This is a genomic window from Roseburia sp. AF20-18LB, from assembly GCF_003461185.1.
Lineage (GTDB): Bacteria > Bacillota > Clostridia > Lachnospirales > Lachnospiraceae > Roseburia_C > Roseburia_C amylophila.
Map to the genome: position 1 here is coordinate 56,611 of NZ_QTWP01000006.1, position 57,671 is coordinate 114,281.

55 protein-coding genes and 1 pseudogene (2 of these 56 only partly in view) are annotated in these 57,671 nt (G+C 41.7%); 2 read left to right on the forward strand and 54 right to left on the reverse strand.

Going from position 1 to position 57,671, the window contains the following annotated elements:
- The 46 genes and pseudogenes from DWX65_RS15625 to DWX65_RS11375 all read right to left on the reverse strand — a co-directional run.
- On the reverse strand, window positions 1-5,648 hold the 5' portion of the coding sequence (locus DWX65_RS15625; protein ID WP_118173454.1) for a helicase-related protein. Its footprint begins 2,005 nt before the window's first position; the window shows 5,648 of its 7,653 coding nt (coding positions 1-5,648); its start codon is at window positions 5,646-5,648; the stop codon falls past the left edge of the window.
- A 14-nt stretch (window positions 5,649-5,662) separates the two neighbouring features.
- Window positions 5,663-6,031: a hypothetical protein gene (locus tag DWX65_RS11150; protein ID WP_055062784.1), complete on the reverse strand. Its 369-nt coding sequence runs from the start codon at window positions 6,029-6,031 to the stop codon at window positions 5,663-5,665.
- Complete coding sequence (locus tag DWX65_RS11155; RefSeq protein WP_004611546.1) at window positions 6,028-6,246, reverse strand: DpnD/PcfM family protein; 219 nt, start codon at window positions 6,244-6,246, stop codon at window positions 6,028-6,030. Before DWX65_RS11155 ends, DWX65_RS11150 begins: the two co-directional genes overlap by 4 nt.
- A gap of 27 nt (window positions 6,247-6,273) precedes the next feature.
- Window positions 6,274-7,170, reverse strand: a complete 897-nt coding sequence (locus tag DWX65_RS11160; protein ID WP_117874786.1) for a hypothetical protein — start codon at window positions 7,168-7,170, stop codon at window positions 6,274-6,276.
- A gap of 50 nt (window positions 7,171-7,220) precedes the next feature.
- Entirely contained in the window at window positions 7,221-9,116 is a 1,896-nt protein-coding gene (locus DWX65_RS11165; RefSeq protein WP_117874834.1) for a C40 family peptidase, read from the reverse strand.
- Window positions 9,117-9,274: 158 nt separating this feature from the next.
- The gene (locus tag DWX65_RS11170) at window positions 9,275-9,691 is read right to left on the reverse strand and encodes a hypothetical protein (RefSeq protein WP_117874784.1); all 417 of its coding nucleotides are present in this window, start codon (window positions 9,689-9,691) and stop codon (window positions 9,275-9,277) included.
- 30 nt (window positions 9,692-9,721) lie between these two features.
- On the reverse strand, window positions 9,722-10,156 hold the full coding sequence (locus DWX65_RS11175; RefSeq protein ID WP_015567814.1) for a hypothetical protein: 435 nt from the start codon (window positions 10,154-10,156) through the stop codon (window positions 9,722-9,724).
- A 25-nt stretch (window positions 10,157-10,181) separates the two neighbouring features.
- Window positions 10,182-10,499, reverse strand: a complete 318-nt coding sequence (locus DWX65_RS11180; RefSeq protein WP_005611085.1) for a hypothetical protein — start codon at window positions 10,497-10,499, stop codon at window positions 10,182-10,184.
- 64 nt (window positions 10,500-10,563) lie between these two features.
- Window positions 10,564-10,776 carry a DUF6199 family natural product biosynthesis protein gene (locus DWX65_RS11185; protein ID WP_118173455.1) on the reverse strand — a complete coding sequence of 71 codons (213 nt, stop codon included), beginning with the start codon at window positions 10,774-10,776 and terminating at the stop codon, window positions 10,564-10,566.
- Between the two features lie 347 nt (window positions 10,777-11,123).
- Window positions 11,124-13,499, reverse strand: coding sequence for a VirB4-like conjugal transfer ATPase, CD1110 family (locus DWX65_RS11190; RefSeq protein WP_117813352.1), 2,376 nt, complete (start codon window positions 13,497-13,499; stop codon window positions 11,124-11,126).
- Window positions 13,500-13,591: 92 nt separating this feature from the next.
- Window positions 13,592-14,104: a PrgI family protein gene (locus DWX65_RS11195; protein ID WP_118173456.1), complete on the reverse strand. Its 513-nt coding sequence runs from the start codon at window positions 14,102-14,104 to the stop codon at window positions 13,592-13,594.
- 12 nt (window positions 14,105-14,116) lie between these two features.
- Window positions 14,117-14,527, reverse strand: a complete 411-nt coding sequence (locus DWX65_RS11200; protein WP_006858871.1) for a DUF4313 domain-containing protein — start codon at window positions 14,525-14,527, stop codon at window positions 14,117-14,119.
- A gap of 12 nt (window positions 14,528-14,539) precedes the next feature.
- Complete coding sequence (locus DWX65_RS11205; RefSeq protein WP_004611540.1) at window positions 14,540-15,382, reverse strand: hypothetical protein; 843 nt, start codon at window positions 15,380-15,382, stop codon at window positions 14,540-14,542.
- A 54-nt stretch (window positions 15,383-15,436) separates the two neighbouring features.
- Window positions 15,437-15,838, reverse strand: coding sequence for a hypothetical protein (locus tag DWX65_RS11210; RefSeq protein WP_044986705.1), 402 nt, complete (start codon window positions 15,836-15,838; stop codon window positions 15,437-15,439).
- Window positions 15,839-16,135: 297 nt separating this feature from the next.
- Complete coding sequence (locus DWX65_RS11215; RefSeq protein ID WP_006060469.1) at window positions 16,136-16,660, reverse strand: hypothetical protein; 525 nt, start codon at window positions 16,658-16,660, stop codon at window positions 16,136-16,138.
- A 92-nt stretch (window positions 16,661-16,752) separates the two neighbouring features.
- Window positions 16,753-18,948, reverse strand: a complete 2,196-nt coding sequence (locus tag DWX65_RS11220; protein ID WP_118173457.1) for a VirD4-like conjugal transfer protein, CD1115 family — start codon at window positions 18,946-18,948, stop codon at window positions 16,753-16,755.
- Window positions 18,949-18,954: 6 nt separating this feature from the next.
- Window positions 18,955-20,073, reverse strand: coding sequence for a PcfB family protein (locus tag DWX65_RS11225; protein WP_117606308.1), 1,119 nt, complete (start codon window positions 20,071-20,073; stop codon window positions 18,955-18,957).
- A complete protein-coding gene (locus DWX65_RS11230; RefSeq protein WP_006858865.1) occupies window positions 20,073-20,477 on the reverse strand; it encodes a hypothetical protein in 405 nt (134 codons plus the stop codon). Before DWX65_RS11230 ends, DWX65_RS11225 begins: the two co-directional genes overlap by 1 nt.
- Before the next feature lie 9 nt (window positions 20,478-20,486).
- The gene (locus DWX65_RS11235) at window positions 20,487-21,671 is read right to left on the reverse strand and encodes a hypothetical protein (RefSeq protein ID WP_117690976.1); all 1,185 of its coding nucleotides are present in this window, start codon (window positions 21,669-21,671) and stop codon (window positions 20,487-20,489) included.
- A gap of 29 nt (window positions 21,672-21,700) precedes the next feature.
- Entirely contained in the window at window positions 21,701-23,119 is a 1,419-nt protein-coding gene (locus DWX65_RS11240; RefSeq protein ID WP_118173486.1) for a relaxase/mobilization nuclease domain-containing protein, read from the reverse strand.
- A gap of 10 nt (window positions 23,120-23,129) precedes the next feature.
- A complete protein-coding gene (locus DWX65_RS11245; RefSeq protein ID WP_117477940.1) occupies window positions 23,130-23,462 on the reverse strand; it encodes a plasmid mobilization protein in 333 nt (110 codons plus the stop codon).
- A gap of 4 nt (window positions 23,463-23,466) precedes the next feature.
- Window positions 23,467-23,988 (reverse strand): multidrug transporter, encoded by a 522-nt coding sequence (locus tag DWX65_RS11250; RefSeq protein WP_117477939.1) that lies wholly within the window; start codon window positions 23,986-23,988, stop codon window positions 23,467-23,469.
- Between the two features lie 393 nt (window positions 23,989-24,381).
- Window positions 24,382-25,359, reverse strand: coding sequence for a DUF3991 and TOPRIM domain-containing protein (locus tag DWX65_RS11260; RefSeq protein WP_118173458.1), 978 nt, complete (start codon window positions 25,357-25,359; stop codon window positions 24,382-24,384).
- Window positions 25,360-25,363: 4 nt separating this feature from the next.
- On the reverse strand, window positions 25,364-25,903 hold the full coding sequence (locus DWX65_RS11265) for a JAB domain-containing protein (protein WP_004611525.1): 540 nt from the start codon (window positions 25,901-25,903) through the stop codon (window positions 25,364-25,366).
- A gap of 109 nt (window positions 25,904-26,012) precedes the next feature.
- Window positions 26,013-27,008: a DUF5688 family protein gene (locus DWX65_RS11270; RefSeq protein WP_117568820.1), complete on the reverse strand. Its 996-nt coding sequence runs from the start codon at window positions 27,006-27,008 to the stop codon at window positions 26,013-26,015.
- Window positions 27,009-27,022: 14 nt separating this feature from the next.
- Window positions 27,023-27,370, reverse strand: coding sequence for a helix-turn-helix domain-containing protein (locus tag DWX65_RS11275; RefSeq protein WP_055196088.1), 348 nt, complete (start codon window positions 27,368-27,370; stop codon window positions 27,023-27,025).
- 71 nt (window positions 27,371-27,441) lie between these two features.
- Window positions 27,442-32,820: a SpaA isopeptide-forming pilin-related protein gene (locus tag DWX65_RS11280; protein WP_199535049.1), complete on the reverse strand. Its 5,379-nt coding sequence runs from the start codon at window positions 32,818-32,820 to the stop codon at window positions 27,442-27,444.
- Window positions 32,821-32,911: 91 nt separating this feature from the next.
- Complete coding sequence (locus DWX65_RS11285; RefSeq protein ID WP_118173460.1) at window positions 32,912-33,754, reverse strand: hypothetical protein; 843 nt, start codon at window positions 33,752-33,754, stop codon at window positions 32,912-32,914.
- Between the two features lie 183 nt (window positions 33,755-33,937).
- Window positions 33,938-34,111 carry a hypothetical protein gene (locus DWX65_RS11290; RefSeq protein ID WP_172622380.1) on the reverse strand — a complete coding sequence of 58 codons (174 nt, stop codon included), beginning with the start codon at window positions 34,109-34,111 and terminating at the stop codon, window positions 33,938-33,940.
- A gap of 5 nt (window positions 34,112-34,116) precedes the next feature.
- Window positions 34,117-34,563: an ATP-binding protein gene (locus DWX65_RS11295; protein WP_242997861.1), complete on the reverse strand. Its 447-nt coding sequence runs from the start codon at window positions 34,561-34,563 to the stop codon at window positions 34,117-34,119.
- An 11-nt stretch (window positions 34,564-34,574) separates the two neighbouring features.
- Window positions 34,575-35,495 (reverse strand): ParM/StbA family protein, encoded by a 921-nt coding sequence (locus tag DWX65_RS11300; protein ID WP_050755693.1) that lies wholly within the window; start codon window positions 35,493-35,495, stop codon window positions 34,575-34,577.
- A gap of 51 nt (window positions 35,496-35,546) precedes the next feature.
- A complete protein-coding gene (locus DWX65_RS11305; RefSeq protein WP_004611518.1) occupies window positions 35,547-35,801 on the reverse strand; it encodes a hypothetical protein in 255 nt (84 codons plus the stop codon).
- Entirely contained in the window at window positions 35,788-35,937 is a 150-nt protein-coding gene (locus DWX65_RS11310; RefSeq protein ID WP_015567903.1) for a hypothetical protein, read from the reverse strand. The genes DWX65_RS11305 and DWX65_RS11310 overlap by 14 nt, the downstream gene beginning before the upstream one ends.
- Window positions 35,938-36,444: 507 nt before the next feature.
- A complete protein-coding gene (locus tag DWX65_RS11315) occupies window positions 36,445-36,720 on the reverse strand; it encodes a DUF6462 family protein (protein ID WP_166460012.1) in 276 nt (91 codons plus the stop codon).
- Complete coding sequence (locus tag DWX65_RS11320) at window positions 36,717-37,181, reverse strand: DUF6462 family protein (protein ID WP_117606298.1); 465 nt, start codon at window positions 37,179-37,181, stop codon at window positions 36,717-36,719. The genes DWX65_RS11315 and DWX65_RS11320 overlap by 4 nt, the downstream gene beginning before the upstream one ends.
- 4 nt (window positions 37,182-37,185) lie before the next feature.
- A complete protein-coding gene (locus tag DWX65_RS11325) occupies window positions 37,186-37,401 on the reverse strand; it encodes a DUF6462 family protein (RefSeq protein ID WP_117606297.1) in 216 nt (71 codons plus the stop codon).
- Window positions 37,402-37,640: 239 nt separating this feature from the next.
- A pseudogene (lysS, locus tag DWX65_RS11330) lies at window positions 37,641-39,125 on the reverse strand (lysine--tRNA ligase); the annotation flags it as partial.
- Between the two features lie 18 nt (window positions 39,126-39,143).
- Window positions 39,144-39,623: a transcription elongation factor GreA gene (gene greA, locus DWX65_RS11335; protein ID WP_117841898.1), complete on the reverse strand. Its 480-nt coding sequence runs from the start codon at window positions 39,621-39,623 to the stop codon at window positions 39,144-39,146.
- 29 nt (window positions 39,624-39,652) lie between these two features.
- Window positions 39,653-40,288, reverse strand: coding sequence for a hypothetical protein (locus DWX65_RS11340; protein WP_118173463.1), 636 nt, complete (start codon window positions 40,286-40,288; stop codon window positions 39,653-39,655).
- Window positions 40,285-41,259: a tRNA dihydrouridine synthase DusB gene (gene dusB, locus DWX65_RS11345; RefSeq protein WP_117947315.1), complete on the reverse strand. Its 975-nt coding sequence runs from the start codon at window positions 41,257-41,259 to the stop codon at window positions 40,285-40,287. The genes DWX65_RS11340 and dusB overlap by 4 nt, the downstream gene beginning before the upstream one ends.
- Window positions 41,256-42,026: a type III pantothenate kinase gene (locus DWX65_RS11350; RefSeq protein WP_118173464.1), complete on the reverse strand. Its 771-nt coding sequence runs from the start codon at window positions 42,024-42,026 to the stop codon at window positions 41,256-41,258. Before DWX65_RS11350 ends, dusB begins: the two co-directional genes overlap by 4 nt.
- A 1-nt stretch (window position 42,027) precedes the next feature.
- A complete protein-coding gene (locus DWX65_RS11355; protein WP_118173465.1) occupies window positions 42,028-42,375 on the reverse strand; it encodes a DUF6145 family protein in 348 nt (115 codons plus the stop codon).
- A 94-nt stretch (window positions 42,376-42,469) separates the two neighbouring features.
- Window positions 42,470-43,447, reverse strand: coding sequence for a biotin--[acetyl-CoA-carboxylase] ligase (locus tag DWX65_RS11360; RefSeq protein WP_022242889.1), 978 nt, complete (start codon window positions 43,445-43,447; stop codon window positions 42,470-42,472).
- A 6-nt stretch (window positions 43,448-43,453) separates the two neighbouring features.
- A complete protein-coding gene (gene argF / locus DWX65_RS11365) occupies window positions 43,454-44,443 on the reverse strand; it encodes an ornithine carbamoyltransferase (protein WP_118173487.1) in 990 nt (329 codons plus the stop codon).
- Between the two features lie 100 nt (window positions 44,444-44,543).
- Window positions 44,544-45,470, reverse strand: coding sequence for an SPFH domain-containing protein (locus tag DWX65_RS11370; RefSeq protein ID WP_022242887.1), 927 nt, complete (start codon window positions 45,468-45,470; stop codon window positions 44,544-44,546).
- A gap of 132 nt (window positions 45,471-45,602) precedes the next feature.
- The gene (locus DWX65_RS11375) at window positions 45,603-46,784 is read right to left on the reverse strand and encodes a cell wall hydrolase (RefSeq protein ID WP_118173466.1); all 1,182 of its coding nucleotides are present in this window, start codon (window positions 46,782-46,784) and stop codon (window positions 45,603-45,605) included.
- Between the two features lie 249 nt (window positions 46,785-47,033).
- Here DWX65_RS11375 and DWX65_RS11380 point away from each other — a divergent pair, with 249 nt between their 5' ends.
- Complete coding sequence (locus DWX65_RS11380; RefSeq protein ID WP_118173467.1) at window positions 47,034-48,854, forward strand: methyl-accepting chemotaxis protein; 1,821 nt, start codon at window positions 47,034-47,036, stop codon at window positions 48,852-48,854.
- A gap of 248 nt (window positions 48,855-49,102) precedes the next feature.
- On the opposite strand, the gene DWX65_RS11385 is transcribed toward DWX65_RS11380, so the two are convergent.
- The 3 genes from DWX65_RS11385 to DWX65_RS11395 form a co-directional block, all read right to left on the reverse strand.
- On the reverse strand, window positions 49,103-50,449 hold the full coding sequence (locus DWX65_RS11385; protein ID WP_117947310.1) for a glucose-6-phosphate isomerase: 1,347 nt from the start codon (window positions 50,447-50,449) through the stop codon (window positions 49,103-49,105).
- Window positions 50,450-50,542: 93 nt separating this feature from the next.
- Entirely contained in the window at window positions 50,543-50,830 is a 288-nt protein-coding gene (locus DWX65_RS11390; protein ID WP_147339163.1) for a hypothetical protein, read from the reverse strand.
- 131 nt (window positions 50,831-50,961) lie between these two features.
- Entirely contained in the window at window positions 50,962-52,365 is a 1,404-nt protein-coding gene (locus DWX65_RS11395; RefSeq protein ID WP_118088018.1) for a hypothetical protein, read from the reverse strand.
- A gap of 150 nt (window positions 52,366-52,515) precedes the next feature.
- On the opposite strand from DWX65_RS11395, the gene DWX65_RS11400 reads away from it, so the two are divergent.
- Window positions 52,516-53,598: an undecaprenyldiphospho-muramoylpentapeptide beta-N-acetylglucosaminyltransferase gene (locus DWX65_RS11400; protein ID WP_118173468.1), complete on the forward strand. Its 1,083-nt coding sequence runs from the start codon at window positions 52,516-52,518 to the stop codon at window positions 53,596-53,598.
- A gap of 58 nt (window positions 53,599-53,656) precedes the next feature.
- Here the strand turns inward: DWX65_RS11400 and DWX65_RS11405 are convergent, their stop codons facing one another.
- From DWX65_RS11405 to DWX65_RS15535, 5 genes are all read right to left on the reverse strand, one after another.
- Window positions 53,657-54,076 carry an HIT family protein gene (locus DWX65_RS11405; RefSeq protein WP_022242880.1) on the reverse strand — a complete coding sequence of 140 codons (420 nt, stop codon included), beginning with the start codon at window positions 54,074-54,076 and terminating at the stop codon, window positions 53,657-53,659.
- Window positions 54,077-54,091: 15 nt separating this feature from the next.
- On the reverse strand, window positions 54,092-55,084 hold the full coding sequence (locus DWX65_RS11410) for an SCP2 sterol-binding domain-containing protein (RefSeq protein ID WP_117698112.1): 993 nt from the start codon (window positions 55,082-55,084) through the stop codon (window positions 54,092-54,094).
- 79 nt (window positions 55,085-55,163) lie between these two features.
- Complete coding sequence (locus tag DWX65_RS15630; protein ID WP_330414815.1) at window positions 55,164-56,264, reverse strand: rhomboid family intramembrane serine protease; 1,101 nt, start codon at window positions 56,262-56,264, stop codon at window positions 55,164-55,166.
- Between the two features lie 87 nt (window positions 56,265-56,351).
- The gene (locus DWX65_RS11420; protein ID WP_117698111.1) at window positions 56,352-57,584 is read right to left on the reverse strand and encodes a DUF6382 domain-containing protein; all 1,233 of its coding nucleotides are present in this window, start codon (window positions 57,582-57,584) and stop codon (window positions 56,352-56,354) included.
- On the reverse strand, window positions 57,568-57,671 hold the 3' portion of the coding sequence (locus tag DWX65_RS15535; protein ID WP_256385713.1) for a hypothetical protein. It continues 31 nt past the right edge of the window; the window shows 104 of its 135 coding nt (coding positions 32-135); its start codon lies off the right edge, out of view; it ends in the stop codon at window positions 57,568-57,570. Before DWX65_RS15535 ends, DWX65_RS11420 begins: the two co-directional genes overlap by 17 nt.

Genomic DNA, 57,671 nt, shown 5'->3' on the forward strand with positions numbered 1-57,671 from the left:
AAGGTAATAAGGTCATCCTTCCTGCTCTCATCTGACAAGGATTTCAGCTGTTCCTCCAGTTTTTTCTTCTGGCTTTCCATCTGCTTTACAGTCCATCGCTCTCCGTTACGCTCCTTCATCTCATCAATCGCATAGCTGATTTCATCAATCTGCTCGTTAAGCATTCGCTCCTTTCTCTCTGCGGAGATTGGGATTTTCTCAAACTGTGAGTGTGACATGATGATACAGTCATAGTCACCAGTTGCAATCCTTGATACGAACTGCTTTCTGCGGCTTTTTTCAAAATCACGCTCCGTGGCAACTAAGATATTTGCTGACGGATAAAGCCTTAAAAACTCTGATGCCGTCTGACCGATAAGCGGCTTTGGTACAACCATGATTGTCTTATTGGCAAGTCCAAGTCTCTTCTGCTCCATGCAGGCAGCCATCATCTCAAATGACTTTCCGGCACCGACACAGTGTGCCAGCAGAGTATTTCCCCCAAGAAGAATTCTTGCCACCGCATTTTTCTGGTGTGGCTTTAACTCAATCGCCGGATTCATTCCCGGAAACTGTAAGTGACTTCCGTCATACTCACGCAGGCGGATGTTATTAAATGTCTCGTTGTAATACTCCACATATTTCTGTCTTCGCTCCGGCTCTGCAAACAGCCACTCCTTGAACTTCTCCTTGATCATGTTCTGCTTTTCCCTTGCAAGCATTGTCTCATTCTTATTGACTTCGTAATGATACCTGCCATCACCGTCATCAATCCTGTCCCTGACTGTTACTGTCTTTAGATTCAGCGTATCCTCAAAAATAGAATAAGCATCCATGCGGCTTGTACCATAGGTCTTAGTAGCCGCCACTGAATGCTTATCCATGCTTTTATTCTCGATGAACCATTCCATGCTCATCTTATTTAAGTGTACCTGAATGCCTGTATTGTAAAACTGGCTTCTGACTGCCCTTGCCCGTCTTGGTGTATTGAGAAGCTCATAGATAAACTGCTCATAATCAAGCGGCTCAATCCATGTCGTGCCAATCTTTACATCAATATCCGAGGCTTCAATCCACTCCGGCTGTACCTTTTCAAGTGCTGCCACATTGCCTGCAAATTTTTCTGCCTGCGGATTGCCTGTATCCGCTGCCATAGCCTTTGCTACACGAAGCTTGTCTCTCACATTGCCGGAAAGATACTCGTCTGCCGTCTCCCAGCCGATGTCGGGATTGTTCTCGTTGTAGCGGTCGGGATTTAGGAAAATCAATCCATCCAGCTCTTCCACAAGAACTGCCCTTCTAAGCTCTGCCAAAGCATCATCACTAAATGTTATCTCATCAGCTGTCTGCCCGGACTTTTCTGCAAGTTCTTCCTTTACATTAGTAATATCCGGCTCATAGATAGAGAGCATATAGGCAAGATTTACATATCCAAATTCATTGACGGATACATTCAATGCTTCCACAGCAGTCTCAACCCTGTCTATGACAGTCTTTGCCTTAATCGTCTGCTTATAAAACATATCCGCTTTTTTCACCTCCCCGTCTTCATTTACTTCTTCAAGACTGCAAAGAAGTGGGTAATCGCTGTCATCTCTGAAAGCTATTCTGTTTGCTTTTGAAGTAATGGCTCCATACTGCTTTACGAAGGCATCATATTTTACATTAAGAAGTCTCTGCTTATCAGAAAGCTCCTCCTCGCTGCAGCCATCCATCTGGATATCAATCAGATCTCTTGTTATCTGTCTGATTTCATCAAGGCTTCTGATTCGCTCCTCGGCAGTCTGTGATACTTCTTTTCTTACCATCTCGGAATTTTCCCTGTAATAGAGTTTTCCTTCAAAAAATGTGTAAGTGTAGTTTCTCACATCCGGATCAGCCGGGATAACTTCCTCCGTCTGCTCCGCCTCATCTGCCACTCTCTCAAAATCTGTCATCTGGGCTTTGATATTACCGATAGCTTTGTTTAATGCTTCATAAATATTGAAGTTCTCATCATCATTCACGCAGACTGTGTATCTGCTGTCCTGTCCGTAAATCCTTGTGTCATATTCCATAGATCCAAGCATCATTTCCGGATGCTCTGCAAAATAAGAGTTGACTGCAATGCCATTCTCAGTTACACCAAGGTGTACCCAGTCCGGCTCAATATCAATCTTTCTCTCCCTTTTCTGCAAAAACAGGATATCTGCTGTCACTTCGGTTCCTGCATTATCTTTAAATGCAGTATTCGGAAGTCTTATCGCTCCCACAAGCTCTGCTCTTTCAGCCAGATACTTTCGGATAGTAGGATTTGCCTTATCAAGTGTTCCCTTTGTGGTAATCACCGCAACCATGCCTCCCGGTCTTACCTGATCAAGTGCTTTTGCCAGAAAATAATCGTGGATACGGAAGTTATACTTGTTGTACTTCGGATCAAAAACCTTATAATCACCAAATGGCACATTTCCGACAACCACATCAAAGAAGTTATCCGGATAAGTGGTATTCTCAAATCCTGTGATGCTGATATTGGCATTCTGATAAAGCTGCTTTGCGATTCTACCCGATATGCTGTCCAGCTCCACTCCATACAGTCTGCTCTCCTGCATGGCCTGCGGCATACTTCCAAAGAAGTTACCGATACCCATAGATGGCTCTAATACATTGCCGCCTCTGAAACCAAACTGGACAAGTGCCGAATTTATGCACATGGCAATCTCCGGTGAAGTATAAAAGGCGTTATTTACTGTTGCCCTTGCAGCACTGTATTCCTCATCAGATAAAAGGTCTTTCAGCTCTGCATATTCTTTGCTCCAGCCTGCGTTATTCTCATCAAATGCCTGTGACAGTCCGCCCCATCCGACAAACTTCGACAGAGTTTTCTGTTCCTCAGGTGTGGCAAGCCTGTTCTCTGATTCAATCTGCTTTAAAGTGCGGATTGCATCCATATTCCACTGGTATCTGGTCTTAGCACCGCCTTTTTCCATTTCCCAGAGGTTATAGTGGAAATTGTGTTTCGTCTGCCCGGCAACATTCTTCTCATTTTCAAGACTTTCTACTTGCTGTACTGGTTCCTGCTTTGGTGTAAAATCTACAGTTTCCTGTGATTCTGTATCAGCCTGAATATCATCCACAGATACTGATACTGCATCATCTGAAACCACATGTCCATTCTCATCAATCTTGGTTTCCCAGCCATTCGCTATTGCTCTTTCCCTGGTTTCAAGACGATTGGCTTTTACACTATCCTCGATATCAAAGAATCTCTTATAGACCGGATTCATCTTATCCCTGTCAGCCTTCTGCTTTGTCTCCTGATAATACTTCTTCTGGTCTTCTCCGCAGTAAAATGGCTGTTTTACCATATAAGATAAGATTTCATATAACTCACGCCAATCGAGAGCACCTTCTTTACGCACACCATTCCTGTTCTTATAGCTGATCTTCACATATCCGCTTCTGATTGAGTACTCCACAAGACCATACTTATTGTTGGAATATGCCTTTCTTTCTGCATTATCTGTCCCTAATGCAATATCCCTGATAAGGTCAAGTTTATTTGGCATAAATGCAAAATCAGACTGCACCACATCCATAAGGAATGCCCTAAACGGAGTGTAGCAGCTGCAATCTGTTACAAGAATCTCCGCCGCATCACGCAGGTCTTCATCAAGCTCCTCAATACGCTTGGCATAATCAATCGGTGTAATATACTTAAGCTCTGATGGATCTTTTTCAGTTGTTTCAGCTTCTATCTCGGCACCATATTCTGCCTGTGTTACCATGCGGTCTTCATCAGCAGCTTCCTGTGGTGTCATGCCTTTTGCACTTACATAATCTCTGTTAGAAGCATAGCTCTCCGGCTCATCCGGTATTGCATAATCATCAATCTCTGATTCTGCCTCTTCCGGTTCCACTTCCCGATATTCGGCATAAATGACCTCATCATCCTCACGGAGTCCGTCCATCGCAAGCTCATCAATACGAGGTGTCTCAGGCTGGTATTCCCCTGTAAGAATAAGGACACCAAGCTCTTTTTCGATATCTTTCCATGAAACATATCCTTCAACCTCTCCATCCTCATCTCGCCACTGAAAACGCAGTCCGTTCCCATGAAATGTGTCATATCCGTGCAGTCCCAGTCCGTCAACCGGCCAGCCTGCACCTCCCTGACCATATTCTGCTTTGATACGCTTTGCTCTGGTTCCTGCATCAATCTCTGTTTCAAAAATCTTGCATACCCTGCCCTTACCACCGATAAAACCTGTACCTCTCATAAGCACCTGTTTGATATACTCACCTGGTACTGTTGCAGACTTTTTGGGATTCAGGTAATTGTATTTACCTGCTAATGCAGCTTTTCTGTCCTGCTCGAACTGACGCATAAACTGATTATTGTTTTCGTCCTCAGTATGAATGGTGCCAATGCTTGCCTGCCCGTTCTGGTCGAAAAAAAAGGAAGCCTGTGTATATTCGGCTTCCTTACTGACACCCAATGAATTGATTTCATCAAGTTCCCTATTCAGTTCTGTATCATCTGATTCTAGTGGAATCGCATCACTATCTGATTCAGTACCACTTCCTCTGCCTGCATCTTCGCCTGCTCTCTTATCTTCCACATCTCCATTGTCGATGACGTATCCTGTGGCTTGTGCTTCGCCAGATACTGCATCTCTAACTGGTCGTACAGCTGATTCGCTTCCTCCTCTACCGCTGACATCTTCTCGTACATCTTCCCGAATCTCATCAGCGTCTTGTATCTTGCCGGCTCGTTCTCTTTGAGATAGTTCATCGCCATCCTTCCGTATTTGCCCAGCTTCGTGAGATCCTCCGTCTCGTCCGGCATCTCTATCTGCGGATAAAGCAGTCCGTCCACTTCCTTGTAAGTCATTTCTTCTAACATATCCAATTCTCCTTTCGCTCTCGATTGCCTTTAAGTTACGACTAAATTCTCTAAGAACACTACAGGAGACATCGCATACAATGGAACCAAGACGGTAAATGATCTCTTCGTCTTTGATATTTACGATCTGACTGAAATCCTGTTCTTGCACAGATAAGTCAAATCCGCATCTCGTCCCTACAGCATACATGACACTTGCATATACAAGCTGCTCCATGTCCATTTCCTGCTGTAAGCCATTGCGTTTCTTACTTTCTTCCTTTATCACACTACCTGATAGCTGCATGAGCTCGGTCATTCGGTCTCCGAACTCTTCTTTTATTATAAGCCAAACATCTGTTCCTGTAAACTGTTTTAATATATTTTTTAGAGACTCCCTGTTGCTGTTATCGTACTGCTCAATCTGACCTTCTGATACGAGAAAATCCACATAATCTTTAAGATTTTCTCCCTCAAGGTCCCATGTCAGCTTAACATTCTTCCCTCCGGTATCACTGATATCAAATATATACCTCATGCGTGGATTCAGTGCCCTTGACGGGAAGATAGCGCAGCCTTTCGCACCACGCTTTACATATCTTCCCACCTTTTTCCAGGTATCATAATCTGCCATGAGTGTGCTTTTTTCCGGAGGTCTCTGAGCTGTTATCATAACGATATTGTCAAATTCATAGCGGTATAACTGACCTGCGACCTTTAACACATCCTTCCAGTTCTTTTCTGATCTGGTGATGTTACCAATTTCAGAATCGTATATCGCTTTGACCTTCATATCAACGCCCATACCTTTGTCCTCCTCTACTTAAACATCTCTGCAAACAATCCCTTAAAGAGCTTTAACTCATCCTTATCCAGCTCGATTGCAAATTCATTGTCGATTGCCTGTTTTTCGCATTTATCCTTTTTCTTTGCAATCTTACGCACCACACGAAGAAGCACATAGCACTCCTTGGACTTTGCAATGCTCTGTTTAAAGGTCAGCTCATCCTCATCGACTGACTTCTGTGTCTGATAGATAATCTCTTTTAACTTATCATTGATACCATCTACTTCCTCAAGGGAAATAATAACGGATGCCTTAGAAGCACCCGATCTGTCCCACTCCTTATGAAGTTCCTTTACTAAAAACTCCATGTTCTTAATTACTGTTGTTGAATCACTTTTCATCTTGCTTTTCCTCCGTTTTCTTTTAATGAAGAAGGGAGCTGACCTTCGCTGATAGGCGCAAAATCAACTCCCTTCATGTCCTCTGCTCCAAGGACTATCTGCTCTGCATAATACATATCCATTGCCTTATTGATGGCATCGTCAAGCGACTCTGCCTTTACTTTCTGTACTCGTGAAAGCACTTCTTTTATCTCAACATCAAATTCCTGTTCCATATGATATCGCCTCCCGTAAAAATCTCATCACCGGCTCTTTTCTTCCTTTACCTGTCTTTCCTTAAAGCCCTCATCGTACTTTCCATCTTCCAGCCTGTCGTAAAAACAGTCCTCTTCAATCGTTCCGAAATCCTCATACATCTGGTGAAGGAAATCATTCTGCAGTTTCTTTGGCACATCATCATCCTTTGACATATCCTGATAAAAATAGAACTTCTGCTTTAGCTTTGCCCTGTAATCATAGATATCCTCTATCTTTTCCGGTGTGCCATACTCCCTCTTGTATGCCTTGAAATTCGTGGTTGAGAGTGTGGAACCGAGATAAATGCCATGCTCCCACGATACTCCGATTGTGGTATTGTCCTTTGTAGGCTTCTCATCCTTCGGATAACGCTTATACTCTGTCGCACCAAGGGCGATTGTAAGAGAACCTGACTTCATATCCATCACCACGAGATTCCTTGGTGATAATGCTTCAAGCACCATGTAATCATGGTCATTGAAGTTATGAAATGTCTGTCCCCTTTCAAATGATCTGTCCACACTTTCATAATGCAGGTTAAAATCATCCACCCAGCCCTTATCGGTCATTCCAATCTCCTTAAGCTTTGCAACACATTCAGAAGAACTGGCTTCTTTATCAAACCGAAATTCTTTGGAATCGTTATAAAGTCCCTGAAGAAAGTGCCCCAGCTGAATATCATCCAGACAGAATCTCGCAGATACAGTTACATTTGCTGCCCTGTAATACTCTGCGAAGTTATCTGCTTCACCAAGTGTTCTTCCAAGCTGCAACAAATTGTCTGCAAGCTCTGACATGTCATCAACTGCTATAAAACTCTTATAATCATCCAGAGTCATCAGCATATTTGTCTCTGTTCCCCTGTCGTTTTCTGTTACCAGTATCATATCTTTTAAATCCATTCTTACCTCCAGTCTCAGAGAGAGACTATGCCCTCTCTGCAAATTTCCTGTTATGGTCTTCCTATCACAACAATCTTTCCTGTGCTTGCCACATCCCTGTAGACCACACCAAGACTTTCATTAAGCGCCTCTACCACCTTGCCATTTCCGACGTATACTGCCACATGGCTGATGTTCTTATATCTTCCGTTGCTTGTAAAACTGTAGAAAATAAGGTCTCCCGGCTGTAACTCATCAAAGGCGACTGTCTTTCCGGCTTCATCCAGTCCCTGTGCCTCCGCTGCCGCTGTGGTTGCACCGCCGTAACTAATATCCACGCCTGCATCTTTCCATGAATAATAGGCTAAGGAACTACAGTCATAATAGTTACCGCTGTCTCTTAAATCCTGACTATAAGGAAAGCCAACTCTGTGAAGTGCATAGGAGCAGACTGTTTTCTGCCTGCTGTCTGTAATTTCGTTTAGGATGGCATTGATTTCATCCTCAGTCATGGAGCTTACTCCCGGACTTCCGCCTCCGCCGCCACTTCCGCTTCCGGCATATCCAAGCTGTCCCATAAACTCCGGACTCATGATCTGCTCAAGCATTTCCACATGATCAGAGTTAAACCCATAGACCGAAATCATATCCCTGTACGATTTCAGCGTTACATTCACATACAGAACAGACTTCGTGACAGTAGTCACATTGCCGTCTGCATCCGTTTCTTCCACATCCTTTGTTCCGGTGCTTGTGGTGTATGAACACATATCATTTACAACTGCCTGCAGCCAGCCTTTAGAAGTATCATTCATGACTGTTGCAGTATCTCCGACACCATGCTTGACCATATAGACTGCCATGATATCATAGTAATTGCTTGGGTTTTCTTCCATACCTTCATAGTCCACATATACAAGCTCTCCAAGATCATATCCGGTATGCTCATTAACCTTCGTGTTCACATCCCGGTTAAACTCCTGCACATAAGCACTCGTTACTGTCTGCACGGTATCTCCTGATTCAAGTGGTGGCAGAAATAAAGCAAATGGTGAATTGTAAAGGATTGCTATCACCGCTATAACCGGAACCGCAATCATGGCAACTACAAGAACAAGTAATAAAAGCACCAATCCAACAATCGGTGCCGCTGCCTTTACCCAGGTAATCGCTTTTCGCACAATCAGATCCTTTACCAGCTTTGCCACGCTGTCTGTCTGATTCTCCTGTGCTTTCATCTTATCCAGAAAGAATTTTATCTTCCTGCTCCGGTTGGTCATTTTTTCATCCTTGACCTCTATGGACGCACCTGCCGCATATCCGGCTGCCATGCCGATTGCCGTGCCTGCTCCCGGTGCAACCGCTGTTCCTGCCGCTGTAGCAGCTGCCTTTGTAGCAGTTTTCGTTGCAACCTTAGCAGTAGTCTTTGCTGTTTCTTTTGCCGTCTCTTTAGCTACAGTCTTGGCTGTATCTTTGGCAGCTTTCTTTGCTGTCTTTTTTGCCAGCTTCTTTCCTGCCTCTACCTTCTTGATACGCTTCTTTGCCTCGGCTGCCGCCTTTTTCCTGAAAAGTGCAGCACCCTTAGAAGCAGTTCCGGTAACAGGGCGGCTTGCTTCATATGCAAGATATGCTGCCTGCGATACCTCATGCCCACCTTCTACCTGCTCTGTTACTGCCCCGGCTGCAAGTGCTCCAGTTCTTCCTGCAATGTGAAGATTCGTGTTCTTGGTCTTGATGGAAGTGTTGGATTCTTTAAGGTTTCGCTTAAATCTTGATAGTCCCTTATTCTTCGATTCTGACTGATGAATGGTACTCTTTCGATAGGACTTCTTTCTATCCGTATCAGTTACCTTTGCACCAGCTGTCTTAGGACCTCTCTCTACTGTATAGATGTTACTCCCCTTAATCTTGGCTCCCTTCGGTTCGTGGGCATGAATCTTGGCTTTCTCCTTGGTGTGAATGACCATCGGTTTGTCATCAACCTTTCTAATTTTCAATTTTCTCACCTCCTACTTTGAAAAATAAAATAAGCCGCTAGGGAGCAAAAATTACTCCTTAACGGCTATGTAAAATCATTCAATATTCAATTATTAAAAGCAACATGAAACTGGGATTTGGCGATTGCTTACTTCCTTATCGTATTAAGAACATTTAAGGCTTGTTCACCTTCATCTCTGTTGGTACTCCATATGCTGATAGACAATAATTCACCCGCAGAATAATACCCTACATAAACAACATAAATAGTGTTGCTATCTTCCGTTAATACATCGTCGTATATCTTTGCTTCAAATCCGCTTGGAATGTAGAAATCTAAATTTCGCTGTCTTGCAGATACTGGCACTGTTCTGATATAAGCATCTTCCATTACTTCTCTTGGTGCAAGTATACCATCCCTTTCTGCGTGGAACGGTGTTATACGAATTGTCAAATCACTATTGTCAGGATAAAAAATGTACTGACCACTCTCTTTATCGTATTCGCCTTGCCAGTTATCTGGCATAGAAATTTGCCAATCAAAGAGTAATTTATAAGAATTCATGTTGCCCCTCCAAATTCAAATTTGTAAATATCATTTTACATTTTTATATGAAATCACAATATGACTTGGTGCAAATAATACTGATGCAATAATCAATAGCACTGACCTACTCATAATCCCACTAAATAAGAACAACATTGAAGGAATAATAGAAAGTGCTAATGCTCTGAAAATGCTGTTTTTCTTAAAACATATAATCCAAATAGCACAATAAAGCATTACCAATATGGTATCTACAATCAGATATACTGCAAATGTTTCGTCAGACCACCACCCGAACCAAGTTCCCGGAATATTGATTATCATGAATCCGAAACAACCCAATCTCCCTACTTGTTCTGTGACCTCAACATATTTATTGTTCCACTTATTATCAAATCCATCTTTGCACTTAATCGCAAATACAACATTGGGTATCATAATGACTGCAATAAAAATCAGCCCAAAAACATTAAACCATTCCATATTATCTACCATCACAAACTTGAATTTATACCCGGTACTTGTCTCGATTTATAGTCATATCAACTAAATGAAATACAAGTAAGATAATAAAAAAAACGGAAACTATTATTATTCCTGCGCCCAGCTTGATAAAATCAATTATACCGCCAAGACAAAAGAGCATTGCCCATGTCTTAATCCGTTTTCCAGTAACTCTGCATATTTTCTCTGTATTTAATCCAGTATAATCTCCTGATAAAAACAGCACACTTCTTTCTGTATTCCTTGATTTGATAAAAAATCTTCCAACAAAAAAGAGAACAGTTGCCATCAGTAAATCAATAAATATAATTATTATTTTCATTTTCAACACCTCTAATTCTAAGTTCACAACTTCCGATTTTCTCAATTCTCCAAACTTGAATTTATTACTCCAAAATAACCGGAAGCATAATCATAATAATTCCAAATAAGGCAAATAGAATACCACCTATTTTTGTTGTTTTCAAGTAAAACTCAGATGGTTCATCTGCATAATAAGATTTCCATTTTTCTGTTAATTTCCATATTAAGCCCGGCTTTAAGAAGATAAACATACCTAACGCAAAGATTATGATTCCACCACCAATAGACCACCACATATTTACCACCTCCTTTAGCAAATTCAATTTTCTTTTCCCTAATAATTACAAATATTCCTTGGAAATTGCTTCCACACCATACATTTCCATAAATGCATCCAGGTCCGCTGCTGCATCCCCAATCAACATATTCTCGTCAAAGTGTACGATATGCATATCTTAAAATCCAGCCACATGTTCTCCGGTACAAATGATACATTTTAGAACTGCTTCCTTATTTATTTTTCATATCGAATCTTATATGCTTTTTTCTTAAAAACAGGGAATATCTAATTTATTATCATCAAGGTCGGATATTCATCCGACCTCTTGATTATACTATAGATTCTATAAAAATTCATCTGTTATCACTGCAGCATTGCTTCTTTTTTCTTCTGTTCCGCAATCTTCTCATGAATGTTGGTATTATACAGCCTGTACAAATCTGTATCCTTACTAATCTGATTATCAAATGGAATCACCACAGAACCACACTTGATAAGTCCCATTCCCGATGCAGTATTGGTTACGAATCTTAGCTGTGCCTCTGATACCCCGATAACTTCCGCCATCTTGGAACTGTCTGTATTCGCCTGTTTTAAGAGTGCCACAAACTCAGAGTTTGCAAGCATTGTGGTTGCTGTATAGTTCTGCAACAGATCGACGACATTCTGCGTGATACCGGTACAAAGTCCTCCCTGCTTTCTTACTTTCTTCCAGAGCTGCTGCAGATATTTTGCAGAATACTCGGAATTAAGCAGGACGTGAAACTCATCAATATAGAGCCATGTTGCCTTGCCTCTCTTGCCATTCTCAACAATCCTGTTCTGAATAGACTCCATCATGACAAGCATTGTGATAGGACTAAGCTCCGTACCTAAGTCCCTGATGCCATATACTGTGAATCTGTTATCCACATCCACATTTGTCTGATGATTGAAGATATTAAGTGAACCATTTACGAAAAGCTCTAGTGACAATGCAATGTCCTTTGCCTCATCCTCCGGCTGTGCCATAAGGATATCGTAAAAATCACTCATCACCGGGATATACTTCTCTTTGCTCCTTGCAATGTCGATATACAGCTTTCTCACACAACGATCAATGATTGACTTCTGTCTTGAATTTAAGCTGTCCCCGATACACTGCTCACAAAGTCCAAGCATGAACTCGCCTTTTTCTCTTACCATTCCCTTGGAATCATTCGGATCAAGGCTCCATACATCCATCTCCAGCGGATTCACATAGTTATCCGTGTAAGTGGACATATTTACCACTGTTCCACCATAGGTCTCAGCAATATCAAAGTATTCGTTCATTGGATCTATGACGATTATTTCATCATCTCCCGACAAGAATACGCTGCCCATCTCCATCTTGCAGAAAAAGGATTTACCGGAACCCGGCACTCCGAATACGAAGCCATTTCCGTTGATGAGCTTCTTTCTGTTGCCGATATTCACATTCTTGCTGATCTGATTGATACCATAATAGTTCCCTGTGCTGTCATTTAATTCCTGCACATTAAATGGCATAAGCACCGCAAGCGACTGGGTAAGAAGGGTACGCATTGTCTCCACCTGTCTTACTCCAATCGGAAGCGCTGTGTTGAGTGCCTCCCTCTGCTTTAAGTAGTGTGTGTCAATCGTGCAGCTGTTACGCTTTCCGATAGTCTCTACTGTCTCACATACACTCTCAAGCTCCTTCTTGCTTTCTGCCATAAGAATAATGGTTACTCCCACAAAGAAAAGGCACTGGTCATTCTCACGGACATCATCCATGATTTCTTCAATCTCCTTTTTCTCCGTTCTCTTGGCATATGAAATTTCCGTAGAAAAATCGTTATTCTTATTACGAACTCTCTGCTGTTTGATAATATCCGACTCAATACCAAGGTATTTTTTCTGAAGCACCTTTGTTGTCAGATCCTTTGGAACAGGCACCACATCAATACTCGTGATAGAATGAACCGGAAGGGAAGTAATCTCATTGATGAATCTGTCTGACAAACTGCTCGGATACTTTTTGATAAAAAGTGCCTTGCAGAATTTACTCTCATCCTCAAAATGGTCCGGGAAATATTTCACCATCCCATTGCACAGGTCATTTCTAAAATCTGCCCCGACCTTCTTTGCCTTTTTGATATCAAAATCAAAGCTGCCCTCATCTCCAAGATGATAATAGTCATAAAGCACTTTCAGCCTCTCATTTCCATTAAGAGGCACAATCTCCGCACCAAGCTCAATGAAAGCCTTGTGTATCGTTGCCTCAAGGGTTGCAAACTGTGCCTTCGCCTCCTCAAAGTTCTTTCTCTCAATCGTGATTGTCAGGTATCTCTCCTGCTCAATCCCCTGTCTGCCCTCAATAATCTTCTCTTCAATGATGTCATTGTAAATTCTTCTGTAATTATTGAAACCATCATTTTTCTCAGCAATCAGAACCTTGTCACGGAGTTCATCCATGTTTTTGTTCTTATTGTTGATCGTAATCTTATAATTACAGTCCAGCGAATTTAAGAACTTGCAGTATCTCTCGAAAATACCGATCTGCTCATCCTCGGTTGCTGTCGTGTAATTGATGTCCTGAAAGCGGTAGCATTTGGAATACTTATTTTTGCTTACTTCAAAAATGCCGTTTTCAGCCACCGCCATAATCTCTATGGTTTCCTGAATGGATTTAGGTGTCTTATACAAAGGCTCACTCGCCTTCTTTAATAACTTAAATCCGTCTGTAAATAAACCCATGTCTCTAACCTCGCTTTCTTATAATGAAAGCCCGCCGGGAACTTCACCCTGCGGGCTATGTTCCCGACCTTGCGGTCAGATACTATTCGTTTCTAATGCATTGCCTTATATGCTGCAATGCCTGCTACTGCCGCCACAATGACTGCGACAAGTCCAAGCAGCATGTTTCTCGTCTTTTTCTTCATTGCTTCAAACTCCTCCTGCTTCTTTACAGCCGAATCAGCTGTTACAGTCTCCTGTTCTGCCTTTCTGCCTTTCTTCTTTACCTGTTCATTCTGTTCTGCTTCTAACTGCTTTATTGCAGGTTCTCCCTCTGTTGATACATAGGTAAGCGCCCTGTTGCCAAACATAAAATGCAGTTTCTTTCCCATATACTCGTAGAAATTCATCCCATTAAAGGAATAAAATCCGCCAAGAGCAATCGGTGCCACACATGGAATTGCCACATAAGCAGAACCCGTAAGACCGATATACTTGTAAAGAAGAAGGACAATACTGCCACCGACCACTACGCTTGCAATGGAAAATATAAGCTGCCTTGCAGTAAGTCCCATCGCAACCGATTCCTGATAGCGGTCAATATCCTTGTTTACTTCGATTACCATTGTCCCTACCTCCTATCTTGATAAATCCTTTGTTTCCGGCTTTCTTGTCATTCCAATATTTGCCTCATACTTATCCATTCCATCCGGACACAGTTCCCTAAGCTTATCCACATTGAACAGATAAAGCGGATATTCGCAGAAACCGCTCCTTTGCGTGAATCCTGTAAACTCTCCAAGGTCATTGTCTGTAATAAACTTTTCAATATCCGGCATGTCATTCACATTCAGATATCCGCAGTAATTTGGTGCTGCAACCGACAAATTCACAGTCACATCCCCAAAAGGCTCCTCATATCCATCTTCATTACACATAAGACCGATAAACATTGCCCTGTTATTCATATACTGCTGGATATCAAATGTCACCTGCGTTTCTCCGGTTATGCTTGAATTATAAGTAACCTGTTTCTTTTCATTATCCATTTCTGCCTCCCTCTATAATCCAAATGCCTTGCTTGTAAGTGTCTGTGCACCCTTCACGCTTCCAACAGTCATTGCTATCGTAAATGTCATTTCACACAAATAAATAAGCGTCTGTGCCCAGTCAGCGTAACTTCCTGTAAATGCCGGAAGTCCTGCATTGATAAATGCATTACATACCACAATTGCAAGTGCCATCGTTACTGCCTCGAATACACACGAAAGAAAATATTTGCAGTAGGTAGCCATTGTATGACTGACCATTCTGTTTCCTGCCATTGTGGAGCATGCAATCGCACCAAGCGGCACAATAATCAGTATCTTTAAGAACCTGAAATACACTGTGTAAATGATAAAGAATCCACAGATAATAATGATGATTGCAAGCAAAGCTGTAAGTATCAGCATTACCAGACTCTCACCAAATCCGAGTCCCTTAATGATGTCTGCCTGTGTACTGTCAATGGCAAGCTGCGTCGTTGTCCCCGCAGATATAAGTCCCACCAGATTTCCTATGGAAGTAAAAAACGCTTTCATAATCGTGACATTATTTGCAACAAACCATTCTGCAAGTCCCAGTCGGATAAGCATACGAAATATAGACTCAAACCTCATCTCATCTTTTACATCTATGCTTTCCGAGCAGAAACCGATAACAAAGAACAGCACAACGAGGGAAGAGCCGACCGCTACAAAGACCGGCTCTATACCCTCAATGACTGCCCAGGGACCTCCGCCCTTGAAACTGACCGGTGACTGTCCAAGCATTGCAAAGACCAGGGATATCTGATTGTTCCAAAACCCAAACACTGCCTCAAGAAGTGCAAGGATCTTATCACCAAGCTTAAAAATATCCATACTTGTTATTCACCTCTTTCCTTTTACTAAAAGGGGAAATGCATTTCCCTAATCTTAGAAGCCTAAGAATGTCAGAACTGTTGAAATACCAGCCATCATGACACCTGCCACAATTCCTTTCAGAGCGGAGTTCATGGTAGATGAATCCTGCTGCTGGTAGGCTTGTGCGAACTCCATAACATTCTTTGCAAGAATGATGACACCAACCGCACCAATGACTGCAATGATAAGTGTCTTTAAATTCTCAAGCGGCTGTGTTACTGCGGAAGTACCTGTACCTGCTGCAAAACAAGTAGTGCTCATAAGCATTACTCCCATAAGTGCTCCGGATACTGCCGGAACCATTCTTTTCTTAAAATGAAGTAATCTTCTCTTCATGCCTTTTCCCTCCAAACCCTTGTTTTCTGCACTATTGCAGACTGAATTGTTAGTTACTGTAATCTGTTCTTTTCTCATGATAAAAATCTCCTTTTTCTTGATGTGTGACAGATATGGAAAAAGCCAGAAAGGAATGTACACATTCCAATCCGGCTGATTTCCGAATGGAATATATACATTCCTCTCTGTCTTTGTTTTTTTACTATATGATTATCAGGCAATGCCTGTTGTAAAGATTAATCGGGCTTTCCCCGATGCGTTGTGCTTCAACCACCTCCTTTTATGACATGAAAAAAGCACTCTAACCTATTATTGGCTAAAGTGCTTTGTAAAACAGTTATTAAATTATTTATCAGTCAGACAAACTTGAAGTTGTCAAAGAGAATTGTTCCAGTATTCCACAGTATTGCCATTCACATCATAGAATGTAATGGTTCCCGCATTTATAGGCAAAACAATCGCAAAAGGTTTATTGCTGTCAATGTCAAGCACTTGAATTGTGTTGCCGTCATCTATTTCAAGCTGTGTTACCTGTTGCTGATTCATAGAAATAAATGCTCGCTCATTATATCCTTCTACAGTGTACTCGGCAATTCCTCTTTGAACCCCCGAAAGTTTTCCACCCCCACGGAAAAAGTATCCAAAGGAAAGACCAGGGCGGTTGACATAGACGGAAAAAGAATGGTCACTCAAATCCTGAGGGTAAGAAATATATGCAGCCATCGTGCTGGAAACGCTTCCATCGACCGTCCAATCATCCTTAATCTTCTGCGACGAACGAATATCTGTCTCCAGCTTAGATGAAGTCACGCCGATCTCATTGTTTGTATAAAGAAAACAAACAAATAAAATACAAACAAGAACAACCCCTATCACAATTTTAAGAAATATTTTTTTCACGCTATCAAAACTCCTTGTCAACTACCGATTTGTAAGTTTCTTTAATCTCACATAGACACAGTATACCACAACTTCTGTGCCTATGCGATAACTTACTGCTTCTTTCGATAAGAACTCATCTTCTCCACCGTTACCTCTGGATAGAAATAAGTCAGTATCGTTGCTCTAGGAATTCCTGCCGCAAGTGCCATCTTTAGCTCCTCTTTCTGCTCAGGTGTATATGACCAATGAAGCATTCGGTTTGTAATAGTATCTTCCCACTTAGGCTTTTCCCTTTCAGGATTCCTTACAGGCTTACCACCAGCGTTTCCACTAGAACCACTGGCAGTTGCTGTACTATCTGCTTTCTGTGATTCATCGACATACTCAAGCTCATTTGCCTGTTCCCTGTCTATCTTTGCTTTCTGCTCTGCTTCATCCTGCATGGAGAATCTTCTGCTTAATTCCGCATCGCCAAGCATCATAAACTGCTCATAGGTTAGAGAATCTATATACACATTCTCGCCCTTATCCTTCAGTTTTTCATAATACTTAACTGCCTTGTCTGAAAGAATCTCAAATGGCGGACCGATAAGATTATTTGCTCCTCTTATCTCGTGAACATAAGGCTCTCCCTTGCCATCTGCTGTCTGGTTAAACATCGGATGATTAAATGGAATAAACTTGTTGTCCATGATAGGATCAAATCCACGGATAAAAATAATACATTTCTTATTATCCAGCTTTCTTACCTCATCGGGTGTAAACAGTTCCCTGCCTAAAACATCATAATTTCTTGACGAGCTTCCCTGCCTCCCCTTTGTCTCTCCGCTTGATTTTTTATCAATCGTGCCTTTTCCAAGCAGTTCCGAGACATACTTGTGCGTACTCTGCTCATTGCCTCCAAGATAGATGAAAGTATCGCAGTTGCCTGGAATGGTTTCCCAAGTATCCTTGAAAAGTGCCTTTAACTGGGCAAAGTTCTGTATGATGATAATACTGGAAATTTCCCTGCTTCGCATTGTAGAAAGCAGCGAACAAAAATCATCTGGCAATGCAACATTCGCAAATTCATCTAACATAAATGTCACATGAATCGGGAGTCTGCCACCGCAGTTAAAATCCGCCTGATAGTACAATTCCTGGAATATCTGAGTATAGAGCATTCCGATAATAAAATTATAGGACTTGTCACTATCGGGAATTACACAAAAGAGTGCTGTCTTCGTCTCTCCATCACCATTGACTCCAATACCTATATCAGATAGATTCAGCTCATCCTTAGAAAGAAGTCGTAAAACCTGCTTATTCTCAAGAAATGCAAGTCTTGAGTTTGCACTGATAATAATGGAACGTACTGTATCTCCTGCACCTCTCATACACTTGTTGTACTGTTTTACTGCCGGATGATTAGCTCCAAGTGGAGAACTCTCCTCTAAGAACTTCATTCGCACATCCAGTTTCGATGCCTTTCCCTGCTCTGTCACTTCTGCTTCTCCAAGAAGCTTCAGTACTGTCTCAAAGTTTCTCTTTGCCGGCTGTACTTCAAGCCATACATAATAAAAGATTGACTGTAAAAATAATCCTTCTGCTTTCTCCCAGAATGGATCACTTGGAGTGGAACCCTTTGGTGTGGTATTACTGATAAGATTGGTAATCAGCTTTACCACGTCCGTTTCCTCTCTGATATAGGAAAACGGATTGTAACAGTCTGACTTATCCATCTCAAGCAGATTGATGACCTTCACATTGTATCCGTTATTCTTTAACATCTGCCCGCAGCTTCTAAGGATTTCTCCCTTTGGATCGGTACAGATAAAGGAACAGTTATGCGGCATCTGCATCAGATTCGGCTTTACTTCATAAAATGTTTTTCCTGCTCCGGAACCACCACAGATAAGGATATTTCCATTGAGCTTGAGTCTCCTGAAATCCAGCGACATCTTCACATTCTGGCTGAGTATCCGGTTGAAATTTTCATCCTTATCTGCAAGTATCTTGTTGACCTGCTTCGGATTTTCAAATCTTGCCGTACCAAATTCTTTGCCAGGCATATAGTTTCTCTGACTGGTGTAATACATGACAATAGCCATCGCATAGATACCTAATGCAATGGCTACTGCTTTTACTGTATTGGAATTGTAATAATTGGCAAAAGGAACAGCACATACCTCATTGAATCTGTCCATAAATTCATTAAAGGCAATCCCTTCCGTCCACGCACCATTTATCAGATAACCAAGATACCCTGCTAACACTGCACCCACAAGGATGAATATCAGTGACGGCATTTTCTTTGTTGTCTGCATAGGCTGCTACCTCGCTTTCTTTGTGGTAACAGTTTTCTTCTGTGTGGTCTTTTTCTGCTGCTTCTGCACTTTCTCGTAACGCTCCCTGACAGATGACTCCACCTTGTCGTAGTGAGTATAAAGCTCGGTTCCTTTCTGGGTTGTCACCACACGATTCTGCTCATCGTAGAGCTTATAATCCTTGGTTGAATCAAGGAAGGTAAGCATTGTCTTTCCACCATGAATCTCCATGATGTTTTCCTTACGGAGCCATACATATCTTGCCTCTTCTCCCCATGTGCCGGGAACTCTGGTCTTAACAGCATGGTCATTTTCTTCGATAATCAGCTTCTTGCTGATTGTCACATCTGACAGGTTCGCATTTTTTGATGCTGCAACTGCCCTCATTCTCTCAGCAAGGTCCTGATAGCCTCTGACACGGTTGATAAATGCATCCTTGTCCATCATGACTGTATGGGTGCCATCCTCATTCTTGCTGCCAAGCACACCGATTGTCTCAAGCTGTTTGATAACACTTTCAGCCTGCTCACCATTGATACTGAAATTCTCCTTGACCTGATCCACACTGATAGCTTTCTTTTCCATTGCAAACATTCCGACCTTTTCGATCAGTCCGTCAATAGCGGTATTAACCCTATCCCCTTCTATCGTGTGGCTTTTCTCGTTTCCCTGCTGTTTCTTCAAAAAATCCATCAGCTTGCCAAGGGATTTTTCATCTCCATTCTTCAGATAATCGTCAAATGTGGCAATCTTACCAAACTTGAGCTTCTGTATCATCATATTCACACGGGGAACTGCCTCAGTATGGAAGATAACCTCACTCAGTCCATCTTTCCTGTTACAGTCTGGAAGTACCGAATACAGGATTCCATACTTCTTTGCCATCTTTTCAACCTTTTTCATATCTTCGGTATTAAACTGCAACACCTGTAAATCGCCACCTTTTAAGATCAGCTTTCTCATGGATGTCTTGCCAAGTGACTTTTCATAATCAAGCATCCCTTTTAAGAAATCTATTGCCTTCTGCATGGCAGCAATGCCGCCGCTTCCTACCTTCATGGCAATCTCAATGCCATCATAAGCTACACGGATGATCTGCACCGCTTCCTGAATCTCTTCTGCCATTATCGCACCTCCACTTTCTCTCTGACTGTTGTTTTAAGTGTTTCTGTCTCTGTAGTACGGATTTCCTCGGCTGATACATCAATACCATAAGCAGTCAAAATATCTGCCAGATGATTGATTGCTTTCTCCTCCTCGATACGATACATTTCAAGTGCCACAAGCAGGTTTTCCACCTGTTCCACCCATGCAGGCTTCATATCATATTTAGACCTGTATGTGACCATAATCTCGTCCGACTCAGCCTTATCCGCTGAATGTGCCAAAGCTTCAATAAGAGAAATCGTGTCTTCCTTGCTGCCACTTCTGAATGCGAACTGGACAACAAAGTTTTTCTCTTCCTCTGTAAACTGATGCTCCACACCATTCATTTCTGTTACTGCTTCATTTACTACTGCTAAATTCATAAGTTCCTCCTAATCTGCCATGCTGTTTTCAAGCACAGCAATCTCAATGATCTCCTTCATCTTTTCCGCTGAAATGTTGTTGTTTATAAGCTCTACAAGCTGTGACTCAGTAAGTCCCTTTTCTATTGCACTCTTAATCTGCACAAGCTGCGCCGGAACAAGGTCTCCCGATGCAACCAGCTTTACAATGTCTGCTCTTGACTTTTTCTTAAATGACAGTCTTGCAAAAAGACTTGCCACTCCGCTGTTGCTGCTCTTTCTCACACTTCGCTCAATCGGAAGTCTCTGCACCACATTTCCAGTACCATCAACTACCGGAATCTGATAATAGACAGGAATCCCGTTTGCCACAGCCTGCATATTCTGAGGAACTGCAACTGTATCAACCATCTTTTTATCTGCCTGTGATACGGACTGGCTTTCCTGCGGCTCTGCCTTACTTTCTGCCTCTTTCTTATTCTCTGTGGCAACACTTATGATCTTATCTTCCAATGACTCTATTCTGTCTCCCATACGCTTCATCTCCTTATCCTTTTTCTCAATATCATCCCTGAGTCTTGCAATCGTACTGCTTGCCTTATTCAGTTCATTCTGCTGACTGTTGATAAGAGCATCCTTATCCTGGTTCTCCTTGACCAGACGCTCCCTGACTTCCTCATCATCTTTGGAAGTTTCTATTTCAGAAAGCTTCTTATTCAGGGCATCATACCTTTCATTCTGATGATTGATCTTTGCAACCACTTCATCCATCTGAGCTACAAGACTTTTCACATACTCTAAATCCTGTGGCATCTGCTCTTTGGCTTTATTAAGCTTATCTAATACCACATCAAACATCCTGCGCATGTTTACTGCCGTATCATCTTTTTGGACTACCTCTCTGATTGCATCAATCGGCACACCTTTTTCATAGTAATCCAATGCTGTCTGCATCTTAGGTGCTGCCATCCTGCTATCTTTCAGCAGCGTTAACAACTCTTCTGATACACCCTTATGCAGACATTTTGATAACACCTTCATCTGCTCAATGTCATAACTTTTGTTAAGATACAGACCGATTTCATCATCAGTCAGTCCATATTCATAATCGCTTTTGACAAGAGCAATAACCTCACTGTCCATATGCTTATTACGAAGAATCTGTATCTTTCTCTCAATCGCCATTTCACTTAATGGCTCTCTTTTTTCTTCCATATATGCCTCCTAACCACTAAAAAAACAGCCTAACGTACCGGCTGTTCTTTTCTGTCTCTTATTGTTTCTTTGTCATACTGCTTCTCTTCTGCCGAAGCTGATACCGTAAGTTCCTTCCATATTGATCTTCCAAGATTAAGTTCCTTTGATACCGCCCGTTCTGCCTTACAGTCCTGTGCATACTTGCTCTCATATTTTTTTCTAAGACTCTCGACCTCTTCCACACTGTATCCCTGTGCCAGAAGCTCAGTGTTAAGCCTTTCCCATGCATTGTGCTCATCTTCAAAGAAGGTATCCCCACTCTGATAACACGATTCCGCATCATCAAGCCCCCGGATCTGTTCAGCCTTGTCAAAAATATCTTTGAATCTTTCCTTAGCCTTATAGGTCTTACTCTTTTCCTTTGATGCTTCTTTTTTCTTATCCGTCAGATTATCAAGTACCGATACAAGTTCTTCCGCACTCTCAATCTTATGCCTTACCAGAAATAGATACTGCTCCTGCAGCTTATGCATCTTTCGGATATCATCCTTATACTTCCATACCTGACTGTATGGCTTCTTTTTCAGCTTTCCAATCCGGTAAAGCTTTGCATAATATCTTTTCTGCAAGCCTGACATCTTCGCCCTGCGGTATCTTTTGACATAGCACTTTACTATCGCTGCCTGTTTTTCCTCATTCTGTGACTGGTAAAAAGATAAATCTTCCTTAGCAATACGCTCCACAATAGCTTCCTGTGAATAATTCTCGCCAAGAGTCTTACATCTTCTGAATCTTGTCATCCCCTGTGGTCTGACTGCCAGATACTTTCCCTGCTTGACCTCATATCCTTTTTCCGACAGCAGTTCCAGAAATCCTCTGAAATCATTTGCCTGTAAAATGCAGGCATCCAAATCTCTTTTTATCATATCTGCCCACACAAAGCTGCCTTCACGATATTCGCTCCAATCCTTATAATTCTCGTGCTGTTTCTCTTTGCTGCCATCCTCCACATCTATAATGGAAAGACCATACTCCTGACACAGCTTATTGGTAATCGGCTGGATATACTTTGCCCAGTCACCTTTCTCGTAGCGATACTTTTTCCCATCCACAAAGCTTACACTGTTAAATACAATGTGTGAATGAACATGGTCTGTATTATCATGAACCACAAATACCGCTTCATAGGCATCGCCAAGATATTCTGCTACAAACTTCTGTGTTATCTCAAAAGCCCTGTCCGGTTCCACCTCATCCTCTTTGAAGGAAAGAATGATGTGATACCCCTGTCGCTTGTCTGTTTTTCCAAACTGCTTCTTTGTATCCATCATCTGTTCAAAAGCCATATCTGCCTGACAGTTAACAGCTCCCACAAGTCTTTCTCTCTGAGTTTTCTCAGGATTCATCACATAATCCAGTGCCCGTTTCAAATGCCTTGCATGAAAAGAATTCCCGCTGTCCTTCATGTGAAGTATCTTACTGATTGCCAATCTTTACCACCGCCTCGCTGACAGACTGATTCAGCTTTTTCATATATGTCACAAGCTGTTCCTTATCTTTCTTGGAATACAGCTGTGCATTGCTGTTAAATACAATCTGATTGATGTTAATGCCGATTCGATTTATCTCATTGATAAGCTCTTTAAGAAGTTTCCTTACTTCCGGATAATCATTTGGTTTCTGACTGATTAGAAGCCTGATATATTCGGCTTCATTCATTCCATTTGCCTTTGCCTTATCAGAAAGTACCTTCGCTTCCTGTGGCATAAGTCTTAGTGTTTTCCTTATACAATGAACTTTATCCGCCATAGAATCACCTTCCTCTCTTACCCGTACTGTATTCTCTTACTCCTTCTGCTACTGTTACAGCAACTTTTTCCAGTTCTTTATTACCCAGCTGGGCAATAACCCTGTCTGCAAGCTCTGTGGCAACTTCTATAAGTTCCTTACCATAACAGGTTTTATCAAACAATCTGTCCAGTCTCTTTTCATCTGCTTTCAGACTTTCATACTTGCTCTGATACTCGTTATAGTCGTTAAAATCCTTTGGATCACTCCTGTGTGCTTCCGCATCAAGTATCAGTTCATAGTTCCATTCACAGACAATATCTATAACATCATCTATCGGGTATGGTTCAATTTCACCATTCTCCTCAGCTACATCCTGCCTGTACATCTTCCCATCTGAATCTATGCCAATGGCATAATCATGTCCTTCCATATAGTTAAGCAGAATTGCAGCATCTTCTATCGAAGGGTTTAGTAAGATATCAAATGTGTCTGCCCAGGCAATAAGTTCCTCTGGTTCTGCGATTATTGTAAGTTCTTTATCCATTGCTTTCCTGCACCTCCCTTATCCGTGTTTTGTATATCTCTTCCACCCACACGCCTGTCTGAATCTCTTAGGTTTACGGCTAGATACGCATTAGAGACATCTCTGTCCTAATGCCATCTAGTTAGGGAGAAAATCTCCCTAAAACCCTCTGTTTATGAAAGTGGGGGCGCTTTTTGCCCCCACTTTGCTACTTTGGGGGCGCTTTCTGCCCCCATTTTGTTATTTTGGGGGCGCTTTCTGCCCCCACTTTTATTTTTACTTCAGTCCGGATTTTGTCGTGTCCAAATTGTGGGGGCACTTTTTGCCCCCACTTTGACATTTTGGGGGCGCTTTCTGCCCCCACTTTGCTGTTTTGGGGGCGCTTTCTGCCCCCACACATCAAAATCCGGTTTCTCATGCCCTGACTGGTTCATCTGCTCGCTTATTCATCCTGTTCAGATTAAGCTTTGCCGCTACAAGCCACTCGTTGTAATCCTTATATCCGGCTGGAGGCGGGCAGTCTTCTACCTCATATCCAAGCTCATAATACTTTCTCATAAGTTCAGCTGCCGCCTTCCGTCCCGGCTCATCTCCATCAAGGCAGAACCGGATGGCAGTAATCTGCGGATGTTCCCGAAGAAATGTCTCAAGCGGGGCATCTGCAAGCATTCCAAGTGCCAGCTTATTTGATTCATAATCCGTGAAGATATCAACATAACTCATAAGGTCGATTGCTGCCTCAAATACTACAAGCTCTGTACTGTTAACATTTACTACATTAAATCCATAGTTTTTATCATTGCCTGTGACATCACACTTGAATGGCTTGCCCTGCTTATCAAACACGCCCCTCATACTTGCAAATCTTGTCACTCCATTTTTATCATTTCCCTTGAAAACAACATTGTGGTAATGCCTGCTCTCATAAATCAGTCCGTCTTTTAAAAAAAGATCTATGACTGCTCTGCTGATTCCTCTCTCCTGATTCAGATATGAAATAAGATAGGAATTATCTCCTGCCGGTTCCGGTAGGACAAACGGCTTTCTCTCCTCTGCCTGCTTCTGTGATACCTGATGAACAAGTGGTTGCTTTACAGGATTCTCGATTCTTCTGTATCCTGCAAAGTCCAGAAGCCAGAACACAGCCTCTTTTACACTCATTCCACAAAATACCCGTAAGAAATCTATCTGTGAGCCGCCATTGTTGCCTTTGTCAAACTGCCTTGACCATCTGTACCAATGGCTTCTGTTATAGATACGGATGGAATCCATCTCCTTTAAAGTGTGGTATTTGCCAATCCTCTTTACTGTATACCCAAGGCTTTCTGCAACTGCACACAGGTCAACACTCTTTGCTATGACAAGCTCTTCATCCGTAAATCTTCCATCCATGCTTTCACCTTGCCTTTCCCTGCTCTGCTACAAGCGGTGACTTGATATCAAGTGTCCGGTAATCTGTGCTCAAGGTAATCTTAGGATTATCAATCATGCCTTTTTCCCTGAAACTGAAAAATTCACGATTGTCTCCACCGACTATGATATGATCAATGAGCGGTATTCCCATCAGTTCACACAGCTTGTTCATGCGGTCTGTCATCATCGTGTCTGCCTTGCTTGGGAATACATTTCCGGATGGATGACAATGGATTAACATCATGCTTGCAGCATTGCTTAAGATACTTGATTTAAACAGCTCTCTCGGATGTGCCATTGCCTCATTTAAAGAACCAACACTTGCAAAATGCACATTGATAGGTTTTAAATCTGACCTTAGATTGACCACACACACTACTTCCCTGTCAAACTGGCACATACAGTCTCCCATGACAGCAGCTATATCCGCCGGATTATTAAAGGTGTGCTCCGAATAAATCGGAGCATCCTTTACAAGTCTTACCGAAACCACATCAAGCTTGAAGTCATTCTTCTTTGGCATCAGACACCGCCTCCTCTCCAAACTCGACACGGATAACAAAGTCACCTTTCTGGCTGTTTATGAGAGCAATGAGTTCTTCCATTGTGAGTTCCTGCTCCATAGCTGCCTCCTATCTGGACTTTTCCTTCGCGTCATATACAAGGGGAGGTTCTGCAACGATACCATCAAGTCTCTTGTTTGGTGTATCAGTTGCAAGGGTGAGTTTTCTTAAATCCTTATCATAGTGATATACCTGATTGGAAAGTCTCTCATCCAAAGACACCTCCTGCATATTTACCTCGACTACCATCTGTGCTAGCATCTCAGGGCTTCCCATATCTGAAGATACTGCAATAACCTCATGCACGCTCGAAGGGAGAATATAAAGGTCACTCTCTAAACTCTCTGCCAGCTCATGAAGCTCATTCTCATAAAGCATGGATGCTGCGCCATTGATACCCTTTTCATTGGAAATCACCCACATCGTCTGCTCCGGTGGAATCTCAGCTATCATCATCTCTGCGATCTCCTGTGGCATCCCATCCCTTGCGAACATTTCTTTCATAATGTCATTCATGCTACGAACGACAGGTGGGAAGAGTCTTCTTGTGTTTTCCGCTGCACACTTAAAGAGCTGTTCCTCGCTCATTCCAAGTCTTTTCGCAAATTCATTTGTAATTTTTGAACTCTGCACCGCATCCTTATCTGCACTGATTATTACCTTATACACAATAGAAAGATCCTGGAACTCTCTGTGCGGCACCTGTTCCAAAAATGTTTTATTCTGCTCTGTATTGATGAGCTGGAATACAATCTTCTCGTTAGCATCCCTCATAATGCTGTCCACATCAACAACCGGAGTCTGCTCATATGCCCTTTCCATGAAGTCACATGCAGCCATAAGTGTTTCCTCAAGATCGCCACAGTCCTGATACTTCTTATACATGTCATTGATATAAATCGTGGGTGAAATGTTCCTGCCTTCTTCTCTTAAGATGATGCCATCAAGAGTCACATTTACCTTTTCCACTGGCTCTGCCACAAGCTCCATTCCTTTGAATTTCTCAGGCATATAATCCATAAACTTTTCTTTTACTACTTCCTTAAAAATCTCGTAATTCATCATATTACGGTTCCTCCTTAATCTAAATTGTCATATAAAATCCCTTCATCATCAGGATTTTTGTGTTCTCTGTAACTGTTGTCTTCTTCGATTCCCATATCAAAAGTGGTATGAGATTTTCTTTTCTTTCTGTAATAATTCTTGAGAAACATACACTTTCTACAGTCCTCACAGAATAATTCTTCCGGCGGAATGCCTAGTGCCTTTGCAATCCTGTTCAACGTTCCCGTCCTTGGAACTCTTGAACCATTTTCGTATTGGGCAATTCTTACATCACCTCTATTTTCAAAACCACTTTTCTCGCCCAGTTCCCTGAGTGTCATTTTTTGTCGTTTTCTGTAATACCTGATTCTTTCTCCTACCACTGTTTGTCCTCCAAATCAAAAAAAAGCGGGGAACATAAGTCACTGGCTTACATTCCCTGCAAGGTTTATTGTTACTGTTTATTCTTTTTCTTTCTTCCACGAAGTCCGACTCCGACACCAGTAATAAGTGCAAGTGCACCGATTCCAAGATAAAGAAGCGGATTTGCATTGTCACCTGTCTGTGGAAGCTTAGGCTCTGTCGGTACATTGACAAGCTTAAGTGTTGTTACAACAACTTCCGGTGCATTGTCATCATATCGAAGAGTTACATCGTGAGCTGTTTCATCAAGGATATATCCATCAGCTGCTTTTGTCTCAACTACTGTATAATGGATATCTTCCTTAAATGAACCATCCTCATTGTAAGTACAGATAGGAAGCTCCTTGCTCTCTGCATGACCATTCTTGTCAGTAGTGAGTGTATCAAGCACCTTTCCGTCCTTATCCCTTACTTCAAATACAACACCCTCGATTGGCTTTCCGGTTACTTTGTCAGTTTTCTCAATGACAATCTTACCGACTGCCTGTTCATCTTTCATGGATACCTTCTGGATTTCTGCTGTCTCCTTTACTTCAAAGGTTACATCACTTGCCACCTTATATCCATATGGTGCAGATTCCTCTCTGAGTGTGTACTTTCCGACAGGAAGTCTCTCAATCATATGCGTCTTTCCTGCCTCTGATGTCCAGCTCTCAACAAGCTTTCCATCAGCATCAATAACTGAAATCTTTGCTCCAGGCAATTCTTTCTTGCCTGTGATATCAGTCTTTGAAATTTCTACCTTGATCGGTGCATTTTCAAATGCTGCCTCAAACTCGATAACCTTTACCTTATCTCCCTGATATGAAGCATCCACATCAAATGTCTTATCTGACTTCACATAGCCCTTTGGTGCCTCAAGTTCTTTGACATAATACTGTCCAAGTGGAAGGTCAGAGGTAAATGTTACTTTGCCATCCTTTCCAGTAACACCTCTCTCAATCTGTGTATCTGCTTTGACAATAACCTTTCCATCCTTATTTACGATATCTTCTTTCGCAAATAAACCAAATACAGCACCTTCAAGCTCTTTCTTTGTCTCTGAATCCGTCTTGGTTACAGTAATCTGCACTTTCTGACGCTCATTTGTCACATCCATTCCTGCAAATACAACCTTTGTATTCTGATCGATATAGGAAAGATCTGCCTCAATCGGTGTCTCATCTAATACAAATCCATCAATGGTCTTTGTCTCAACAAGATAATACTTGCCAAGTGGAAGGTCATCAATTCTTGCGATACCCTTATCATTTGTCACGATGGTTGCCACCTTGTCTCCTGCCTTGTGATATACAGTGTTAAGTCCGTCAGCACTTACGATATCCTCTTTTGCATATACATCAAAAGTTACTCCTGCAAGGCTGTCCTTGAAGAAATTGAAGATAAAGTCATACCAGTAACCCTTCATAAGAGTAGTATCTGTTACAAATTCGCCGTCCTTATTGATGACGATGGAACCTGTAGGAACTTCATCCTTCATCTCTACATGCTGCACTTTGCCCGTGTCCTCTACTGTAAACTGGATATCTGCTGCCTTGAGATATCCGTAAGGAGCAAATTCCTCACGAAGAGTGTAAGTCTCTCCTACGACAAGTCTCTTGATTACATGTGCTTCCTTAGCATCAGATGTCCATGTGTCTACCACATTTCCATCCTTATCAAGTACAGTAAGTGTTGCACCTGTAAGCTCTGCACCGCTTGTGATATCTGTCTTTGTAAACTCAAAGGTTGTAGGAGTGTTCTTATACTCGCTGTTATATACAGCAGTCTTAACATCCTGTCCCTGATATTTTGTATCAAAGTTTACTGCTTCCTCACTTGTCACATATCCGGCAGGCTTTACAAGCTCCCTTGCAACATATTTTGCAAATGGATAATCCTTAACAAAAGCAATCTTTCCATTCTCATCAGATGTTGCCTTCTCAAGAAGTGTACCTTTCTCGATAATAACCCTGCCATCAGCATTCCTTATATCCTCATCTGCATAAAGACCAAATACTGCACCTGCAATCGGTGTGTTATCTTCTGCATCAAGCTTGGTCACTGACATATCAAGCTTCTGTCTGTCATCTGAGAAAGTAAGGCTTTCCTTGATAACAGGTATCTTATCATCCACATATGTGAATGTGACTTTCTGCTCATTTGGATTTAACACATATCCGTCAGGAGCTGTTACTTCAACAACTCTGTACTGACCAAGAGGAAGATTCTTGGCTACTGCCTTTCCATCTTTTCCTGTTGTAAGAGTTGCCACAAGGTCGCCCTTGCTGTAATACTTTGTACGGTTGCCATCTGCGTCCTTCTGGTTGTCTGCTGTGAAAATATCTTCCGCTGCATACACCTTGAATACTGCTCCGGCAAGAGAGCCCTCTTTATAGACAAACTCCTTATCCTCAGAGTTTGCAAAAAGTCCGCCCTTAAATCCGTCAAGTACCTCTCCCTTCTTTTCAACAGTAAGTTCTCCTACTGCCGGGGCATCGGAATATTCCACTGTGATGATGGCATCATTGGTATCTCCATCAGTCTCAAATGCTGTGTCTGTATCAACCGAAATGTTGATATAGTTATCGTTTACCACATATCCGAATGGTGCTTTGACCTCTTCAATGCGGTAGTTACCGATTTTAAGTGCTTCCGGTAAGATTAAATCTCCATCCTCATCTGTAAAGAATGAAGTATGCTTAACCTTTGACGGATAAGTTGTGTACTGGGTTACATATTCGTTCTTATCAAGATTGAAAATCTTAAACTCAGCATTTGGTACAAGTACTGTCTGCTTTGTGTCAGAATCCTTCTTGATTACACGAAGCTTTGCTGTAAACTCCCTGTCAAGGAATACTCTCCATGTCTGAGGCTTGTCAGGATGGTTCTCGCTGATTTTCACCTCAAATGGCTTGATTGTCTTCATGTTATGCGGAGTCTTTGACTCTACTACCACATAAGTTCCATAAGGAATTGCAATGGAAACTGCATGTCCCTTGTCATCGGATGTGATTGTTGTTGCTCCGTTTTCCCCGATTACCACAGGAGTAGCCTTATCAAAGTCATAACTTCCATCTGCCTTTACGGATAAAGAAGATTTTAAGTATGCTGTGAACTCTGCACCTGCCAACAAGCCTGCTTCAGTATCATCGCCATTGTCAGATACCTTGATAAGCTGGAATGGCTGCTTGATGACCTGCTCTGCTGAGGTTGTGCTTCTTGATACCTCTGCTACAAGGTCTCCCTCATAGTCGCATACTACATCGTGCTCCTCTTCGTCTAAGAGATACCCCTCTGATGGGGTGATTTCTTTCACATAATAGTTTCCAAGGTAAAGGTTATTGACCTCTGCTTCGCCATTTTTATCTGTTGTAAGTGTTGCTACAAGGTCTCCTGCCTTGAATACGACTCCTGTTGCTCCGTCCGGATGCACGATATCGTTTCTCGCATAAAGACCATAAACTGCACCTTCAAGGCTTGCATCTCCCTGGGCTACTGCCTTGCCTGATTCCTTGTCTACCTTGTAGATATGAATCTTTGCTGTGGTTCTGTCATTTACAAATGTGTGACTGAATGATGCCTTTGCCTGTGTTTCAGGTAATACATTGAAATTGAAGCTGTAAACATCTTTACTGTTTCTGATATACGCATATGGTGCCTGTGTCTCTGAGACATAATATCCGTTAGAGATTGGCAGATCCACGCTGTAGCTTGCCTTTCCGTCCTCACCTGTAGTTACTGTCTCAAGAGCTGTGCCCTTTGTTACGATAACCTGTCCGGCATAGTTTTTGATGTCATTTCCGGCATAAAGTGTGTACTTGCCGCCATCAAGAGGATTCTCTGTGTCAGAGTCCTTCTTTACGACAGATACATCCGCTTTCTGTCTGGTATTCTCGATAGTAGTTGACTCATACTGTACTGTCACAGTCTGGTCTTTATACTCAACTGCTACTGTCTGAGGTGTGGTATTGATTGTATACCCGTCAATGCTCTTAATCTCAGTAACCACATAAGTTCCAAGATGAAGGTCAGATAATACCACCTGTCCGTCAGTTCCTGTTGTTAGGCTTTCTGCTACAACATCGCCAGCACTATACACCTTTGTACCATCTGCCTTGTAGATATCTGCCCCGGCAGTTACCTTGAATGCTGCTCCGGAAAGCTTCTTTTTCTCATAGGTGAAATTGCTTCCATTCCATGAGCTAAGCACCTCACCCTCTTTGTAGATTGTGATTGCTCCAAGCTGCTCTTTATCTGTTGCAGAGATTCCCGTTGTCTGTCCTGCTTTTACAGTAAGTGTATGAACCTTACCTGAAAGGACATATCCCTTTGGTGCGGTAATCTCTTTTACATAATAAGTGCCTGCGACAAGTGCAGCTGACTTTGCATATCCGTTTCCATCTGTTGTCATGGTCTGTACTCTATTTGTACATCCGCTGTCAGAATAGATTCCATAGACTGCACCGGAAAGCTTCACTCCGCTTGACTCATCTGTCTTTGTAAGCTCACCATATCCGATGTTCTCTGTCTTGACCTTGATATAGGCTTTGACAGGATCTGCTGTCGGTCTTTCAGAAATAAACTCCTGATATCCGCTCTTTCCTGTAAGCCAGAATACACAGCTTGATGTTGTCTCAACCTTGCCAGCATTGGATGTGAATGTTCCTGTTGTAGCTGTGGTATTCACGCTCGTTGAAGAGATTGTAATACTGTTGCCATTCTTATCAACAGAATATCCACTGATGCCAAAATCAAAATCCGATAAAACACCATTGCTGTCAGATAATGTTGTTTCAAATCTCTGACTTCCCTCATTCCACTTCAACTCATAAGTTGGTGCCTCACTGGTTCTGCGTGATGCAAAACTTGGAAGCGTTGCATTGTAGGAGCTGTTAATATTGTCCCTGAGTCTCTCATAATAGCTATATGAAGAATCAGGACTTGGTGCTGTGTTGCAGAGCTTTCTCGCTGCCGAATCACCACTTCCAGTTCCAAAGATATCTGCTACAATTACCCATACCATTGCCTGAGTTGCGATATACTCATCGCACTGACTGTTGCTTGGAGCCGCCTTTTGTGTACTGTTAAACCCATAATAAAGGCAGTAACTTAAAAGCTTTCTCTGCTGTGCTGACATTGATGTGCTCGCATCATCATAGCTGTTCATAAGCTGACCGCCATCTGCTCTTAATCCGAAATTCATACAATATGCAGAATTTCCGTCAAGAATTGAATACAGAATCTTGCCATGATTATATCCGGGCTTCAGCTCACTTACTTCTCCGGAATTTTTGACTGACGCATTCCAGAACGCAATATTTGCCTGCGGACTGGCTGCAAATGCTGTTGTACCATTCGTAAAGAGTGTTCCAACCAGTGTGAGCATAGCCATAAATCCTGCCATAAAACGCTTTAGTTTCTGTTTCATGTGCTCTTTCCTCCTTAATTTACGCATAAAAAAAGAAAGACATAAGTTTATGGCTTACATCTTTCTTCCTTCTGCTTCTATTCGTTTTTATTTATCTGTGACATCGAAACTCGTAATAGTCTGTGCCGCCTGTCGTGTAAACTCCATCATAACTGATGTAGAATACCGGATCTGTTTCCAAAAGTAACATACTTGCAATATATCCTGCGATTGCATCCTCAGATGATAACCGCTGTCCATCAATGGTACTTGCTTTGTTGAGGTCTGTCTCTACAAACACACTATAATAAGAGCCTTCCATACCATCGTAAGGATAATACTCATTGTACTCTTCCTGCGTGATACTGCCGTCATTCAAATGATTCTGTAAATTCTGCTGTGTGGTAATCATCCCTCCTGCCTGACACTTCGCTGTTGCAAGTGACACAACATTCTGTGGACTGTATGCCACGGATGCAGGCTGTGGATTGCTCACATTGTCTTTCGGACTGTCTGTAGTCTGACCACCATTACCTGCATTACTCTGATTTACGCCAGCTTCCTCATTATCATTTACTGAAGCTTTCTGTTCCGGCTCGTCATTCTGCTTTGGCTTTTCTTCCTGCCTTGAAGCAGTTTCATTATCAGCGGACCGGTTATCTTCCTTATCATTCTTCTCTTCTGAATCTTTAACCTCGGCAATATCTTTCTCTGTCTCTTCACTTCCAGCTTCGGTTGTGACCTCTGTGACAGCTTCCGTTGCAATTTCTGCTTCTTCAGTTGACTTTACGCATTCCGTCTGTTTCTCTGTCTGATTATCAGCCTTTTCCTTACCACCATTACAGGCAGCCATTGAAAAGACCAGTACTGCGGATAATAAGATAATACTTATCTTCTTCATAGTAATCACCCATCCCTTCTCCGCAAGAGGGACGGGCTTTGTGTTCCGTGCCATCCACCCTTGCGGTGAACTATTTATCTGTAATGCACGGGACACATAGGACTGTCCCGTATTCTGTGCATCTTAAACTCCTTTCATTATACCAGCTCTCTTATTTTAAAGAAATACTGCATAAGTCGTCTGTTCTTCTTATAATTCAAGAATAAACCCTTTGCCTGCATATATGCTCACCTCCTCTCAGAATGTGCCCATTCTTACGAATGAAAGAAATACCCTTGCCACCATTGCGAATAGAAGAAGAATTATTCTGGCAAGTCCTAAGACCAGCTTCAAAGCTCCAAGAATTATCCTTAATATCCACTTGAGTATCTCTAAAATCACTGTTCCTACGGCTCCCATAACTCTTCTCATAATAATCAGTCTCCTTTCGACATCCATCCCATTGCAAGTCCTGCAACATCTGCATCGTCCATAACATCTTCTGTAGGTTCTTGTGCTTCACTATTGGCTGCCTGCATTATTACCGGCTGACCAACATTCATCCCGGATATCACACCGCCTAACAGCCTTATGACCTCTTTCCTAGCCTCATTGGTTGCTGCTTCAATGACCTCTTCCTTAATCTCATCAATATCTTCTGACCGGATATATTCAGCCCTCTCTTTTTCCTTCTTCTTGATAACAAAAGTTTCTTTTCCATAATTATCAATGTAGAACTGAATCGCATCTATAATGAACTGGTTCTTAGATTTGAAAATCTTCGGATCAAGGTTCTGAATCACATCATTGATTTTCACATGCTGAGGATTGCTCATGTTGAGGCGGACAGAAGTTTTTACTTCATATTCAAGTCTTCTTCCCATCATCTGCCTCCTTATGATAATCGCTTAGTGCTTTTAAGCCCCATCGTGGCAAGCTGCTCATATCCTCTTGCATTTGCCTTTACATCAAGGTTATAGGAAATGTTCTTGGCATCATGGCTACCAAAATTCTTCATCACAACTGCCCCGCCACCGACAAATACAATCGGTGTAGTCTTTAAGTTATACCCAAACTCACGAATTGAGTTATATACCTTATCAACAAAATCCTCTATCTCTGCCTTGATAATGGCAAAGTATTCATCATCAATATCTGACCTGCCATATCGCATGATGTTCTGTATCTCTGACTCGTCTACCTCTCCGTTAAGTTGTCTTACACACTGTTCATTGATAGAACGCATACAGGTAATAAGACCTTTTGGTATCGTCACACACTTTGATTCATCCGGTGACTTGTTGATTACCGGCATAATGTCGATTGTCCAGCTACCGATATCTACTATCAGCGTTTTCTTTGCCATTGTAGGAATCTTGTCCACTACTGCTGCATAACACTGAGGGAATACTGCCACATCATCCATTTCAATATAATACGGCTCATTCTCATATTTGAAGCTTACACGCTTATTCTTTGTCAGGTACTTGATAAAATCATTCTTCTCTGCACCAAACCTTGTAAGTGGAAGTCCTACTGCAAGGAATACCTTTGCCTCTGCAAGACCTCTTCTTTTAAGTTCCTTAGCAACTGCTGCAAGAGTGAGAAGATAAAAACTGTCATCTTCGACCTTTGTATCCTTTACTTCCTGCCTCACAGTTCCAACCTTATAGAACTTTCCTTCATACTCAAGTACATCGCCGAAAAGTGCCGGAGTTGTTGTAATCTCCTTAACTCCTGTGACAAATACCTGAGAAATTGTTTTCATCATTGACCAACCATGATCAATGCCGATTACTTCTAACTTGTTATTCATATGTTTTGCACATCCTTTCTCCTTAAACAGCCACTTGAACATCTTAACCACCTACTTTCCTATCAGCTTTCGCATACAAGGAAAACAATAACCATTCCCTTGATAATATGGACATCCGACACATTCCGTCGGAAGTTTCTGTTCTTTTTTCTTAGATGGTTTACAACATGTTCCATTGGCACATCTGTTGTTATGTCCCCAGAAGAATCTACAATGCATACAATCTTTTAATTCTCTTTCAAGCTTTTCTTCTGGAGATACAAACCTGCGTTTCTTATGCTTATCTCTTTTTTCAACTGTTCCCACCAGAGCTCTCCTCCCTTCCAAGGAGTGATTGCTCTCTTATATTTTCCAATATCCTGTCCGACTCACCTGCTGTCCTTGCTAATGAATACAATACGATAAGAACAATAATTATAAATGCTATGCTAAATCCCATCATCACTTTATCCTCCTTCAAATTAGTTGCCATATAGACAAAATTTGAATTTGGAAGTGATATAGTCTACATGGCTATGCTTAATGCTAAGCATGTAGGTACACGATTTCTTATTACGACCTACTGCCCCGTGTACAAGAAGATGTTATCATCTTCGGGAACAGGCACATGACGCATTTCAATGTTTGAAACACTATCTCCTCCTTTAGCCAGTTTTGAGGATAAGGACAGTCGCTCTGTCCTCTATGGGTTATTATCATACGCAACATATTTATCATTCCACTCTCGCTGAATCCGCTTCAACTTCTCGTCCTTCATTTCTCAATCCATCAGACTACTAATGTGATAGCTGTAAGTTGGTTCATCATGGTATATGCCCCGTATTCTCCTTATCAAAGTCATACTGTCTTTGATAGCCTGTTGTCCTATTCACTTTTTTCGAGGTCTCCCTCGGATGAACATATACTATCACAGAACTAAAAAATCACCGATAGACAACACTGGTGTATTTTATTTTTTTTGCACCGAAATATGGTGTCTCTTTTTACCATTCCATATATGTGCAGGTAAAGGTCTTGATGGTTCCCTGAACTTTTCTAAATAACTCTCAAATATTTCCGTGTTAATCAAAGCTGAATTACCGACTTTATATACTGCTCCTGCCTCCTTTGCCAAAGCCATAATTCTTGTTTTTCCAAGCCCATATATAGCCGCACCTTCTACTGCATTTACATATTTCTTCATGATATCTTTCGTATCTGAATAACACTTATATGAATAACTCATTCTTCTGTCTCCTTTCCGTTAAATAATGGATGTTTCATCATCACCGGCATTTCTCGAAACTGTTCCATATACTCATCGAAAATATCCAAATTCACAAGAACAGTTCCAGAAGCACCATCACCCAATTTGTAAACTGCACCCGCAGCCCTAGCCATTTCAATCATACGATGTCTTCCAATACTATATATGACAGACGCTTCACCTAGTCTTACATATTTTTTCTCTATTACTTTCCCTGATATCGGGATCTTATATAAATGTTTCATAAAAGTCTCCATTCTTTCTCTATGTATCAGACTCGTCCTCGGAAGCCTGTATAAAGCCCCTGCTGCAGTCGCATAGGCAATAACCTCATTAGATGACAATTCAAATTCATCTGCTGCTTCAGCTTCTCTCAAATACCGCTTCGATATATTTCCGGCATGATAGCCTCTAATATCATGTTTTAATTGAACCGCCACTGACTTATTCCTCCACCTTAAACTGCTCTAAATACGAATCAAGGATTTCCGTATTCACTAAAACCATCTGATTTATTTTATAAATAGCTCCTGCCTCTTTGGCAATTTCCTGAAACTTGGACATTCCCATTGCATACAATTTGCATCCTTCCTTATATCTCACAAATTTCTGCGCCTTTAATCTGCTATCTTCGTAATCATATTTTTTTCTTTCTGCCATTTCTTACTCTCTCCTTTTCCGTAACGCAAAAAGGACACCTTTCTAAAATTTCTTTTAGAAAAGTGTCCTAAATTAGTGCATTATCAAATTTAACTTTCAAGCAGTAATATCTGAACTTATTCGCAAGTATTCATATCCGACTAACCATTTGTTGTCATTTTGTTGTCCTTTTGACACAGACACCTAAATTACAACTCTAGAAAGCCTTGATAAATTGCGGTTTTACGGCATTTCTACTTGTCGATGCTCTTCATCGTCGGAAACAGCAATACGTCACGGATTGCCGGTGAATCTGTCAACAGCATAACCAGACGGTCAATTCCATATCCGATTCCACCGGTAGGCGGCATTCCGATTTCCAGTGCATTCAAGAAATCTTCGTCGGTATGGTTTGCTTCCTCATCACCGGCTTCGAATGCGGCATCCTGTGCTGCAAAACGCTCACGCTGGTCAATCGGGTCATTTAACTCGGAATATGCATTACACATTTCCCATGTATTGATAAATAATTCAAAACGTTCTACCTTGGTTGGGTCAGACGGTTTCTTCTTGGTAAGCGGAGAAATTGCTACCGGATGATCCATGATAAAAGTCGGCTGAATCAGTTCTTTCTCACAAAATTCTTCGAAGAAGAGGTTGATGATATCACCCTTGGTATGACGCTCTTCGAATTCAATGTGATGCTCTCTTGCTAAAGCTTTTGCAGCCTCATCATCTGTTATGGTGTCGAAATCAATGCCGGCATATTTCTTAATGGCATCGTTCATGGTCAGACGCTCGAAAGGTTTTCCAAGGTCGATTTCAATGCCATTGTAAGTAATCTTTGTTGTACCGCAGACTTTTTCTGCAAGATAACGGAACATGCTCTCGGTAAGTTCCATCATGCCTTCATAATCAGTGTATGCCTGGTATAACTCCATCAATGTAAATTCCGGATTGTGGCGGGTATCAACACCTTCGTTACGGAATACCCGTCCGATTTCGTAAACACGCTCCAAGCCACCAACAATCAGTCTCTTTAAGTATAACTCAAGAGAAATACGGAGCTTTACATCTTCATTTAATGCATTGTAATGTGTTTCAAACGGTCTTGCGGCTGCTCCACCTGCATTGGAAACCAGCATAGGAGTCTCAACTTCCATGAAGTCACGTCCAGCTAAGAAATTACGGATTTCCTTGATAATCTGGGAACGTTTGATGAAAGTCTGCTTGGAATCCTGATTCATGATAAGGTCTACATAACGCTGACGGTATCTGGTATCGGTATCAGTAAGTCCGTGGAACTTCTCCGGTAAAATCTGTAAGCTCTTGGATAATAAAGTTACCTCAGATGCATGGATAGAGATTTCTCCGGTCTTGGTCTTAAATACCTTTCCTTTGATTCCTAAAATATCTCCGATATCATATTTCTTGAAATCTTTATAAGAATCTTCTCCGATTTCATCTCTTGCGACATATGCCTGAATGCTTCCCTTTAAATCCTGTACATTACAGAAAGAAGCTTTTCCCATCACACGCTTGAACATCATACGGCCTGCGATAGATACCTCTTTTCCCTCAAAAGCATCAAAGTCGTCTTTGATATCTGTGCTGTGGTTTGTTACATCATATTTGGTTATCTGGAACGGATCTTTTCCATTTTCCTGAAGTTCTTTTAACTTATCACGGCGCACCTTGATTAACTGGTTAATATCCTGTTCCTGTACGTTCTTCTGTTCCGCCATCTTTGTTCTCCTAATCTGTTAGTTTGATCTTTGGATTCCTAATACTTTATATTTTAAGTTACCCATCTGGGTCTCAACTTCTACTACGTCACCAACGCCGGCACCGATTAATGCTTTACCAACCGGAGACTCGTTGGAAATCTTTCCCTTTAAGCTGTTTGCCTCTGTAGAACCAACAATTTTATATTCCAGTTCCTCATCGAATTCCATATCAAGGATTTTTACCTGACATCCGATGTTAATCTTGTCTAAATCAACTTCTTCTTCTACTACGACTTCTGCATTCTTTAAGATTTTCTCGATCTGTTCGATTCTTGCTTCGATATCACGCTGCTCATCTTTTGCTGCATCATACTCAGCGTTCTCAGATAAGTCTCCCTGCTCTCTTGCTTCTTTAATCTTCTGTGCAACTTCTTTTCTTCTGACCACTTTCAGATTCTGTAACTCGTCTTCCAGTTTCTGTAAACCCTGATAGGTCAAAATGTTTTTCTTATCCATGCTTATTAGCCCTTCCTTTTATAGATTTTCTATTCTGCATAAAATTCTCGCTCTAATCGATCTGGAACCGCTCCACAGCCTGTAAAACCGGTTCCCTTAACAATCATAATATTATACCCAATAGGTACCTCAATGTCAAGATTTGCCCTCTGATACCAGTTCCTTTTATAAATGGAAATATAGATACTTTTTTCCGATAGAAATTCTTCCCGGATTCTTCCCTCAGCTTCAAAATCCAGTATCAGTCTGCCCTCTTCCGGACCGATTCCCTTTTGAATTGCATTTTCCTCTTTTCCAATCACTTCTACAATCAGTCCCAGTTCCTCATAGAGATACTCTATTTCCCCTTGGTGATGTTCTGACTGATCGGTGCAAAGCGTATATACATTAAGTCCCGGATAAAGCTGCCGGAGCATATACTGTTCTTCCTCCTGCTGAAGATATTCCCCCGCTTCCGCATCAATGACAAACAGCCGCATGTCCCGGTAGGAAATGCCTTTCTGCTCTAATACTGCTTCGATTATTTTCCGAAAAAATGCATTGCAGGGAAAATAAATTTCTTTTTCAATAAAGTTATTCTGTTCCTGACGGCTGTTCCTGTTTTCTGATTGCAGATTGCTTTTATTTCTGCGTAAAAGACTTTTTAATTTTTTCCACCATTTCATGCTTCATTATATGATGCAAAGGTTTCTAATAATTCCTCCAGCTGTTCGTAAGTCTCCACTTCATTGAGCAGGCTTCGAAGCCTGGATGCATGCTTGTAGCCGCCGGTGTACCAGGCTGCGTGCTTACGCATTTCCCGCATTCCGGTAAATTCGCCCTTAAAGGCAATCTGCATCTTTGCATGACGCAGCACCATATCCACCATTTCTTTGGCGGATGGCTTCGGCAGTTCTTCACCTGTTTCTAAGAAATGGTTAATCTGTGCAAATATCCACGGATTTCCCTGTGCTCCCCTTGCTATCATCAGCCCGTCACAGCCGGTTTCCTGCTGCATCCGATATGCATCCTGCGGTGTAAAAATATCACCGTTTCCGATGACCGGAATCTTTACTGCTTCTTTCACTTTCCGGATAATCTCCCAGTCCGCTTTGCCGGAATAATACTGTTCCCTGGTCCGTCCATGCACCGCAATGGCAGCTGCCCCGGACTCTTCCGCAATATGTGCCATCTCTACTGCATTGACATGGGCATCATCAAAGCCCTTTCTGATTTTTACCGTCAGAGGCTTCTTTATGGCTTTCGCTGTCTTTTCGATGATTTCACCTGCCAGAATCGGATTTTTCATCAGTGCAGAGCCGTCACCATTATTGACTACCTTTGGTACCGGGCAGCCCATATTGATGTCAAGAATATCAAAAGGTCGATGCTCGATACGCTTTGCCATTTCGCTCATAATCTCCGGGTCCGAACCAAAAAGCTGCAGGGAAACCGGATGCTCCCGCTCATCAATGGCAAGCAGGCTCTCGGTATTCTTATTATTATAATAAATGCCTTTAGCACTGACCATTTCCATGCAGATAAGTCCTGCTCCCTGCTCTTTGCAAAGTACACGAAATGGCAGGTCTGTTACCCCTGCCATTGGTGCTAATATCAAATTATTATCAAGTGTTACATTTCCTATTGTCAGTTTCATCGTTTCTGTTTTGCGTAAATAAGACGCATTCCTTCTAATGTCAGTGTCGGATTGTAGTACTGAATATATTTTGTCTCATTTGCAATGATTTTACCCAGTCCGCCGGTTGCAACTACTTTTACATCCTTAAGTCCGGATTCTTTTATCATATTTTTTACGATATATTCTGTCTGTCCAATCTGTCCGAATATCAGTCCTGCCTGCATACTGCTGATAGTTTCTCTTGCAAGAATGGTAGACGGTTTCTTAATCTCGATTTCCGGAAGCTTTGCGGCATCTTCCCAGAGTGCCTTTGCAGAAATGCGGATTCCCGGGGAAGTTACTCCTGCGAAGAAATCTCCATTTCCATTGACGAAGTCATAGGTGGTTGCTGTACCATAGTCGATTACTACAACCGGTCCGCCATAAAGCTCATATGCACCTACAGCGTCTACAATACGGTCTGCGCCAATCTGTGCCGGATTCTCGGATGTGATACGGATTCCTGTCTTCACGCCCGGTTCCACAACCATTGGCTGAATATCAAAATATTTAATCATTCCACTGCAGAGGGAATGCATCACATTTGGTACTACCGATGAAATGATGGCATCCTTGATTTCATTATGGGAAATCTCGTTATGCTCTAATAAATCAATGATTGTAATACCGTATTCATCAGAAGTTCTCTGCATTTTTGTTGTCATACGAAATGTTGTAACTAATTTTTCCTTATCAAACACTCCGATGGTAATGTTGGTATTTCCTACGTCAATTGCCAGTAACATATTAGTCCTCCTTATCCTCTGTGAATTCTTCTCCCAGGAAAAATACACGGTAATACATTTCAAGCGATTCAAAGAGCTCTGTCTTTTCCCGCTGCATCTGTTTGATTTTTAACACACTGCCGATTTCATCATAAAAGAAATCTCCATCCTCACATTCCGTCCGGAAATTAAGAGTTCCCTTTTTGTCAAATATAAGCTGCAGTGTTCCTCCGATATCCTCTGTATACAGTACACAAAGAATATTCAAATCCTCTTTGATTCCCTCCGGAAGTCCGTTAAACAACGGATTCAGATAGAATTTCTTGGTATAAGCGCTGGAACCGCATAAAACGATTTCTTCCTGCTCCATATATTCATACTCCTTTTTCTTATTTATGCCTTTTTTATATCTGGTAAATGTGGCTTTTCCTGTCTATTCTATAAACATCTATCTCTATGCATATCTATACATATCCATAAATGCCGCGGACAGATACTTCCCCGGAAGACACCAGTTTTCTTGCCTCCCAGGTATCCACGATTAATTCGCCCCGGTCGGTAATGCCCTGTGCCACTCCCTCAAATGGCTCTTTCGGGTCTAACACTCTTACCTTCTGTCCTTTATTGGCAAGGCTTGCATCGTATTCCTTCCGCAGATCCCGCAGATCCTGATATGCCATAAACCGGTCATAATAATGCTCGAATTCTTCCCAGACAGCTTCTATCAATGCTGCACGGTTTACCCGTTTTCCACTTTGTAACAGAAGTGAGGTGGCATTCTGCGCAATTTCTTCCGGGAAACTTTCATTATTCACATTAATACCAATGCCTACCACAATATGGTTTACATAATCCATCTGTGCACTCATTTCCGTCAGGATTCCTACTACTTTCTTACCGTTGATGACAATATCATTTGGCCACTTTATCTTTGCTTCCATACCGGTGCAGCGGGTAATGCCCTTTGCCACTGCCATGGCTGCCACCAGTGTCAGCATGGATGCATTGGAAGGATTCAGCTCCGGTTTTAAAATCAGTGTCATAAAGATTCCGGTTCCCGGCAGGGAACTCCAGCCTCTTCCCCGTCTGCCTTTTCCGGCATCCTGCTGGTCTGCCACCACAAGGGTTCCATGCTCTGCACCCTCTTCTGCCAGACGGCTGGCTCTTACATTAGTAGAATCTGTTTCATCATAATAATAGATTTTCTTTCCAATCCAGTCTGTTTTACGGATACTGCTCAATTCATTTTCGCTTAAGATATCCGGTGCGCCTACAATCCGGTAGCCCCGGTTCTGCACCGCTTCAATTTCATAGCCATCCTTTTTCAACTGATTGATTGCCTTCCACACTGCGGTTCTTGATACACCAAAGCGTTCACAAAGCTCCTGTCCGGAAACATAACCTTCCGCTTCCCGCAGTGCTGCAAGTATTTTTGCTTTCATAGGTTCTTATTCTCCTAAAGTTGCAAGCATAACTGCCTTAATCGTATGCATACGATTCTCTGCTTCATCAAATACGATGGATTTCCCACTTTCGAATACTTCATCGGTTACTTCCAGCTCGGAGTATCCGAATTTCTCATAGACATCCTGTCCAATCTTAGTCTTAAGGTCATGGAATGCCGGAAGACAATGCATAAACAACGCCTGCTCTCCTGCATTATCCATCAGCTTCTTATTTACCTGATATGGCATCAGGTCTGTAATACGCTCTTTCCAGGCCTCTTCCGGCTCACCCATGGATACCCACACATCAGTATAGACAATGTCTGCACCCCTGGTTCCTTCCATGGCATCTTCTGTCAGAGTAATGGTTCCGCCTGTGCGGGATGCCACATCTTCACAATATGTAACCAGCTTTGGATCCGGGAAATATTTTTTATTGGTACATGCCACAAAATGCATTCCCAGTTTTGCACAGGTTACCATCAGGGAATTTCCCATATTATAACGGGCATCTCCCATATATGCCAGCTTTACGCCCTTTAATCTGCCAAGATGCTCGCGGATGGTCAGCATATCTGCTAACATCTGGGTCGGATGAAATTCATTGGTCAGTCCGTTCCATACCGGTACGCCTGCATATTTTGCCAGTTCTTCTACGATATCCTGTCCATAGCCACGATATTCGATTCCGTCAAACATACGTCCCAAAACTCTTGCGGTATCCGGAATGCTCTCTTTCTTTCCAATCTGGGAGCCTGACGGGTCAAGGTAAGTTACGTGCATGCCAAGGTCATGGGCTGCCACTTCAAAAGAACAACGGGTTCTGGTACTGGTCTTTTCAAAAATCAGTGCAATATTTTTGCCAATCAGGCTGTCATGCAGAATACCCTGTTTCTTCTTTGCTTTCAGGTCTGCTGCCAGATCTATCATATAGAGGATTTCTTCTGGTTCAAAATCCATCAGTTTTAAGAAATTACGTCCTTTTAAATTCATTGCTTTTTCCTCTTTTCTTCTTACTCTTTGATACAAAACGGGCTGTCCTACATAGATGTGGCAGCCCGATTTCATTTTAGGTTTATGGTTTCCTTTTTAATTATTTATCTCCTGCAACCTCTGTAATTGATTTTACCAGTCCTGCAACGCCCTGTATCTCAGATGGAATGATAATCTTTGTTGCCTTTCCGTCCGCAGCCTTTGCAAAAGCTTCCAGGCTCTTAAGCTGTAATACAGCATCGTCCGGTGCTGCTTCTTTCAAGAAACGAAGTCCGTCTGCATTTGCCTGCTGAATCTTTAAGATTGCTTCTGCCTGACCTTCTGCTTCTTTTACGGTTGCTTCCTTCTGTGCCTCTGCACGTAAGATTGCTGCAGTCTTCTCTGCCTCTGCATCTAAGATTGCTGATTCTTTCTTACCTTCTGCTACAAGAATCGTAGATTTCTTCTCACCTTCTGCACGAAGAATTGCTTCACGTCTTTCACGCTCTGCCTTCATCTGTTTCTCCATGGCATCCTGAATTGCCTTTGGTGGGATGATATTCTTTAACTCTACACGGTTTACCTTGATTCCCCATGGGTCTGTTGCCACATCCAGGGAAGCTCTCATCTTGGTATTGATGGTCTCTCTTGAAGTAAGGGTCTCATCTAATTCCAGATCACCGATGATATTACGAAGTGTGGTTGCTGTCAGATTTTCGATTGCCATAATCGGATTTTCAACACCGTAAGCAAATAACTTCGGGTCTGTAATCTGGAAATATACAACGGTGTCAATCTGCATGGTTACATTATCTTTGGTAATTACCGGCTGTGGTGGGAAATCAACCACCTGCTCTTTTAAAAGAACTCTCTTTGCGATACGGTCAATAAACGGTGCTTTAAAATGAAGACCTACGCCCCAGGTTGCAAGATATCCGCCCAGACGCTCTACAACAACTGCATTTGCCTGCGGTACAATCTTGATACAGGATACAATAATTACCAGTACTAGTATTACTAAAATGATAAGTGCTATTAATCCTTCCATTTTTACCCTCCAAAACTTATATTTTGAATAACTATTCACATATTACTATACTTTTTCCAAGATTACAACAGGGTGCCAAAAACTTCTTTTGACACCCTGACTTTATACTCTCTTATATTTTCTTACATTTTCCTAGAAAAATACATGGTTTCCGATGACTACTCCTGCCTGACCGGAACTTGTACGGCGGAAGCTTAATGCCCCACCGGTATTATCTACACCGGATAATGCTTCCTGTGCTGCCTGTAAACAGCTTCCGCTGACACCGCTTGAAATAACAGATGCAACTTTTCCGTTTCCTGCCGGTGTAAACTGACCACTCTGATAAATTACATCATAAAGGCTGGATGGATATGCACCACTTCTCAGACGGTTCATAACAACTGCTCCCACTGCCAGCTGGCCTTCATAACACTCACTGCCTGCTTCGCACTGGATTAATGCAGCAAGAAGTGTTACTTCATCACAGTTTGCTGCTACAGATGCATTCTGTGTTACCATGGTTGTTGTTGTCTGTGCAGCTTTCTTTGCTGCCTCTTCTGCAGCCTTCTCTTCCAATGCAGCTCTTTCTTCTTCCATGGAAACTGCTGATGCTACATTTAAGGATACGGTTACATAATCTGCAGATACAAATGCAGTGGAATTCTTTAAGCTGACTGCGACCCATCCTTCCGGAGATTCTGTCTGTGTATCAACTACAAGCTTATCTCCTTCTGATGCTGCCTTGATAACAGATGCATCCGGATTTGCTTCACTGCGGACACGAAGACCGCCGGTGGTTACGGTTGCTACGGTGTCACATACGGTCTGTGCATAAGCATATGCTTCCTGACCTGCCACACAGTATTCGCTCTTTACATATCCGTCTACAAAACCGGATGTAATATGATACCAGCCATCTAATGTCTCTACGATATCGGCTGCTGCACCCTTATATAATTTTCCAATTACTTCAGACTCTCCATCTGCGGAGCTTCTTATATATAAGAAATCATCCACATTTGCCATAAGCTTACTGTTCCATGCCTGCTGCTCCTCACTAAGCTGAGGCTCCTCTTCCTGTGCTTCTGCAACAACCACTACATCTGCACGTTCAATGGATGCCTGCTCGGTTGCCGCGTCTCCCAATGATGCCAATTCTTCTATAATGCCGGCGGAGCCATTTGCCTGTACATCTGCCACAGCCTTTGTTTCCTGCTGTGGTTCCGGTACATTTTCTACTGGTGCTGTCTGCATAACTGCTGTGACTGCGGTTACAACGGTAAGCATCACTGCTATAATTGTGCTCTCAATCACTCTTTTTCTTAAATTCATTTTGACCTCCATAACATATACCTTGTTTTTCTTTTTTAAGGATTATTAACAAGTATATGTCATTTTATTCATTTTTATTACATTTATTACAAATTTGTTACATCACGGATTATAACAAAGTAATTTTTATTTGTCAAGTTTCTGTACTTTTTATCCAATTCATGATATAATTTCCTAATAATAATTACGCAAAATCACAAGAAAAGATTTCGTCTTTTTCGTAATGGTTATCAAGGAGGATGTATTTTTATGAAGGAACGTAAGCAAAAAGATTCTGCTTTGAAGCAGAATCCAGTAAAGGCTCCAAAGCCTGTGAAAGCGCAGAAAGTGCCGAAAGCACCAAAGGCGCCAAAAGTGCCTAAGGAGAAGAAGGAGAAGAAGGAGAAAAAGGCCGGACTTCACTCCATGCGTTTTAATGTTGTACAGTTAGTTCTGCTGAGTATTATCATCAGTGTTGCTTCTCTTCTGATTATGATTATACCGGTTGCGGATAATGCAATTTCCACTTTGGCAGAAAGCTATATGCGTGATGTCTGTGATACCTGCGGTTTAAATGTTGATGCTGCCCTGAACCGGAGCGGTAACGTTATTTTAAATCAGGCATATCTAGAAACTCTGATCGGTGATGTCTGCATCAATGATCTGGATTCCAGTTACGCCTATGTGGTTGGTTCAGATGGAACCATGATTTACCATCCGGATGAAAGTAAAATCGGACAACCTGTAGAAAATGCCGCAATTAAACAGGTGGTAGCTGATTTGGAAGCAGGTAAAGAACAGCAGAAGGGTATGGCAATCTATGAATTCAGAGGTGCTGAAAAATATGCGGCTTACTATGTTACTTCCAATAAAGCAGCTATTTTAGTCATTACTGCTGACCGTGGAGATATTTTAAGTGCTAAAGATGTAATTTATGTCCGCGCCGTTAGTGCCGCAATTGTTATCTTTATTGTACTGGGAATCATTTCTTTCCTTATTGCAAGTAAAATGACCCGTCCGATTGTAGAAATTACCAACGTTATTAAGCGTTTCTCTTCCCTGAACTTTGCAGAAAGCCCAACTACCATCCGTATCAGCAAACGTAAGGATGAAACCGGGCAGATGGCAAGAGCTATCGGAGATTTACGTGAGAAGTTAGTCACAATTGTTTCACAGATTAAGTCCCAGAGTGAACTGCTTTACAATGCATCTACTGAACTGGATACCAATGCATCCCACACAACATCAACCGTGGGAAATGTAGAAACCGCAGTAAATGAAATTGCTACCGGAGCAACCAATCAGGCTTCCGAAACCCAGAAAGCTACCGATGATATCGTTAATATGGGTAACATGATTGAACATACCAACAGTCAGGTTGAAAGTCTTACAAGCACTGCTAACCTGATGCGTGAATCCAGCGAGGAAGCTGCTGCCACCCTGAAAGAGCTGGACAGCATCAACCAGCAGGCAATTGCTTCTATTGATGTTATTTATGAACAGACCAATATAACTAATATCTCTGCCCTGAAAATTAAAGAAGCTACAACTTTGATTTCTTCCATCGCAGAAGAAACAAACCTGCTTTCCTTAAATGCTTCTATCGAAGCAGCCCGTGCTGGTGAGGCAGGACGTGGATTTGCCGTTGTTGCATCGCAGATTCAGAAACTGGCTGACCAGTCCAATGAATCTGCAAACCAGATTGACCAGATTATCCATGCTTTGATTGAAGATTCTGAAAAAGCAGTTAAGACCATGGATGAGGTTAAAACTATTATGAACCTGCAGAGCGAAAACGTACATAAGACCGGTCAGGTATTCGAACAGGTTCGTGATGGAATCAGTTCTTCTATCAGTGGCGTAGGCGAGATTGCTACCAAAACAACACAGCTTGATAAAGCCCGTGGAGATGTTGTGGATGTCGTACAGAATCTTACCGCAATTGCCCAGCAGAATGCAGCAAGTACCGAAGAAACTTCCGCTTCCGTTATGGAAGTCAGCAATGTTATGCAGGAAATCATGGAAAATGCAAATCGTCTGAAAGAGATTGCTTCCATCCTGGAAGAAAATATGAATTCATTTACTTTATAATATGCATAACAAAGAATGTGCCTTGGCACATTCTCGCGCCTGCGGCGGTCGCTTGCGACATCTACCTTATACGCCGCAGTGCGCATCCTCGCGGAGCGTTTTTTACTTTACAGGAAAGCAATTTCCTGTAAAGCATAGAAAGAACTCCACCCGGCTGGATATTCCAATCGGATGGAGTTCTTTTTTTGCTGTAATGCAAGGACTGATTCAAATTTAAATGATTTTATCTTACCCTGCTTCAGCAGTTTTTATAAACGTTTCATTAATGCTTCTCTTGCTTCTTCATAACCTGGTTTTCCAAGTAATGCGAACATGTTCTTCTTGTAGCTTTCTACACCTGGCTGGTTAAATGGATTTACTCCAAGCAGGTATCCGCTGACACCACATGCAAACTCGAAGAAGTAGAATAATTCTCCTAAGTAGAATTCGTTCTGCTCTGGAATCTTTACCATGAAGTTTGGGACCTGACCATCGGTATGTGCAAGAATGGTTCCGTTCATTGCACTCTTATTTACAAAGTCCATATCTTTTCCAGCAAGATAATTTAATCCGTCTAAGTCAACCGGTTCTTCCTGAATTGTGATATTGTGCTTCGGAGTCTCAACGTTCATAACAGTCTCAAACATAATTCTGGAACCATCCTGAATGAACTGTCCCATAGAATGTAAGTCTGTTGTTAAATCTACAGATGCCGGGAAGATACCCTTCTGGTCTTTTCCTTCACTCTCTCCGAATAACTGTTTCCACCATTCAGATACATAATGAAGACTTGGCTCGTAGTTGCAAAGAATTTCTACTGCTTTGCCTTTTCTTAATAAAATGTTACGAACTGCTGCATACTGTAATGCATCATTCTCTGTGAAATCCTGCTCTAAAGCAAGTTTTCTTCCTTCTGCAGCTCCATCCATTAATTTCTGGATATCTGCACCACTTACTGCGATTGGAAGAAGTCCTACAGCGGTAAGTACGGAGAAACGTCCTCCGACATCATCCGGTACTACAAATGTCTCATATCCTTCTTCATCTGCAAGATGTTTTAATGCTCCCTTTGCTTTATCTGTGGTTGCATAAATTCTCTTTGCAGCTTCTTCTTTACCATATTTCTTCTCTAACTTTTCTTTGAAGATACGGAAAGCGATTGCAGGCTCAGTTGTTGTTCCTGATTTTGAAATAATATTTACGGAGAAATCACGGTCTCCTACTACATCAAGCAGTCCCTGTAAGTAGCTTCCGCTGATGCTGTTTCCTGCATAATAAATCTCAGGAGTCTTACGAACTTCCTTAGAAACATTATTATAAAATCCATGTCTTAAGAATTCGATTGCGGCTCTTGCACCAAGGTAAGAACCACCGATTCCGATTACTACTAACACTTCAGAATCAGACTGAATCTTAGCTGCTGCTTTCTGAATTCTTGCGAACTCTTCCTTATCATAATCTACCGGAAGATCCAGCCAGCCCAAGAAATCATTTCCGGCTCCGGTTTTATCCAATAACTCTTTTTTTGCATTGTCTACAAGTTTGCTCATATAGCCAACTTCTTCTTCACTGATGAAGGAAGCTGCCTTTGAGTAATCAAATGTTACTTTACTCATTTCAAATTCACTCCTTTGTTTTTTCTATACACAATTCCCTAATTATGAATAAAATTTCATTAGAGTTTATTTTATCAAACCTATATGCATTTATCAAGGAAAAATTTCCTTCAAAACAGCATTAAATACCGCTTCTTCCTGCTGTTTTCTCTTCTTTTCAATAGAATCCCGCATCAGTTCTTCCTGTCTCGATACCAATGGTTCTTCTTTTCCACTGTCTTCAGTTAATATGACATTCAGATAATCTTCTACTTTTCCCTGTATCATTTGTAATCTGCGGTCTGTCCGGTTCACTTTAACCAGAACCTGCAGAATTATTATCATTTGTAAGAGCATTCCTGCCAGAATTATGTAATTTGCATATTCATACACCAAATTCATGAAAGCTCCCATTCTTATAACCTCTTTTCCTTTTTCTTTCTATTATAAAAAGGAACATTCCATTTGAAAAGAGGACAACGCCGTGTTTTCGCCGCATCTTTTTCCATTTTTCCCTTTGTTTCTGCGGTCTTCTACAAAAGCTGCTGATATTCTTCCCCATCCAACATATAGCCGGAAAGGCAGCAGCCATATTCTTCATTTACGCTGATAATCCGGTTATAGGACCCAGCCAGCAGAATATCTTTTAGTATCTTCGTATCCATTCGCTCATTGATATTTCCAACCCAATAACGGATACCTTCTCCTTCAAATTTCCACGGAAATTCCGGATTCCATTTTGACACATCGTCATTGCCGGGAATCGATACAATCCGTACCGTCTTTCCATAGCCCCGATAACGTTTTAAAATCTCTTCCATATTTTTGTGCATATCAATATTTCCCAAAAACAGTACGCCCATTCGAAGGGTTCTGCTCTCCCTGGTAAACTGGTTCCGGAGCATTCCATAATCATTTCGCTGGATACATTTTAACATGCATACCGTTCTGCCGGCATCCAGATACGGAGAACAATGATTTTCTCTGCCAAAAGACTGTTCATACATGGCACCATTGATTTTACTTCCGCTTTCTTTTACCTGACCCGGACCTGCATACATAATAACTGCTGCAAATGCTTCCAAACCGTAAGTCTTCTTATATGCCTCTAATAACCGTTGCATTCCCGCCTGATACTGTGTATTTTCCGGATGACGAAGTGCCCTGTCATAGCCTTCTTTCGTATAATATCTTCTGGTAAACTGATATAGTTCCATTACATTCATTCCATATGCAGAAAAATAAAATACCCACTTATTTTTAATGATGCATCCGGCCTTGACCACCGGAATGTATTCCCGTTCCATAATCTTTATCGTTTCTAAATCCTCTGCATCTGCCAGTTCGAAATAATTTCCTTTTCTGGCATTCTGCACTGCGTCCAGGGAACAGGGCGGACAATTTCCATATAATAAATAGACATTTTCCACCCCCATATTCTTTAATGCATGGTAAGGATGCCGGATGAGGCAGGAAAATTCTAATAGTTTTTCCGGTGACATTTCCGGCCCCAATATCCATTGTTCCGGTAATGCCTTCTCTTCCATATCCTGTTCCTCCGATATCCACTGCTCCACCAGCATACGGTGAATCGGTGCTACATAAGGCATAATCACCGTCTGAATCGTCGTATTTTGCAATAGTGCATACAATATACCAAGACAGTCCCTCGTATATTCTCCTACTACCACAAGATCTATCGGTGCACCGGCCAGTCTTCTAATGGTTCTTTTGTCCAAGATACCGATGCCTGTTATATCATTTGTTCTGCTGCTGTCTTTGCTGCTTACACCGTCGTTTATGTTACTGTTCGTAGGATTTCCGGATAAGTATACATAATTCACACTGCAGTCATTCTCCTCGTTATAGATACTGCCTGCCTGAATCATTCCATTTTCCACATTTTCAAATAAGTACCGATAATACAATGCTTTCATTTTCACATACCCCCCGCTTTATTTTCTGGTATTTTTACGATTGTATAAGGTTTTAAATAGAGTTGACTTTTTTTACCAAGAGTATAATATATTATTCAGCAAATCATTTTACATTATAAGTAATCTGATATTAAAGAAAGGATTCTTTTCATGAAAAAAATCGTTTTAACAGGCGGTGGTACCGCCGGTCATGTAACTCCAAACATTGCTCTTTTTCCTGCTTTAAAAGAGGCTGGTTATGAAATCTCTTATATCGGTTCCTATGCCGGCATGGAAAAACAGTTAATTGAAGAGCAGAACATTCCTTATTATGGAATTTCCTCAGGAAAACTCCGTCGTTATAAGGATCTCCGTAATCTCACAGATCCGTTCCGTGTGATCAAAGGCTACGCACAGTCTGTATCTCTTTTAAGAAAAATCAAACCGGACGTTGTCTTTTCGAAAGGTGGATTCGTTTCCGTTCCTGTCGTTCTCGCAGCGAAACGCCTCCGTATTCCTGCTATTATTCATGAATCTGATATGACACCTGGTCTTGCTAATAAAATTGCAATTCCGGCAGCCTGCAAGGTCTGCTGTAATTTCCCGGAAACTGTAGACTATCTTCCAAAGGATAAGGCAGTTCTTACCGGTTCTCCAATCCGCCAGGAACTTTTAAGCGGCGACAAAGAACAGGCTGCCAGACTTTGTGGTTTTACCATGGATAAACCGGTTATCTTAGTAGTCGGTGGAAGCAGCGGTTCCAAATTTATTAATGATGCGGTACGTGGTCTCTTAGATGACCTGCTTGCCAACTATCAGATTATCCATCTCTGTGGGAAAGGAAATATAGATAAATTATATAACAACCGTTCCGGCTATGTCCAGTTTGAATATGCCGGGAAAGAACTTCGGGATATGTTTGCTTTAAGCTCTCTTGTCATTTCCCGTGCCGGTGCAAATGCAATCTGTGAATTACTTGCTCTTCACAAGCCAAATATTCTGATTCCACTGTCTGCTGCTGCAAGCCGTGGTGACCAGATTTTAAATGCCCGCTCTTTTGAAAAACAAGGGTATAGCTATGTAATTGAAGAAGAGAATCTGACCAAAAAAACCTTAGATGCTGCCATTAAGAAAGTCATGACAGAAAAGGAGACTTATATTTCTAATATGAAGTCCAGCCAGCAGTTAGATTCTATTCATACTATTCTTAAGCTCATTGAAGAAGCCAGTGAGAAAAAGAAGAAGAAAGCATAAGTGCAAAAGGTGTAAAGTCCTGATTCTATATAAGACTTTACACCTTTATTTTTTCTTTTTATTTTACTTTTATCATATCCAGAATTTCTTTCATTTCATCATCAGAAAGCTCTAATGGAGTATATTTTAAAATATCATCATTCTTGTCTCCCTTGTATCTTGGAATCAGATGCATATGGAAATGAAATACTGTCTGTCCTGCAGTCTCTTCATTGTTCTGAAGTAAATTGAATCCATCACAGTTTAATTTTTCTTTCATATGAACTGCCATTTTCTTAGCAAGCTTCATTGCTTTTGCTGCTACTTCCTCATCCATTTCATAAAGATTTGCAAAGTGGTCTTTGGGAATAATTAAGGAATGTCCCTTTGTTGCAGGATTGGCATCCATAATGACACGGAATGTATCATCCTCATATACGGTATTTGTCGGAATATCGCCTGCTGCCAGTTTACAAAAAATACAATTATCGTCTTTCATGGTTACTCCTTCTTTCTATTCAAAAATAAAAATCTGATCTAAGGTACGCAATGTCTTAAAGTTTCCTTTTGCAGTCATCTCACCGGTCATAAATGCTCTCTGGAATGTCATTCTGCCAGCTAAAATATTATTCATGACTTCTCCCGTAAGTTTCGCATATACATCTACATTTTCCTGTTGTCCATAATAGCAGTTTAACTCTTCTCCTGCTACTTCGACTACCAATGGTTTCTTTTTCTCTTCAATCATAAAGAGATAGTTCGCCGTGAAATCCCCCTGTGGCACAAAATGGCTTTCTAATTCTGTAATATATTCTGTCTGCGTGTCATTCTGCTGTACACTTAACTTATCCTTAAACATGGACGCTAATTCTTCAATATCTTCTTTCTGTTTCTTTACGTAAGAATCATCTGCCACGTACTGTGATAACTGCTCACTCTCCTGTGGTGTTAAATCCATCTGCTGTGTCCGCAGGATGGTTCTGGTTACCGCCTGATTAGAAGTCGGCAGACTCTTCTGTTTCTGAGAAATTGTACGATAAAGATTTTCTGCTTTTTTCTCAATAATCAGGGAATAGTCATGATTCATTTCAAAGCTTACCAGATCATCTACATAGCCACACATTCCACTGCACGGCAGACCGCCTAAAATTTCCCATGCATTGGACAATGTCAGTTCCCCTTCACGTTCTCCATACGTGGTTGACATAACGATTGGCTGCATATAGGTTGTCTTAATCTTTTCCTTGTCTCCGTAAAGCCAGCAGGAATCCAAAAACTGCTGCATATAACCACCGATTCCAAGCCACTCTACTGTCGTTGCCAGAATGATTCCATCTGCATCCTTTAAGGTCTGCGGCAACGTAGAGATGCTATTCTTGTGCTCGTATATATTATATCGTTCCACACTGACACGAAGCTCTTTTAAAACTTCTTCCATTTTCCCGATTACATATAAAGTAGGATCATCCAGAAGTCCTCTACCACCGTAATATATATTTACTTTCATTTCTGCCTCCGTATCTTAAGTTTTTCATCTTACTTCATTCAATCATATATCAACAGTATATAAATTTTCCGGAATAAAATCAATCCTTTCTGCGATATAGAAGCAGTGACAGAAAAAATCCGCTAATCAGTCCGCCTACATGACACCAGTTGTCCACTCCGGTACTGGTAAATCCATAATATAGGCTCAATGCAATCATAATTACAATTCCTCTGATATTCAGTTCTTCTACCCTTCCTCTGTTGGCAATTATTACCCAGAGTAAAGCTCCAAATACACCAAAAATGGCACCTGAGGCACCTGCTGACACCGTCAGGGTTCCTTTGCCCTGTGTTACCAGAAGTGAAAGCAGATTACCGCACAATCCTGCGCCAAAATAAATGATAAGATAGCGCCACTTTCCTATCAGACGTTCCAGTCTGTCTCCAGTCCAGAATAATACAATCATATTATTTGCAAGATGTGCCAGTCCAAAATGTAAAAACATGGCCGTAAACAGTCTCCACCATTCTCCCTGTCCAAATACATCCGGCAGAAATACTGCGCCATGTTGTTCCATAAAAGCTGCAGATTCCGTATCGCCAAGTGCGCTCAATGACAGAAATACTATGATATTTATCAAAACAATGCCGGCGTTACACCAGGACGGATACTGTTTTATCCTCTGCCACAAAGTAAGACCTCGCTTCTCTTCTGTTCTACGGTAATTATCCGTCTGTGCATACCCCTGTGAAGCATAACCTCTTTGCCTCCCACCACCGGATATCTGTTCCTGTAATGCATCTCTTAATCCATAGAAATCTCCCGGCTGGTTTTCAAAAATCATAAGCTGCCCTGTCTGCTCATTAATAAGCCAGACATTCCGACAGCTGCCACCGAGCATACGTGCCTGTCCTATATCATCTGCAACCAGTAACGTCAGTAACTCCACCTGATAGATTGCCATATTCTGTTCACAACCCGGAATCCTTCCTTCCGGATGAAGAAACAGCTCCTGCAGTTTTTTCTGAATTGCCTGCAATTTTTCTGTTTCCAGTACAAATCCCGGATGCATAAAGATTCCAGCAACCACCTGTGCCCTTCCTTCTGTAAATCTATAGTATACCCCAACCTCTTCCGGCGACACTTTGATAAAGGAATATCCCCGCTCTTTTAAACATGCATCTATTTTCTGAATCAATATAACTTATCCTTCTTCCAGTCTTTTATGAATCTGACAATAACACTTTCAAAAGGCACTGTCAACGAAGGAAATATAACCTTTTTCTTAAAGAAATGTAAACCGCTCACGTCCCAGCTGAATCACATCATTCATGCATAACTGCTCCTTCTCCCGATATGCCAGCATTTTCCCATTGAGCCATGTTCCGTTCATGGAATTTAAATCTTCCACATAATAATCCTCTTTCTCTCTGGTAATGCGGGCATGCATGCGGCTGACTCCCTGTATACATACATTTCCATCTGCCTGCTCACTGCTACCTATGATAAAAGGGAAATACTCCATCCGGATATTCGAAATATCCTCTTTTCCATCATAACGCAGAACTCCTTCCGGAGCCCGCTCCGTTCCAAGATAAACGGTCGGATTTTCCTCCTGCATTTCTTTGTAATCCATAGGTGTACACACGATTGGTTCCTCCTCCTTCTCATGATTTATCTTTCCTGTTAAGAATGCCGGAATCCGGCTGATTGCAGCAATGCATTCCTGCAATTTTTCTTCCATTGCCATATTCCAGCCACGGCTTTGAGCATCCTTCTTATAATATTCATCATCCTTTTCAATTGTATCTATCTCATATTTTTTCCAATACCCCTTCTTTTTCTTTGCAGTTGGCTTTTCCTCCACAGCTGCATCTTTCTTTTCCTGCTCCCATGGCATAATGCCCTTCTGCAATGCCTCTACCTTTTTAGATGAAACAGATTTCTGCCGGACCGGTACATAATCCTCTACATCCTGCTGCCGGTACTGATATAATATCCTTAGGATTTCACCCAAAGAAAATCCTTCTTCTGTTGATTTCTGATATGCCTCATAAGATGCAAGAACCATCTGTTCATCTTCATGATTAATCTTTGCCAGAAGATATTCCATCAGCTTTCGGAATCCTTCTGTAACAGGTTCCTGTCTGCCGGGGCAATAGGTGAAATAGAACTTCTTGGTTCCATTCTCAAGATAAATACTCTCCGGGTCTAATAGAATTCCCTCTTCCTCCAAAAGATATGGCCGGATTTCCTGACAGATTCCCAATAAAGTTTCTAACATTTTTGCAAACATATCTATGGCAAAATCACTGCTCTCCAAAACATGATCCAAAGAACGTTTTCCGGTAATTTCATATCGAAACTGTGTCTCCCCTTCTGAAACTACCGGTTCAAACTGCAATAAATTATGAATATGATTCTGTCGGCACATATGAATCTGATATCCGGAATACGCGGGATCTGATGTAATAAACATATAACTCTGATTCAGATTTCTCTTATAACATATCTCCAATATAAATTTCCTCCATACATTCTATTTTGTTCTTGCTGCTTTCTTCCGCCGCCAGCTTTACCCTGTCATGCAGTTCGTAGCTGACTA

What these genes read in the sequence shown, in the direction of transcription:
- DWX65_RS11270 (WP_117568820.1), bottom strand. Translation starts at nt 27,008, where the DNA reads ATGATGAATTACGAGATTTTTAAGGAAGTAGTAAAAGAAAAGTTTATG.
- DWX65_RS11170 (WP_117874784.1), bottom strand. Translation starts at nt 9,691, where the DNA reads ATGAATTCTTATAAATTACTCTTTGATTGGCAAATTTCTATGCCAGAT.
- DWX65_RS11310 (WP_015567903.1), bottom strand. Translation starts at nt 35,937, where the DNA reads ATGATGGGATTTAGCATAGCATTTATAATTATTGTTCTTATCGTATTG.
- DWX65_RS11165 (WP_117874834.1), bottom strand. Translation starts at nt 9,116, where the DNA reads ATGGTCATTCACACCAAGGAGAAAGCCAAGATTCATGCCCACGAACCG.
- DWX65_RS11190 (WP_117813352.1), bottom strand. Translation starts at nt 13,499, where the DNA reads ATGGGTTTATTTACAGACGGATTTAAGTTATTAAAGAAGGCGAGTGAG.
- DWX65_RS11205 (WP_004611540.1), bottom strand. Translation starts at nt 15,382, where the DNA reads ATGGATATTTTTAAGCTTGGTGATAAGATCCTTGCACTTCTTGAGGCA.
- DWX65_RS11315 (WP_166460012.1), bottom strand. Translation starts at nt 36,720, where the DNA reads ATGAGTTATTCATATAAGTGTTATTCAGATACGAAAGATATCATGAAG.
- DWX65_RS11230 (WP_006858865.1), bottom strand. Translation starts at nt 20,477, where the DNA reads ATGAATTTAGCAGTAGTAAATGAAGCAGTAACAGAAATGAATGGTGTG.
- DWX65_RS11285 (WP_118173460.1), bottom strand. Translation starts at nt 33,754, where the DNA reads ATGGCACGGAACACAAAGCCCGTCCCTCTTGCGGAGAAGGGATGGGTG.
- DWX65_RS11390 (WP_147339163.1), bottom strand. Translation starts at nt 50,830, where the DNA reads ATGAATTTGGTGTATGAATATGCAAATTACATAATTCTGGCAGGAATG.
- DWX65_RS11370 (WP_022242887.1), bottom strand. Translation starts at nt 45,470, where the DNA reads ATGGAAGGATTAATAGCACTTATCATTTTAGTAATACTAGTACTGGTA.
- DWX65_RS11290 (WP_172622380.1), bottom strand. Translation starts at nt 34,111, where the DNA reads ATGAGAAGAGTTATGGGAGCCGTAGGAACAGTGATTTTAGAGATACTC.
- DWX65_RS11235 (WP_117690976.1), bottom strand. Translation starts at nt 21,671, where the DNA reads ATGGAAGAAAAAAGAGAGCCATTAAGTGAAATGGCGATTGAGAGAAAG.
- DWX65_RS11280 (WP_199535049.1), bottom strand. Translation starts at nt 32,820, where the DNA reads ATGAAACAGAAACTAAAGCGTTTTATGGCAGGATTTATGGCTATGCTC.
- DWX65_RS11300 (WP_050755693.1), bottom strand. Translation starts at nt 35,495, where the DNA reads ATGAATAACAAGTTAGAAGTAATCGGCATTGATCATGGTTGGTCAATG.
- DWX65_RS11405 (WP_022242880.1), bottom strand. Translation starts at nt 54,076, where the DNA reads ATGAAAGACGATAATTGTATTTTTTGTAAACTGGCAGCAGGCGATATT.
- DWX65_RS11400 (WP_118173468.1), top strand. Translation starts at nt 52,516, where the DNA reads ATGAAAAAAATCGTTTTAACAGGCGGTGGTACCGCCGGTCATGTAACT.
- argF (WP_118173487.1), bottom strand. Translation starts at nt 44,443, where the DNA reads ATGAATTTAAAAGGACGTAATTTCTTAAAACTGATGGATTTTGAACCA.
- DWX65_RS11295 (WP_242997861.1), bottom strand. Translation starts at nt 34,563, where the DNA reads ATGGGAAGAAGACTTGAATATGAAGTAAAAACTTCTGTCCGCCTCAAC.
- DWX65_RS11180 (WP_005611085.1), bottom strand. Translation starts at nt 10,499, where the DNA reads ATGAAAATAATAATTATATTTATTGATTTACTGATGGCAACTGTTCTC.
- DWX65_RS11210 (WP_044986705.1), bottom strand. Translation starts at nt 15,838, where the DNA reads ATGAGAAAAGAACAGATTACAGTAACTAACAATTCAGTCTGCAATAGT.
- DWX65_RS11185 (WP_118173455.1), bottom strand. Translation starts at nt 10,776, where the DNA reads ATGTGGTGGTCTATTGGTGGTGGAATCATAATCTTTGCGTTAGGTATG.
- DWX65_RS11360 (WP_022242889.1), bottom strand. Translation starts at nt 43,447, where the DNA reads ATGAAAGCAAAAATACTTGCAGCACTGCGGGAAGCGGAAGGTTATGTT.
- greA (WP_117841898.1), bottom strand. Translation starts at nt 39,623, where the DNA reads ATGGATAAGAAAAACATTTTGACCTATCAGGGTTTACAGAAACTGGAA.
- DWX65_RS11385 (WP_117947310.1), bottom strand. Translation starts at nt 50,449, where the DNA reads ATGAGTAAAGTAACATTTGATTACTCAAAGGCAGCTTCCTTCATCAGT.
- DWX65_RS11250 (WP_117477939.1), bottom strand. Translation starts at nt 23,988, where the DNA reads ATGGATAAAGAACTTACAATAATCGCAGAACCAGAGGAACTTATTGCC.
- DWX65_RS11240 (WP_118173486.1), bottom strand. Translation starts at nt 23,119, where the DNA reads ATGAAGGACAGCGGGAATTCTTTTCATGCAAGGCATTTGAAACGGGCA.
- DWX65_RS11355 (WP_118173465.1), bottom strand. Translation starts at nt 42,375, where the DNA reads ATGGAGCAGGAAGAAATCGTTTTATGCGGTTCCAGCGCTTATACCAAG.
- DWX65_RS11225 (WP_117606308.1), bottom strand. Translation starts at nt 20,073, where the DNA reads ATGGCAGAAGAGATTCAGGAAGCGGTGCAGATCATCCGTGTAGCTTAT.
- DWX65_RS11375 (WP_118173466.1), bottom strand. Translation starts at nt 46,784, where the DNA reads ATGAATTTAAGAAAAAGAGTGATTGAGAGCACAATTATAGCAGTGATG.
- DWX65_RS11340 (WP_118173463.1), bottom strand. Translation starts at nt 40,288, where the DNA reads ATGAAATGGTGGAAAAAATTAAAAAGTCTTTTACGCAGAAATAAAAGC.
- DWX65_RS11195 (WP_118173456.1), bottom strand. Translation starts at nt 14,104, where the DNA reads ATGGTAATCGAAGTAAACAAGGATATTGACCGCTATCAGGAATCGGTT.
- DWX65_RS11410 (WP_117698112.1), bottom strand. Translation starts at nt 55,084, where the DNA reads ATGAAAGTAAATATATATTACGGTGGTAGAGGACTTCTGGATGATCCT.
- DWX65_RS11380 (WP_118173467.1), top strand. Translation starts at nt 47,034, where the DNA reads ATGAAGGAACGTAAGCAAAAAGATTCTGCTTTGAAGCAGAATCCAGTA.
- DWX65_RS11245 (WP_117477940.1), bottom strand. Translation starts at nt 23,462, where the DNA reads ATGGCGGATAAAGTTCATTGTATAAGGAAAACACTAAGACTTATGCCA.
- DWX65_RS11395 (WP_118088018.1), bottom strand. Translation starts at nt 52,365, where the DNA reads ATGAAAGCATTGTATTATCGGTACTTATTTGAAAATGTGGAAAATGGA.
- DWX65_RS11155 (WP_004611546.1), bottom strand. Translation starts at nt 6,246, where the DNA reads ATGGAACAGGAATTTGATGTTGAGATAAAAGAAGTGCTTTCACGAGTA.
- DWX65_RS11350 (WP_118173464.1), bottom strand. Translation starts at nt 42,026, where the DNA reads ATGTTACTGGCAATTGACGTAGGAAATACCAACATTACCATCGGAGTG.
- DWX65_RS11160 (WP_117874786.1), bottom strand. Translation starts at nt 7,170, where the DNA reads ATGGATTTAAAAGATATGATACTGGTAACAGAAAACGACAGGGGAACA.
- DWX65_RS11200 (WP_006858871.1), bottom strand. Translation starts at nt 14,527, where the DNA reads ATGGATAATGAAAAGAAACAGGTTACTTATAATTCAAGCATAACCGGA.
- dusB (WP_117947315.1), bottom strand. Translation starts at nt 41,259, where the DNA reads ATGAAACTGACAATAGGAAATGTAACACTTGATAATAATTTGATATTA.
- DWX65_RS11325 (WP_117606297.1), bottom strand. Translation starts at nt 37,401, where the DNA reads ATGGCAGAAAGAAAAAAATATGATTACGAAGATAGCAGATTAAAGGCG.
- DWX65_RS11220 (WP_118173457.1), bottom strand. Translation starts at nt 18,948, where the DNA reads ATGCAGACAACAAAGAAAATGCCGTCACTGATATTCATCCTTGTGGGT.
- DWX65_RS11265 (WP_004611525.1), bottom strand. Translation starts at nt 25,903, where the DNA reads ATGCCAAAGAAGAATGACTTCAAGCTTGATGTGGTTTCGGTAAGACTT.
- DWX65_RS11260 (WP_118173458.1), bottom strand. Translation starts at nt 25,359, where the DNA reads ATGGATGGAAGATTTACGGATGAAGAGCTTGTCATAGCAAAGAGTGTT.
- DWX65_RS11175 (WP_015567814.1), bottom strand. Translation starts at nt 10,156, where the DNA reads ATGGAATGGTTTAATGTTTTTGGGCTGATTTTTATTGCAGTCATTATG.
- DWX65_RS11150 (WP_055062784.1), bottom strand. Translation starts at nt 6,031, where the DNA reads ATGAAAAGTGATTCAACAACAGTAATTAAGAACATGGAGTTTTTAGTA.